This window comes from Streptomyces sp. NPDC026515, from assembly GCF_055567595.1.
On sequence record NZ_JBVHQD010000007.1, the window covers coordinates 336,310 to 393,980 of the forward strand.

At 71.9% G+C, this 57,671-nt stretch carries 52 protein-coding genes and 1 riboswitch (2 of these 53 only partly in view); of the genes, 20 read left to right on the forward strand and 32 right to left on the reverse strand.

Going from position 1 to position 57,671, the window contains the following annotated elements; all coding sequences use genetic code 11:
• From ACZ4O3_RS16945 to ACZ4O3_RS16960, 4 genes are all read left to right on the forward strand, one after another.
• Positions 1-200: the 3' portion of a DUF2252 domain-containing protein gene (locus ACZ4O3_RS16945; protein WP_362724839.1), read on the forward strand. It extends 1,159 nt beyond the left edge of the window; 200 of the gene's 1,359 nt are visible here — the last part of the coding sequence; its start codon lies off the left edge, out of view; it ends in the stop codon at positions 198-200.
• A 67-nt stretch (positions 201-267) separates the two neighbouring features.
• Complete coding sequence (locus ACZ4O3_RS16950) at positions 268-960, forward strand: hypothetical protein (protein WP_384989571.1); 693 nt, start codon at positions 268-270, stop codon at positions 958-960.
• 99 nt (positions 961-1,059) lie between these two features.
• A complete protein-coding gene (locus ACZ4O3_RS16955) occupies positions 1,060-1,902 on the forward strand; it encodes a thioredoxin domain-containing protein (RefSeq protein ID WP_362720007.1) in 843 nt (280 codons plus the stop codon).
• A 105-nt stretch (positions 1,903-2,007) separates the two neighbouring features.
• Positions 2,008-3,678, forward strand: coding sequence for an alkaline phosphatase D family protein (locus ACZ4O3_RS16960; RefSeq protein WP_467722721.1), 1,671 nt, complete (start codon positions 2,008-2,010; stop codon positions 3,676-3,678).
• A 7-nt stretch (positions 3,679-3,685) separates the two neighbouring features.
• On the opposite strand, the gene ACZ4O3_RS16965 is transcribed toward ACZ4O3_RS16960, so the two are convergent.
• Positions 3,686-4,255 (reverse strand): dienelactone hydrolase family protein, encoded by a 570-nt coding sequence (locus tag ACZ4O3_RS16965; RefSeq protein ID WP_362720012.1) that lies wholly within the window; start codon positions 4,253-4,255, stop codon positions 3,686-3,688.
• Between the two features lie 102 nt (positions 4,256-4,357).
• Between ACZ4O3_RS16965 and ACZ4O3_RS16970 the strand changes: the two genes are divergently transcribed.
• A complete protein-coding gene (locus ACZ4O3_RS16970) occupies positions 4,358-5,470 on the forward strand; it encodes a mechanosensitive ion channel family protein (RefSeq protein ID WP_467722856.1) in 1,113 nt (370 codons plus the stop codon).
• A 15-nt stretch (positions 5,471-5,485) separates the two neighbouring features.
• Here the strand turns inward: ACZ4O3_RS16970 and ACZ4O3_RS16975 are convergent, their stop codons facing one another.
• The 6 genes from ACZ4O3_RS16975 to ACZ4O3_RS17000 form a co-directional block, all read right to left on the reverse strand.
• Positions 5,486-6,226: an SDR family NAD(P)-dependent oxidoreductase gene (locus tag ACZ4O3_RS16975; RefSeq protein WP_384989577.1), complete on the reverse strand. Its 741-nt coding sequence runs from the start codon at positions 6,224-6,226 to the stop codon at positions 5,486-5,488.
• Positions 6,227-6,305: 79 nt separating this feature from the next.
• Positions 6,306-7,892: a Na+/H+ antiporter gene (locus ACZ4O3_RS16980; RefSeq protein WP_362720017.1), complete on the reverse strand. Its 1,587-nt coding sequence runs from the start codon at positions 7,890-7,892 to the stop codon at positions 6,306-6,308.
• Positions 7,893-7,966: 74 nt separating this feature from the next.
• Entirely contained in the window at positions 7,967-8,437 is a 471-nt protein-coding gene (locus ACZ4O3_RS16985) for a GNAT family N-acetyltransferase (protein WP_467722723.1), read from the reverse strand.
• On the reverse strand, positions 8,434-9,378 hold the full coding sequence (locus ACZ4O3_RS16990; RefSeq protein WP_362720022.1) for an RluA family pseudouridine synthase: 945 nt from the start codon (positions 9,376-9,378) through the stop codon (positions 8,434-8,436). Before ACZ4O3_RS16990 ends, ACZ4O3_RS16985 begins: the two co-directional genes overlap by 4 nt.
• Positions 9,379-9,475: 97 nt before the next feature.
• Positions 9,476-10,084: a signal peptidase II gene (lspA, locus tag ACZ4O3_RS16995; RefSeq protein WP_362720025.1), complete on the reverse strand. Its 609-nt coding sequence runs from the start codon at positions 10,082-10,084 to the stop codon at positions 9,476-9,478.
• 67 nt (positions 10,085-10,151) lie between these two features.
• A complete protein-coding gene (locus ACZ4O3_RS17000; protein ID WP_467722725.1) occupies positions 10,152-11,057 on the reverse strand; it encodes a TraR/DksA C4-type zinc finger protein in 906 nt (301 codons plus the stop codon).
• 601 nt (positions 11,058-11,658) lie between these two features.
• Here ACZ4O3_RS17000 and ileS point away from each other — a divergent pair.
• Positions 11,659-14,799: an isoleucine--tRNA ligase gene (gene ileS, locus ACZ4O3_RS17005; protein WP_467722727.1), complete on the forward strand. Its 3,141-nt coding sequence runs from the start codon at positions 11,659-11,661 to the stop codon at positions 14,797-14,799.
• Between the two features lie 224 nt (positions 14,800-15,023).
• On the opposite strand, the gene ACZ4O3_RS17010 is transcribed toward ileS, so the two are convergent.
• From ACZ4O3_RS17010 to rsmH, 16 genes are all read right to left on the reverse strand, one after another.
• A complete protein-coding gene (locus ACZ4O3_RS17010) occupies positions 15,024-16,316 on the reverse strand; it encodes a DivIVA domain-containing protein (protein ID WP_467722729.1) in 1,293 nt (430 codons plus the stop codon).
• Between the two features lie 55 nt (positions 16,317-16,371).
• Entirely contained in the window at positions 16,372-16,656 is a 285-nt protein-coding gene (locus ACZ4O3_RS17015; protein ID WP_046729537.1) for a YggT family protein, read from the reverse strand.
• Between the two features lie 49 nt (positions 16,657-16,705).
• Entirely contained in the window at positions 16,706-17,347 is a 642-nt protein-coding gene (locus ACZ4O3_RS17020) for a cell division protein SepF (RefSeq protein WP_362728551.1), read from the reverse strand.
• A gap of 126 nt (positions 17,348-17,473) precedes the next feature.
• Complete coding sequence (locus tag ACZ4O3_RS17025; protein WP_467722731.1) at positions 17,474-18,193, reverse strand: YggS family pyridoxal phosphate-dependent enzyme; 720 nt, start codon at positions 18,191-18,193, stop codon at positions 17,474-17,476.
• 6 nt (positions 18,194-18,199) lie between these two features.
• The gene (gene pgeF, locus ACZ4O3_RS17030; RefSeq protein ID WP_467722732.1) at positions 18,200-18,928 is read right to left on the reverse strand and encodes a peptidoglycan editing factor PgeF; all 729 of its coding nucleotides are present in this window, start codon (positions 18,926-18,928) and stop codon (positions 18,200-18,202) included.
• Positions 18,929-18,938: 10 nt separating this feature from the next.
• A complete protein-coding gene (ftsZ, locus tag ACZ4O3_RS17035; protein WP_467722734.1) occupies positions 18,939-20,141 on the reverse strand; it encodes a cell division protein FtsZ in 1,203 nt (400 codons plus the stop codon).
• A 277-nt stretch (positions 20,142-20,418) separates the two neighbouring features.
• Positions 20,419-21,213: a cell division protein FtsQ/DivIB gene (locus tag ACZ4O3_RS17040; RefSeq protein WP_362721492.1), complete on the reverse strand. Its 795-nt coding sequence runs from the start codon at positions 21,211-21,213 to the stop codon at positions 20,419-20,421.
• A gap of 28 nt (positions 21,214-21,241) precedes the next feature.
• Positions 21,242-22,330, reverse strand: a complete 1,089-nt coding sequence (gene murG / locus ACZ4O3_RS17045; RefSeq protein ID WP_362721480.1) for an undecaprenyldiphospho-muramoylpentapeptide beta-N-acetylglucosaminyltransferase — start codon at positions 22,328-22,330, stop codon at positions 21,242-21,244.
• A 6-nt stretch (positions 22,331-22,336) separates the two neighbouring features.
• Positions 22,337-23,692: a putative lipid II flippase FtsW gene (gene ftsW / locus ACZ4O3_RS17050; RefSeq protein WP_362721483.1), complete on the reverse strand. Its 1,356-nt coding sequence runs from the start codon at positions 23,690-23,692 to the stop codon at positions 22,337-22,339.
• Between the two features lie 66 nt (positions 23,693-23,758).
• Positions 23,759-25,177, reverse strand: coding sequence for a UDP-N-acetylmuramoyl-L-alanine--D-glutamate ligase (murD, locus tag ACZ4O3_RS17055; protein ID WP_467722736.1), 1,419 nt, complete (start codon positions 25,175-25,177; stop codon positions 23,759-23,761).
• Positions 25,159-26,229, reverse strand: a complete 1,071-nt coding sequence (mraY, locus tag ACZ4O3_RS17060; RefSeq protein ID WP_362728432.1) for a phospho-N-acetylmuramoyl-pentapeptide-transferase — start codon at positions 26,227-26,229, stop codon at positions 25,159-25,161. Before mraY ends, murD begins: the two co-directional genes overlap by 19 nt.
• Complete coding sequence (locus tag ACZ4O3_RS17065; RefSeq protein WP_362728428.1) at positions 26,229-27,656, reverse strand: UDP-N-acetylmuramoyl-tripeptide--D-alanyl-D-alanine ligase; 1,428 nt, start codon at positions 27,654-27,656, stop codon at positions 26,229-26,231. Before ACZ4O3_RS17065 ends, mraY begins: the two co-directional genes overlap by 1 nt.
• 4 nt (positions 27,657-27,660) lie before the next feature.
• Entirely contained in the window at positions 27,661-29,187 is a 1,527-nt protein-coding gene (locus ACZ4O3_RS17070) for a UDP-N-acetylmuramoyl-L-alanyl-D-glutamate--2,6-diaminopimelate ligase (RefSeq protein ID WP_467722738.1), read from the reverse strand.
• 177 nt (positions 29,188-29,364) lie between these two features.
• Positions 29,365-31,350 (reverse strand): peptidoglycan D,D-transpeptidase FtsI family protein, encoded by a 1,986-nt coding sequence (locus ACZ4O3_RS17075; protein WP_362731068.1) that lies wholly within the window; start codon positions 31,348-31,350, stop codon positions 29,365-29,367.
• 5 nt (positions 31,351-31,355) lie between these two features.
• Positions 31,356-31,892, reverse strand: a complete 537-nt coding sequence (gene ftsL, locus ACZ4O3_RS17080) for a cell division protein FtsL (protein WP_467722740.1) — start codon at positions 31,890-31,892, stop codon at positions 31,356-31,358.
• Between the two features lie 42 nt (positions 31,893-31,934).
• On the reverse strand, positions 31,935-32,939 hold the full coding sequence (gene rsmH / locus ACZ4O3_RS17085; protein ID WP_362728735.1) for a 16S rRNA (cytosine(1402)-N(4))-methyltransferase RsmH: 1,005 nt from the start codon (positions 32,937-32,939) through the stop codon (positions 31,935-31,937).
• Positions 32,940-33,298: 359 nt separating this feature from the next.
• On the opposite strand from rsmH, the gene ACZ4O3_RS17090 reads away from it, so the two are divergent.
• The 4 genes from ACZ4O3_RS17090 to ACZ4O3_RS17105 all read left to right on the forward strand — a co-directional run bounded on the left by ACZ4O3_RS17090 (position 33,299) and on the right by ACZ4O3_RS17105 (position 38,881).
• Complete coding sequence (locus ACZ4O3_RS17090) at positions 33,299-33,847, forward strand: beta-class carbonic anhydrase (protein WP_384989600.1); 549 nt, start codon at positions 33,299-33,301, stop codon at positions 33,845-33,847.
• Between the two features lie 263 nt (positions 33,848-34,110).
• Positions 34,111-35,151 (forward strand): AAA family ATPase, encoded by a 1,041-nt coding sequence (locus ACZ4O3_RS17095; protein WP_362728731.1) that lies wholly within the window; start codon positions 34,111-34,113, stop codon positions 35,149-35,151.
• On the forward strand, positions 35,151-36,497 hold the full coding sequence (locus tag ACZ4O3_RS17100) for a DUF58 domain-containing protein (protein WP_467722742.1): 1,347 nt from the start codon (positions 35,151-35,153) through the stop codon (positions 36,495-36,497). The genes ACZ4O3_RS17095 and ACZ4O3_RS17100 overlap by 1 nt, the downstream gene beginning before the upstream one ends.
• On the forward strand, positions 36,497-38,881 hold the full coding sequence (locus ACZ4O3_RS17105) for a transglutaminase TgpA family protein (RefSeq protein ID WP_467722744.1): 2,385 nt from the start codon (positions 36,497-36,499) through the stop codon (positions 38,879-38,881). The genes ACZ4O3_RS17100 and ACZ4O3_RS17105 overlap by 1 nt, the downstream gene beginning before the upstream one ends.
• 140 nt (positions 38,882-39,021) lie before the next feature.
• Here the strand turns inward: ACZ4O3_RS17105 and ACZ4O3_RS17110 are convergent, their stop codons facing one another.
• The 3 genes from ACZ4O3_RS17110 to ACZ4O3_RS17120 all read right to left on the reverse strand — a co-directional run bounded on the left by ACZ4O3_RS17110 (position 39,022) and on the right by ACZ4O3_RS17120 (position 41,205).
• A complete protein-coding gene (locus ACZ4O3_RS17110) occupies positions 39,022-39,411 on the reverse strand; it encodes a DUF3040 domain-containing protein (RefSeq protein ID WP_384989607.1) in 390 nt (129 codons plus the stop codon).
• A 277-nt stretch (positions 39,412-39,688) separates the two neighbouring features.
• The gene (locus ACZ4O3_RS17115; protein ID WP_467722746.1) at positions 39,689-40,459 is read right to left on the reverse strand and encodes a methyltransferase; all 771 of its coding nucleotides are present in this window, start codon (positions 40,457-40,459) and stop codon (positions 39,689-39,691) included.
• Positions 40,460-40,641: 182 nt separating this feature from the next.
• Positions 40,642-41,205 (reverse strand): SAV_6107 family HEPN domain-containing protein, encoded by a 564-nt coding sequence (locus ACZ4O3_RS17120; RefSeq protein WP_467722748.1) that lies wholly within the window; start codon positions 41,203-41,205, stop codon positions 40,642-40,644.
• Between the two features lie 191 nt (positions 41,206-41,396).
• Here ACZ4O3_RS17120 and ACZ4O3_RS17125 point away from each other — a divergent pair, with 191 nt between their 5' ends.
• The 5 genes from ACZ4O3_RS17125 (at position 41,397) to ACZ4O3_RS17145 (ending at position 47,419) form a co-directional block, all read left to right on the forward strand.
• Positions 41,397-42,167: an ATP-binding cassette domain-containing protein gene (locus ACZ4O3_RS17125; protein WP_467722750.1), complete on the forward strand. Its 771-nt coding sequence runs from the start codon at positions 41,397-41,399 to the stop codon at positions 42,165-42,167.
• Entirely contained in the window at positions 42,139-44,223 is a 2,085-nt protein-coding gene (locus ACZ4O3_RS17130; RefSeq protein ID WP_467722752.1) for a YhgE/Pip family protein, read from the forward strand. The genes ACZ4O3_RS17125 and ACZ4O3_RS17130 overlap by 29 nt, the downstream gene beginning before the upstream one ends.
• Before the next feature lie 62 nt (positions 44,224-44,285).
• Complete coding sequence (locus tag ACZ4O3_RS17135; protein ID WP_362727090.1) at positions 44,286-44,912, forward strand: TetR/AcrR family transcriptional regulator; 627 nt, start codon at positions 44,286-44,288, stop codon at positions 44,910-44,912.
• Positions 44,913-45,284: 372 nt separating this feature from the next.
• Positions 45,285-45,899 (forward strand): DUF4126 domain-containing protein, encoded by a 615-nt coding sequence (locus tag ACZ4O3_RS17140; protein WP_384989616.1) that lies wholly within the window; start codon positions 45,285-45,287, stop codon positions 45,897-45,899.
• 47 nt (positions 45,900-45,946) lie between these two features.
• Positions 45,947-47,419, forward strand: coding sequence for a phytoene desaturase family protein (locus tag ACZ4O3_RS17145; RefSeq protein ID WP_467722754.1), 1,473 nt, complete (start codon positions 45,947-45,949; stop codon positions 47,417-47,419).
• A 31-nt stretch (positions 47,420-47,450) separates the two neighbouring features.
• Here the strand turns inward: ACZ4O3_RS17145 and ACZ4O3_RS17150 are convergent, their stop codons facing one another.
• The 5 genes from ACZ4O3_RS17150 to ACZ4O3_RS17170 form a co-directional block, all read right to left on the reverse strand.
• Positions 47,451-48,431 (reverse strand): SCO2102 family sporulation regulator, encoded by a 981-nt coding sequence (locus ACZ4O3_RS17150; protein WP_467722756.1) that lies wholly within the window; start codon positions 48,429-48,431, stop codon positions 47,451-47,453.
• 56 nt (positions 48,432-48,487) lie between these two features.
• Positions 48,488-49,411, reverse strand: coding sequence for a methylenetetrahydrofolate reductase [NAD(P)H] (metF, locus tag ACZ4O3_RS17155; RefSeq protein ID WP_467722757.1), 924 nt, complete (start codon positions 49,409-49,411; stop codon positions 48,488-48,490).
• Between the two features lie 115 nt (positions 49,412-49,526).
• Positions 49,527-50,177, reverse strand: coding sequence for a thiamine phosphate synthase (gene thiE, locus ACZ4O3_RS17160; protein ID WP_467722759.1), 651 nt, complete (start codon positions 50,175-50,177; stop codon positions 49,527-49,529).
• 34 nt (positions 50,178-50,211) lie between these two features.
• Entirely contained in the window at positions 50,212-50,577 is a 366-nt protein-coding gene (locus ACZ4O3_RS17165) for an Rv2175c family DNA-binding protein (protein WP_362729194.1), read from the reverse strand.
• Between the two features lie 90 nt (positions 50,578-50,667).
• Complete coding sequence (locus tag ACZ4O3_RS17170; protein WP_467722761.1) at positions 50,668-51,906, reverse strand: NAD(P)/FAD-dependent oxidoreductase; 1,239 nt, start codon at positions 51,904-51,906, stop codon at positions 50,668-50,670.
• 129 nt (positions 51,907-52,035) lie between these two features.
• A riboswitch (TPP riboswitch) is annotated at positions 52,036-52,147 on the forward strand.
• Here ACZ4O3_RS17170 and thiO point away from each other — a divergent pair.
• The 5 genes from thiO (at position 52,145) to ACZ4O3_RS17195 (ending at position 57,256) form a co-directional block, all read left to right on the forward strand.
• Complete coding sequence (gene thiO, locus ACZ4O3_RS17175; protein ID WP_467722763.1) at positions 52,145-53,314, forward strand: glycine oxidase ThiO; 1,170 nt, start codon at positions 52,145-52,147, stop codon at positions 53,312-53,314. Its footprint overlaps the riboswitch before it by 3 nt.
• Positions 53,311-53,511 carry a sulfur carrier protein ThiS gene (gene thiS, locus ACZ4O3_RS17180; protein ID WP_351732427.1) on the forward strand — a complete coding sequence of 67 codons (201 nt, stop codon included), beginning with the start codon at positions 53,311-53,313 and terminating at the stop codon, positions 53,509-53,511. The genes thiO and thiS overlap by 4 nt, the downstream gene beginning before the upstream one ends.
• A 3-nt stretch (positions 53,512-53,514) precedes the next feature.
• Positions 53,515-54,309 (forward strand): thiazole synthase, encoded by a 795-nt coding sequence (locus ACZ4O3_RS17185; protein WP_362727448.1) that lies wholly within the window; start codon positions 53,515-53,517, stop codon positions 54,307-54,309.
• Positions 54,310-54,408: 99 nt separating this feature from the next.
• The gene (pknB, locus tag ACZ4O3_RS17190; protein WP_362727447.1) at positions 54,409-56,334 is read left to right on the forward strand and encodes a Stk1 family PASTA domain-containing Ser/Thr kinase; all 1,926 of its coding nucleotides are present in this window, start codon (positions 54,409-54,411) and stop codon (positions 56,332-56,334) included.
• A gap of 34 nt (positions 56,335-56,368) precedes the next feature.
• Entirely contained in the window at positions 56,369-57,256 is an 888-nt protein-coding gene (locus tag ACZ4O3_RS17195) for a deoxyribonuclease IV (protein ID WP_467722765.1), read from the forward strand.
• A 10-nt stretch (positions 57,257-57,266) separates the two neighbouring features.
• On the opposite strand, the gene ACZ4O3_RS17200 is transcribed toward ACZ4O3_RS17195, so the two are convergent.
• Positions 57,267-57,671: the 3' portion of a Pycsar system effector family protein gene (locus ACZ4O3_RS17200; protein ID WP_467722766.1), read on the reverse strand. The gene runs 93 nt beyond the window's last position; only the last 405 of its 498 coding nucleotides appear in the window; the start codon falls outside the window, past its right edge; the stop codon is at positions 57,267-57,269.

Below are 57,671 nucleotides of genomic sequence, written 5' to 3' on the forward strand. Positions count from 1 at the left end.
CCGACGACACCTCCGGCGAGTCGCTGGTGCCGTTCTCCACCGAGCGGGCCATCGACGCGGCGATCGCGGCGGACCCCGACAACGGCGCGGGCTTCGACCGGCTCCTCGTGGACTTCGCGCACAGCTACGGCGCACGCGCGCGGGCCGACCACCAGATCTTCGTCGACCTGTTCCGCAACGGCCGGATTCCAGGCCTGTAACCTTCGCGGATTCACAGGGACCTTTTAGGGGTCCCCTACATGAGTACGTGACAGACTCTCCACCGCTATGGACATATCCGGGACCCAGCTCAGAGCCGTGCGCGCGGCGCTGTTCACGGCCTTCGTCGTGACGCTCAGCACCGCGTCGCACGTGCTGCTGTCCCGGGCCCCGCTGCCGTTGACCACGGTGGCAGCGGTCGCCGCCGGCGTGTTCCTCACGGCGTACGCGCTGGCGGCCCGCGAGCGCGGCTTCGGCCGGATCGCGGCCCTGCTGGTCCCGCTGGAGCTGGCCGCCGACACGGTCTTCACCACCGGCCAGCACGCCTGCTACGGCCGGGCGGGCGGCCCCGTCGCCGGCCCGCTGCGCGCGGTCGGTCTCGACGTGCTGTGCCACGGCGGCGCCGTCGGCACCCCGCTGGCGCAGATGACCGGCGGCTCCCGGGCCGCCGCGGCCCTCGCCCACGCCGACCCGACCGCCGCCTGGCTGCTGCTGGCCGCGCACGTCGGCGTCGGCCTGCTGGCCGCCGCCTGGCTGCGCCGCGGCGAGCGCGCCCTGACCCAGCTGCTGCGCGCGGTCGCCGCCACCACCTTCCGCCCGCTGCTCCTCGCGGTCGCCGCGGGCACGGTGCGGCCGGCTCCGGTACGGCGGCTGCCGCGTCCGGCGCCGCGCACGGCCACCGCCCGCAACCCGGTCCTCGTGCACTCCCTGGGACGGCGTGGACCGCCGTGCTCCCGGGCGCTCGCGCCGTCCTTCGGCTGAGCGTCCTCCGGCGCGAGCACACCCCTCGTTCGAGCACGACGAGTCCCCCACACGTATCCCGCGTACGACATGTGCGCGTCCCCTATGGAGATCACCAACATGAGCAAGCGGAACAGCGCGGCTGCCAAGAACGCGGCCCGGGAGCGACTGCGCGTCGAGCGCGAGAAGCAGGCCAAGCGCGCCAAGGTCAAGCGCCAGGTCATCGTGGCCTGCTCGGTCGTGGCCGTGCTGGCCGCGGCGGGCGGCATAGGTTACGCCGTCGTCCAGGCCAACAAGCCCGGCTACTGGGAGGACGAGAGGTCCGCCAAGGTGGTCGCCCCGGCCAACACCACGGGCACCGACGGCACCACGGTCGTGATCGGCAAGTCCACCGCCCCGAAGACCCTCAAGGTCTACGAGGACCCGCGCTGCCCGATCTGCGCCCAGTTCGAGCAGACCGTCGGCCCGACGGTGAAGAAGGACATCGACGACGGCAAGTTCAAGATCCAGTACATCGGCGGCACCTTCCTCGACGGCGACTCGCTCGGCAAGGACAAGATCGGTACACGCGGCGAGGGATCCAAGAACGCGTTGAGCGCCATGGGCGCCGCACTGAACGTCAGCGACGAGGCCTTCCTGGAGTACAAGACCGCGCTGTACTCGACGAAGTGGCACCCGTCGGAGGACGACGACAAGTTCAAGAGCGACAAGTACCTCATCGAGGTCGCCGACACGGTACCGGCCCTGAAGAACAACAAGTCCTTCCAGGACGCGGTGAACACTGGTAAGTACGACGCCTGGGCGCTGGCCATGTCGAAGACGTTCGACACCAACAAGGACGGCGTGACGGGCACCCCGAGCTTCGTCATGAACGGCAAGATGCTCACGGCCGACTCCAACGGCAACCCGCCGATGACGGTCGAGGCCTTCAACTCCGTGGTGGACGCGGCCCTCAAGGCGTGAACAGGGCGGTTGTGCACAGGTCCGGCACCAGCTCCGGGTGAAGAGCAGGCGAACTTTCACCGGTTCGCCTGCTCTTGTTCGTACCAGTCAGTAACCTGACCGGACGTGACCAGTCGATACAGATCAACTCAGGCTTCCGAGGGTGTCAACTCCCTCTCCCCGCGCCGCCGTACGGTCGTCAAGGCCGCGGCGGCGACGGCTGTCCTGGCCGCCCCGCTCACCGCCGCGCTGCCGGCCCGGGCCGCCTCCGACGCCCCCGCCTTCCTGCACGGCATCGCCTCCGGCGACCCGCTGCCCGACGGCGTCCTGCTGTGGACCCGGGTGACCCCGAGCGCCGACGCCACCCCGGGCTCCGGCGCGGGCGCCGACACCGAGGTCAGCTGGGTCGTCGCCACCGACAAGGCGCTGACCCACGTGGTCTCCCGCGGCTCCGTCACCGCGACCGCCGCCTCCGACCACACCGTCAAGGCCGACATCCGCGGCCTCGCCCCCGCCACCGACTACTGGTTCCGGTTCTCGGCCAGCGGCACCGACACCGCCGTCGCGCGCACCCGCACGGCACCGGCCGCCGACGCCGCCGTCTCCGGCCTGCGCTTCGGAGTCGTCTCCTGCGCCAACTGGGAGGCCGGCTACTTCGCCTCCTACCGTCACCTGGCGGCCCGCGGCGACCTGGACGCGTGGCTGCACCTCGGCGACTACATCTACGAGTACGGCACCGGCGAGTACGGCACCCGCGACACCGTGGTGCGCCCACACGCACCGACCCACGAGATCATCACCCTCGCCGACTACCGCATACGCCACGGCAAGTACAAGACCGACACCGACCTGCAGGCCCTGCACGCCAAGGCGCCGGTCATCGCGATCTGGGACGACCACGAGTTCGCCAACGACTCCTGGTCCGGCGGCGCCGAGAACCACACCGAGGGCACCGAGGGCGCCTGGACGGCCCGTCAGGCGGCCGCCAAGCAGGCCTACTTCGAATGGATGCCGGTCCGACCGGCCATCGCCGGCACCACCTACCGCCGGTTGCGCTTCGGCAAGCTCGCCGACCTCTCCCTGCTCGACCTGCGCTCCTTCCGCTCCCAGCAGGTCTCCACCGGCAGCGGTTCGGTCGACGACCCGGACCGCACCATCACCGGCCGCGCCCAGCTCGACTGGCTGAAGGCCGGCCTGAAGGCCTCCGACACCACCTGGCGCCTGGTCGGCAACTCGGTGATGATCTCGCCGTTCGCCATCGGCTCGCTCTCCGCCGACCTGCTGAAGCCACTCGCCAAGCTGCTCGGCCTGCCGCAGGACGGCCTCGCCCTCAACACCGACCAGTGGGACGGCTACACCGACGACCGCCGCGAGCTGCTGGCCCACCTGCGCTCCAACGCGATCGGCAACACGGTGTTCCTGACCGGCGACATCCACATGGCGTGGGCCAACGACGTGCCGGTGGACGCCGGCACCTACCCGCTCTCCGCCTCCGCGGCCACGGAGTTCGTGGTCACCTCGGTGACCTCCGACAACCTGGACGACATCCTCAAGGTCTCCCCCGGGGTCGTCTCCACCGTCGCCGCGCCGATCATCCAGCTGGCCAACCGCCACGTGCACTGGGTCGACACCGACCGGCACGGCTACGGCATCCTGGACATCACCGCGGCCCGGGCGCAGATGGACTACTACGTCCTCTCCGACAAGACGAAGGCCGACGCGACCTCGTCCTGGGAGCGTTCGTACCGCACCCGCAGCGGCACCCAGAAGGTCGAGCGCACCTACGACCCGGTGTAGCCGTCCCCTACAGCGTGTCGAGGAAGCCGAGCGCCACCCGCCAGGTGGCCTCGGCGGCCTCCTCGTCGTAGTCGGGCAGCCCGGCGTCGGTGTAGAGGTGGCCGGCGCCCGGGTACCGGTAGATCTCCACATCGGCGCCGGCCCGGCCCATCTGCAGATACCAGGCGCTCAGCCAGTCGTCCGTCTCGAAGGCGTCCGGCTCGGCCACGTGCAGCTGTACCGGCAGCTCGTCCACCGCGACGTTCGGCGCGATGTCCGAGGTGCCGTGCAGGAGCAGCAGCCCGCGCGCCCGCTCGTCGCCGAGCGCCAGCGTCTGCGCGACCGAGGCGCCCAGCGAGAACCCCGCGTACACCAGTCCGCGCTCCGAGTAGGGCGCCGCCGCCAGCACGGCCCGCTTCAGCAGTTCGTCCTTGCCGATCGACTCGTTGAACTCCATGCCCTCCTCGACGGTGTCGAACGTGCGCCCTTCGAAGAGGTCCGGCGTCCACACCTCGTGCCCCGCGGCACGCAGCCGGTCCGCGGCCTCGCGCACCGCGGGCCTGAGGCCATAGGTCGAGTGAAAGAGCATGATGTTCATGCGCCCATGGTGCCAGCCCGCCCGGACGGTCCGTGTGACGCCCTCGACACCGTCCGGCATGTTCAGGACCCCGCCGTTCTGGTTACGTTCGATCCCATGGACATGGAGAACGCACTCCGCCCGCTGATCGTCGTCGGCGGCGCCGTCGTCCTCACCCTGCTGATCGGCTGGGCGACCGACCTGCTGCTGCGCAAGGCCGACGACCGCCACACCGAGACACCGTTGTGGGGTCTGCTGCGCCGCGCCCGCATCCCCTACCAGCTGGTCCTCTGCGCCGCCCTGCTCAGAGGCTCCTACGACCAGGCCGAGCTGCTCCTGGGCCACCGGGTCGCCGTCGGCCAGTTGCTGACCCTGGTGCTGATCGGGTCGGCGGCCTGGCTGGTGGTGCGGATCGCGGCGGCGATCGTGGAGTCCTCCTACACCCGCTACGCCCGCGGCCACACCGACGCGGCCCGGGTCCGCCGGGTGCGCACCCAGGTCTCGCTGATCATGCGGGTGGTGACGGCGGTCGTCGGCGTGGTGGCCGTGGCGGCGATGCTGCTGACCTTCCCCGCGATGCGCGCGGCCGGCGCCTCGCTGCTGGCCTCCGCCGGAATCCTCGGCATCGTCGCCGGTGTGGCCGCACAGTCCACGCTGTCGAACATGTTCGCGGGGCTGCAGATCGCCTTCGGCGACATGGTGCGCCTCGGCGACACGGTCGTGGTCGACGGCGAGTGGGGCACGGTCGAGGAGATCACCCTGACCTTCCTGACGGTACGGACCTGGGACGAACGCCGGATCACCATGCCGGTGTCGTACTTCACCTCCAAACCCTTCGAGAACTGGTCCCGGGGCACCCCGCAGATGACCGGCGTCGTCTACTGGCACCTCGACCACACGGCACCGGTCGAGCCGATGCGCGAGAAGCTCCGGGACATCCTGCGCGAGTGCCCCGCCTGGGACGGGCGGGACTACAGCCTGGTCGTCACCGATTCCACGCCGAACACGATCCAGGTGCGGGCGCTGGTGACCGCCAAGGACTCGGACGACGTCTGGAAGGTCCGGGTCACCGTCCGCGAACAGATGATCACCTGGCTGACCGCCGAGCACCCCTACGCCCTGCCCCGGGTCAACACGGCCGACGCGGTCCTGCCCCCGGGCGGGATCATCCCCTCCCAGGACGGGACGGCCCCCCGGCGCCTGCACGAGCCGCCCCGGACCGGCCGCGGCGCCTGACCGCTGCCCTCCGCGTCAGTGGCCGCGCTCGGCGCCGCCGTTGACCTGGACGATCTGCGAGGTGACGTGCCCGGCGGCCGGGGAGGCCAGCCAGTGCAGGGTGGCGGCGACGTCACCCGGTATGCCGGCCCGCCCGGTCGCCGTCTCGGCGACGAGCCGGGCCCGCCGCTCCTCCTCGAGGGGGCCGCCGAAGAACCCGGTGTCCTCGACGTAGCCGGGCGCGACCACGTTCACGGTGACCCCACGCGGCCCCAGCTGCCGCGCCAGATCGTGGGCGTAGGGATGCAGGGCCGCCTTCGCGGCCGCGTAGGACCCGGACCCCGAGCCCCGGTAGGCGGCGATGGAGCTGAGGAACAGCACCCGTCCGCCGGGGTCGGCGAGCCGGTCCTTGAGCGCCTCCGTGAGCAGGACGGCGGAGAGCGTGTTCTGCCGGAAGTTGCCCGTCCAGGTACGGGCGACGGCGTCCAGCGGGTCCCCGGCCTCCGCGTCCGGCGCGAACGCAGCGTTGCCGCCGGCACTGTGGATCAGCACGTCCACGGTACCGATCTCGTCGGCGACGTACCGTGCCACATCCCGGACGTCGGCGGGCTCGGCCAGATCGGCGGCACGCCACTCGGCTCCCGGCACCCCCGCCCGCTCCAGCACCTCTCTGCGCCGCCCGAGCAGCAGCACCCGGTCCCCGTCGGCGGCGAACACCCGCGCCGCGGCGAGCCCGATCCCCGTTCCTCCACCACTGATCACAATGTTCCGAGCCATGATCCGAGACTACGAGGGCCCCGCCGACCCCGCCTTCGGATATCCACAACCGCCGTACGTTCGTATGACCGTCAGGTGATCAGCGCAGGCTGCGGACGTCCAGGTGCCGCAGCACCCGGTCCACGATCTCCGGATCGGCCCCCTGCTCGCTCCGCGCCGCCAGCACCTCGTGCCGGGCCGCGCTCAGCATCTCCTGCTGGATCCGCCGCAGCCGCTTCAACCGCTTCGCCCGCTTGTCGTGGCCCTCGCGCCGCTCGCCCTCCACCACCTCGGGACTGATCCGGAATCCGATCTCGAAGGCCCGCCGCAGCATCTGCTCCGTCACGTCCTCCGGCAGGTCCTCGACCTGCTCGATCTCCTTCAGCCGCCGCCGTGCGGCCTTCGCCGCCCGCAGCGCAAGTTCCTTCTCGAACTTCTTCTCCTGGTCGGTGTCGGCCCGCACCCCCAGCCGCTTCACCAGCCAGGGCAGGGTCAGCCCTTGGAGGACCAGGGTCGCCATGATCACACCGAACGCGATGAAGACGATCTCGTCCCGGTCCGGGAAGGGGGTTCCGTCCTCGGTCTTCAGGGGAATGGCCAGGGCCAGCGCCACCGACGCCACTCCGCGCATCCCGGACCACCACATCACCACCGTCTCCCGCCAGCTGGTCGGGATCTCCTCGTCGTAGTCCCGCCGGGCGTGCAGCCGCTTGGTCAGCCAGGTCGCCGGCAGCAGCCACACCAGCCGGACCACGACGACCACGCCCACCGTCGCGGCCGCCCAGCCGAGCAGCTCGCCCCAGCGGCCGGACGCCGTACGGATCGCGTTGTGCAGCTCCAGGCCGATCAGCCCGAACGCGACGCCGGTGACCAGCGTGTCCACGATGTCCCAGAAGGTGTATCCGGCGAGCCGGGTCAGTACGTCGTCGGCGTCGGTGGCGTACTCGGCGATGAACAGCGCCGTGGTCAGCACGGCGAGCACCCCGGAGCCGTGCAGTTCCTCGGCGAGGACGTAGGAGACGTACGGGACCAGCAGGGTCAGGCCGATCTGGAGGGTCGCGTCGCCGAGCACGGCCATCAGCTTGTTCGCGCCCCAGCCGAGCGCCAGCCCCACCGCGACCGCGACCACGGCGGAGAGGAGGAAGTCCAGTCCGGCCCCCCAGGGCGAGAACGTGCCGCTGACCACGGCGGCGATCGCCACGTGGTAGAGGACGATGGCCGTGACGTCGTTGAAGAGGCCTTCGCCCTCCAGGATCGACACCAGCCGGCGCGGCAGGCCGAGCTGCCCGGCGACGGCGGTCGCGGCGACCGGGTCGGGCGGGGCGACCAGCGCGCCCAGCGCCACGGCTGCGGCGATCGGCAGCCCGGGCACGATCGCGCCGGCGACGACGGCCACGCACACCGTGGTGACGAACACCAGGGCCACCGCGAGCAGGAAGATCGGCCGCTTGTTGGCCGTGAACTGGCGCCAGGAGGTTCGCCGCACGGCGGCGTAGAGCAGTGGCGGCAGCAGGGCGGGCAGGATCAGCTCGGGCGGGATGTTCACGTTCGGCACGAAGTCGGCCACCGCGAGGACGATCCCGAACAGGGTCATCAGCACGGGCGCCGGCAGCCCCAGCCGGTCTCCCACCGGGACGCTCACCAGAGCCCCGAGCAGCAGCACGAACAACAGGGCCAACTGATCCACGGCCAGCGCTCCGGGAGTCGACGATCACACGGCGGGCCTCCAGCCTGCCACGCGGTCTCCCGGCACGGGCTGCGCTACAGGGCGCGCCGCATCCCCTGGTGCGGGATGCCCGCCTCCTCGTACTCCGGGCCGTAGGGCTCGTAGCCCAGCCGCTCGTAGAAGCCCAGCGCGCGCGTCTGCGCGTGCAGGTCCACCGCGCTCAGGCCACGCGCGCGGGCCGCGTCCTCGATGGCCCGGACCAGGGCCACGCCTATGCCGAGGCCGCGGGCCTCCTCGGAGACCGCGAGCCGGCCCAGGGAGCCGAGGGACAGGTCGCCGCCGGTCTTCTCCAGGGCCGCCTCGCCGTGCAGCAGCCGGCCGGTGCCGAGCGGTACGCCGTCCTCGCGGATCGCCAGCACGTGCAGGGCCACGGGGTCGTACGCGTCGTACTCGATGTCCTCGGGGACGCCCTGTTCGACGACGAAGACCTGCTTGCGCACGGCGAAGCACGCCTCCAGGTCCGCGGGGTCCTCGGCGACCCGTACGTCGTACGCGCGCGTGCTCATCCGTACGTCTCCTCGCGGACCTGGTCCAGCGCCTTGCTCAGGTCTTCCGGGTAGTCGCTCTCGAACTCGACCCAGTCGCCGGTGCCGGGGTGCTCGAAGCCGAGCCGGACCGCGTGCAGCCACTGCCGGCTCAGGTGCAGCCGCTTGGCGAGCGTGGGGTCGGCGCCGTAGGTGAGGTCGCCGACGCAGGGGTGGCGGTGGGCCGCCATGTGGACGCGGATCTGGTGGGTGCGGCCGGTCTCCAGCTTCACGTCCAGCAGGGAGGCCGCGCGGAACGCCTCGATGAGGTCGTAGTGGGTCACGGAGGGCTTGCCGTCGGCCGTGACCGCCCACTTGTAGTCGTGCTGGGGGTGGCGGCCGATGGGGGCGTCGATGGTCCCGCTGGTCGGGTCCGGGTGGCCCTGCACGAGCGTGTGGTAGCGCTTGTCGACCGTGCGCTCCTTGAACTGGCGCTTGAGCGAGGTGTACGCACGTTCCGACTTGGCCACCGCCATCAGGCCGGAGGTGCCGACGTCGAGGCGGTGCACGATGCCCTGGCGCTCGGCGGCGCCGGAGGTGGAGATCCGGTAGCCGGCCGCCGCCAGACCGCCGATGACGGTCGGGCCGGTCCAGCCGGGGCTGGGGTGCGCGGCCACGCCGACCGGCTTGACGACGACGACCACGTCATCGTCGTCGTACACGATCTCCATGCCCTCGACGGGCTCCGCGACGATCTGCACGGGCGCGGGCGCCCCCGGCATCTCGACCTCCAGCCAGGACCCGCCGCTGACCCGCTCCGACTTGCCGACCACCGCGCCGTCGACCTGGACCTTGCCCGCCGCGGCCAGCTCGGCCGCCTTGGTGCGGGAGAAGCCGAACATGCGGGAGATGGCGGCGTCGACACGCTCGCCCTCCAGGCCGTCGGGCACGGGCAGGGTTCGGATCTCGGGAAGGGTACTCACCCGTCGAGTATGCCGGACCGCGCCGACAGCGCCGTACGCGAGCCCGTCCGGCCCGCGCTCCGGCCCCGGCACCCGGCCCGGGCCGTCCCGGCGCCGGTCAGTCCTTGTGGACGGTGCCGTCCGGGTCCAGGCCGCGGAAGGAGAGCAGGACGATCAGGATGCCGCCGCAGACGATCGCCGAGTCGGCCAGGTTGAACACCGCGAACCCCTTGGGCGCGATGAAGTCGACGACCTGGCCCTCGAAGACGCCCGGCGAGCGGAAGATCCGGTCGGTGAGATTGCCGAGCGCACCGCCCAGCAGCAGGCCCAGGGCGACCGCCCAGGGGAAGCTGTAGAGCTTGCGGGCCAGCCGGAAGATCACGACGATCACGGCCGCCGCGATCACCGTGAAGATGATCGTGAAGGCGCCGCCGAACCCGAAGGCGGCGCCCGGGTTGCGGATCGCGTGGAACTCCAGCCAGTCGCCGATGACCTCGATCGGCGCGTGGTGCTCCAGCTTCGCGACCACGATCATCTTGCTGACCAGGTCGAGGGCGTACGCGAAGGCGGCCACCGCGAACAGCACGGCGATCCGGCGTCCGCGCCCGGGCCGCCGTCCGTCCACGGCTCCCTGCTGCTCCGCGCCGGACACGCCGGGTGCCGCCGTCTCCTCACCGCCGTCGTCCGGAGTTTCCGGCGTACCGATGATGCGCTCCGCCTCTGCCACGTGAGTCCCTCAACCTAGGTGCCTGCCTCGGGACGAGACTACGGCACGCCCCACGCGACCCCGATGCTCAGTAGCGGCGTTCCTGCTTCTGCTTGCACTCGACGCACAGGGTCGCCCTCGGGAAGGCCTGCATCCGGGCCTTCCCGATGGGGTTCCCGCAGTTCTCGCAGAGTCCGTAGGTGCCCGCGTCGAGCTTCTCCAGGGCCCGCTCGGTCTGCTCGAGCATCTCGCGCGCGTTGGCGGCCAGCGACAGCTCGTGCTCGCGGGTGATGTTCTTGGTGCCGGTGTCGGCCTCGTCGTCACCGGCGCCGTCCCCGGAGTCCCGCATCAGACCGGCCAGGGCGCTGTCGGAGGCGTCCAGCTCGGCACGCAGCCGCAGTGCCTCGGTCATCAGCTCGGTGCGCGCCTCCTCGACCTCCTCAGGCGCCCACGGGTCCTCGCCGGGACGCACCGCGAGCTCGCCCGGAGCCGCCGTGGCGACCCGCGCCTTGGGGACGGCGGTGTCCGCCGCCGCAGCGGCCCTGCCAGGGGTCTTCTTCGCAACCACCGTCGTGGCTCCCGTCTGCTTCGCGGCCCGCGCCGCGCCCGCCTTCTTGGCCGTGCTCTTCTTGGCCGTGCCCTTCACCGCCGCGGTCCTCGTCGCCGCGGACCCGGAGGCGCTCTTCTCCGGCTTCCCCGTGACGCCCTTGGCAGCCCCGGTCGCTCTCTTTCCCGCCGGCTTCGTCCCGGCGGCCTTCTTCGCGTCCGCTCTCTTTTCGTCCAGCTTCTTGCCGTCCGCCTTCTCCACCGGCGTCCCCGGCCCGCCCGCCTTCCCGGCAAAGCCCTTCTCACCAGCCATTTCGCCTGCCCCGGCGGACGCTCCCGCGCGCGTGCCCCGTTTCCTGGCGTCCCCCTCGGTGTCGCCGTCGGAGGCAGCCGCACCCCTGGATCGGCCGGACGCCGACTGCTGTACGGCGGTCTTCTTCGCCACCATGGCCGCGGCCCCTTCACATATTGTGATCTTGCACGCGAATCGTGCTGGGACGATAAATCGACCTGAGTCCCTCGGCAACGGGGCACGCCGCCCGATCCGCCCGCCCCGCACCCCCCACGCAGCCGGTATGCATGCGTTGTGCCCAGCTCCCCGCGCGGTAATCCGCCGAGCCGGACATCCCAGGATGCGAACACGCGTACCGCGCCATTCGGGTCATCTCGACAGCTGGACGGCCGGGCGGCGCCGGTGCCCGGAAAACGGGTCGGCCGCTGTCCGTGCGGCGCCGTACACTGGGCGGAGCGAGAAGCGTGGATGGGGACGAGTAGCGGCGTACGCAGCCCAGAGCGACCCGGGGACGGTGGGAGCCCGGGGGCGAGCGCGACGTGAAGATCACCCCGGAGCCGCCGGAAGAAAGCCGCAGCCGAAGGGCGGGGGCGAGTAGAACCGGTTTCGCGACCCCAATGAGGGGGCTCCGCGGCACGTACGGCGCCGGGGAGCCAAGGAGGGTGGTACCGCGGGAGCGCGCCGCACACGGCGTCCGCAAGACAAGGCTCTCGTCCCTCCGACGGAAGGCAGCAAGTCCGTTGGAGGAAGCTCGCAGATGACAGCGCCGACGTACCGCCAGGTGCCCGCACAGGTCGACCTGCCCGCCCTCGAGCACGCCGTGCTCGACTTCTGGCGCGAGCAGAAGATCTTCGCCAAGACCCTGGAGCAGTCCGAGGGCCGCCCCGAGTGGGTGTTCTACGAGGGCCCGCCCACCGCCAACGGCATGCCCGGCGCCCACCACATCGAGGCGCGCGTCTTCAAGGACGTCTTCCCGCGCTTCCGCACCATGCGCGGCTACCACGTGGCCCGCAAGGCCGGCTGGGACTGCCACGGCCTGCCCGTGGAACTGGCGGTCGAGAAGGAGCTGGGCTTCAGCGGCAAGCCCGACATCGAGGCGTACGGCGTCGCCGAGTTCAACGCGAAGTGCCGGGAGTCCGTCCTCCGGCACACCGACGCGTTCTCCGAACTGACGACCCGCATGGGCTACTGGGTCGACCTCGACGACGCGTACGTGACCATGGACCCCGAGTACATCGAGTCGGTCTGGTGGTCGCTCAAGGAGATCTTCGGCAAGGGCCTGCTGGTCCAGGACCACCGCGTCGCCCCCTGGTGCCCGCGGTGCGGCACCGGCCTGTCCGACCACGAGCTGGCGCAGGGCTACGAGACGGTCGTCGACCCCTCCGTGTACGTCCGTTTCCCGCTCACCTCCGGTCCGCTCGCCGGCCAGGCCGCGCTCCTGGTGTGGACGACCACCCCGTGGACCCTGGTGTCCAACACGGCGGTCGCCGCGCACCCGGAGGTCACCTACGTCGTCGCCACCAACGGCGAGGAGCGGCTCGTCGTCGCCGAGCAGCTGGTCGCCAAGGCGCTCGGCGAGGGCTGGGAGACCACGGGTGAGACCTTCACCGGCGCCGAGATGGAGCGCTGGACCTACCAACGTCCGTTCGAGCTCGTGGAGTTCCCGGAACCGGCGCACTACGTCGTGAACGCGGAGTACGTCACGACCGAGGACGGTACGGGTCTGGTCCACCAGTCCCCCGCCTTCGGTGAGGAGGACCTCAAGGTCTGCCGCGCCTACGGCCTGCCGGTGGTGAACCCGGTCCGCCCGGACGGCACCTTCGAGGAGGACGTCCCGCTGGTCGGCGGCGTCTTCTTCAAGAAGGCCGACGAACGCCTCACCGAGGACCTGGCGCAGCGCGGCCTCCTCTTCAAGCACCTGCCGTACGAGCACAGCTACCCGCACTGCTGGCGCTGTCACACCGCGCTGCTCTACTACGCGCAGCCGTCCTGGTACATCCGCACCACGGAGATCAAGGACCGGCTCCTCCAGGAGAACGAGAAGACGAACTGGTTCCCGGAGACCGTCAAGCACGGCCGCTACGGGGACTGGCTGAACAACAACATCGACTGGGCGCTGTCCCGCAACCGCTACTGGGGCACCCCGCTGCCGATCTGGCGCTGCGAGGACAACCACCTCACCGTGGTCGGTTCCCGCGCGGAGCTCACCGAGCTGACCGGCACCGACCAGTCGGGCCTGGACCCGCACCGCCCGTTCATCGACGAGGTCACCTTCGCCTGCCCGCAGTGCGCGAAGACGGCCACGCGCGTGCCGGAGGTCATCGACGCCTGGTACGACTCGGGCTCGATGCCGTTCGCGCAGTGGGGCTACCCGTACAAGAACAAGGAGCTGTTCGAGAGCCGCTACCCGGCCCAGTTCATCTCCGAGGCGATCGACCAGACGCGAGGGTGGTTCTACACCCTCATGGCGGTCGGCACGCTGGTCTTCGACAAGTCGTCGTACGAGAACGTGGTGTGCCTCGGCCACATCCTCGCCGAGGACGGCCGCAAGATGTCCAAGCACCTGGGCAACATCCTGCAGCCGATCCCGCTCATGGACCGGCACGGCGCGGACGCGGTGCGCTGGTTCATGGCCGCCGGCGGATCCCCGTGGGCGGCCCGCCGGGTCGGCCACGGCACCATCCAGGAGGTCGTGCGCAAGACCCTTCTGACGTACTGGAACACGGTCGCCTTCCAGGCGCTGTACGCCCGCACGTCGAACTGGGCGCCGAGCGCGGCGGACCCGGCTCCGGCCGACCGCCCGCTGCTCGACCGCTGGCTGCTGTCCGAGCTGCACGCGCTCACCGACCAGGTGACCCAGGCGCTGGAGGCGTACGACACCCAGCGCGCCGGCAAGCTGCTGTCCGCGTTCGTCGACGACCTGTCCAACTGGTACGTCCGCCGCTCGCGCCGCCGCTTCTGGCAGGGCGACAAGGCCGCGCTGCGCACGCTGCACGAGGTGGTGGAGACCGTCACCAGGCTGATGGCCCCGCTGACCCCGTTCATCACCGAGCGGGTCTGGCAGGACCTGGTGGTGCCGGTCACCCCGGGCGCACCGGAGTCGGTGCACCTGACCTCCTGGCCGGAGGCGGACCTGTCCGCGATCGACCCGGAGCTGTCCCGGCAGATGCTTCTGGTACGACGGCTCGTGGAGCTCGGCCGGGCCACGCGCGCGGAGTCGGGCGTCAAGACCCGTCAGCCGCTGTCCCGGGCGCTGGTCGCCGCGGTCGGCTTCGACGCGCTCGCCCCGGAGCTGCACACGCAGATCACCGACGAACTGAACGTCTCCTCGCTGGCGTCGCTGTCCGAGGTGGGCGGCGGCTCCCTGGTGGACACCACGGCCAAGGCCAATTTCCGGGCGCTGGGCAAGCGGTTCGGCAAGCGGGTGCAGGACGTGGCGAAGGCGGTCGCCGCGGCGGACGCGGCCGCGCTGTCGCTGGCGCTGCGCGAGGGCACGGCGTCGGTGGAGGTCGGCGGCGAGACCGTGACGCTGGCACCGGACGAGGTGATCATCACGGAGACGCCTCGTGAGGGCTGGTCGGTGGCGTCGGACTCCGGTGCGACCGTCGCGCTCGACCTGGAGATCACGGAGGAGCTGCGCCAGGCGGGGCTCGCCCGGGACGCTATCCGGCTGATCCAGGAGGCGCGCAAGAACAGCGGGCTCGACGTGGCCGACCGGATCGCGCTGCGGTGGGTGTCGACCGACCCGGCGGTGATCGCGGCGCTGGCGGAGCATGCCGAGCTGATCGCGGACGAGGTGCTGGCGACGGACTTCGCGCAGGGCGAAGGTGAGGACGGCTACGGGGCGCCCTTCACCGACGAGGGGTTGTCGCTGACGTTCCGCCTGCGGAAGGCGTAGGCGCCGGTCTCGGCCAGGAGGGGCCCGTTCTTCCCACCAGGGGAGGACGGGCCCCTCCTCATGGCCACGGCCCGCCACACCACCGTGCGCGGTTCCCCGCGCCCCTCGACGCCGGCCCCGTGCCGGGACGTGCAACGCGCATAAACAGGGCGGGCCCCGGATCGAGATCCGGGGCCCGCCCTGTCATGCTCTGCCGACGACTGCGACGCGCTACGCGCCCGCCGTCAGTTGTCGTCCTCGTCGATGAGGAAGCCGCGCATCGGGGACGGCGCCTGGCCCATCGGAGAGGGGCCCTGCGGGCGTACCGGTGCCATCGGCTGGGTCATCGCCGGGGTCATCTGCTGCTGGCCGCCGTAGGACGGCGGAGCGGCAGACGGGCCGCCCATGGGCTGGCCGCCGTAGGACGGGGCGCTCGCGCCGGCCGGGGCCATGGAGGGCGCCGGGGACGGCGGCAGGGAAGCCGTGGCGGGAGTACGCGGCGGCGCCAGCGAGTCGTCGGCCTGGGTCTCCAGCTGACGCAGCTGCGACTCCAGGTACGACTTCAGACGCGTGCGGTACTCACGCTCGAAGCCTCGCAGGTCCTCGACCTTGCGCTCCAGCGTGGCGCGCGCGGACTCCAGGGAGCCCATGGCGACGCGGTGCTTCTCCTGCGCGTCCCGCTCCAGCGCGTCCGCCTTGGCACGGGCGTCACGCTCCAGACCCTCGGCGCGGCTGCGGGCCTCGCCGACGATCTTGTTGGCCTCGGAGCGGGCCTCGGCGATCGCCTGGTCGGCGGTCTGCTGGGCCAGCGAGAGGACTCGGGCGGCGCTGTCGCCACCAGGGCCCTGACCGGGGCCGCCCATCGGACCGCCCATGGGGCCGCCCATCGGGCCACCCATCTGCTGCTGCATGGGGGGCTGGCCGCCCATCGGGCCCTGGCCCATGCCCTGGCCCATCGGACCCTGGCCCATCGGACCGCCCTGGCCCATCGGACCACCCTGTCCCATGGGGCCCTGGCCCATCGGACCCTGACCCATCGGGCCGCCCTGGCCCATCGGACCCTGACCCATCGGACCCTGGCCCATCGGACCAGGACCCTGCGGACCGCCCTGGCCACTGGGACCGGCCGGCAACTGCGGGGCGCCGCTCGGCAGCTGCGGGGGACCGCCCATGGGGCCACCCATCTGCTGCTGCGGCGGGCCCGATATGCCGGCGGGCACCGGAGCGCCGGGACCTCGCATGCCCTGCTGGGGCATACCGCCCTGGGGCATGCCGCCCTGCTGGGGCATACCGCCCTGGGGCATGCCGCCCTGCTGGTCCTGCGGCTCCGGAGGCTTGCGCATGTTCTGCTGGTTCTGGGCAGCCGCGCGCGTGGCCGCGGCCAGTTTGGCGCGCAGGTCCTCGTTCTCGCGGAGCAGGCGCGTCAGTTCGGCTTCGACCTCATCGAGGAAGGCATCGACCTCGTCCTCGTCATAGCCTTCTCGGAGGCGGACGGTCGTGAACTGCTTGTTCCGCACGTCCTCGGGGGTCAACGGCATCTCTTCACCTCAACGTAGTCGTCGGCATCGGCAAGACGGTAGGTCACATCGCTCATCACAGCCGACCAACGATCGCGATCAGGATGTAGACGATGATCATCAGTACGAAGAAGGACAGGTCGAGCGCCACGCCCCCGAGACGCAGCGGCGGGATGAACCGCCGCAGAAGCTTGAGCGGTGGATCGGTGACAGTGTAAGTGGCCTCAAGTACGACCACCATCGCCTTGCCTGGTTGCCATGAGCGGGCGAACTGGAACACGTAGTCCATGACCAACCGGAAGATCAGCACGATGAGGAAGCACATCAGCGCGATGTAGATCACATCAAGGAACACGCTCATGATCCGTGCTTCCCTCTCCCCTGTTCCATCTTCCTACCGGTGTGGTGTCTCAGCTCTGGTTGAAGAACCCGCCCTCTGCGATGCGGGCCTTGTCCTCCGCCGTGACATCGACGTTAGCAGGCGACAACAGGAACACCTTCTGCGTCACCCGCTCGATGCTGCCGTGAAGACCAAACACCAAACCGGCCGCAAAGTCGACAAGTCGCTTCGCGTCTGTGTCATCCATCTCAGTCAGATTCATGATCACCGGGGTGCCCTCACGGAAGTGTTCCCCGATGGTACGGGCCTCGTTGTAGGTCCGGGGGTGGAGTGTGGTGATCCGGTACGGCTCTCGTTCCGACACGACCTTGGGCATGATCACCGGTGCGTTCTTCTCCAGGCTCGCGCGTTCTTGTGTGATGGACGCCACGGGGGCGATACGCGCCGGGCGACCCGATTCCACGGGCAGCGACGCGGAATGCGACACCGGCTCACGCGGCGCCGGCGGTTGCACCACTCGCACCGAATCGTCCCTTTGGGACTGGTGTGCTCCGTGGGACTGGTGTGACGGCTCATGCCGTCGGTGGTCCCGTTCGGGCTCCGGGTCCAGTTCGGGCTCGAAGTCGTCGTCAGGGTCGAATCCGCGGCCGTCGTACCCATCGTCCTCCACGAGGCCGAGGTAGACCGCCATCTTGCGCATCGCGCCGGCCATGCTCTGAGTCCTCCGCTCTGTGGTGGATCGGTGACGACTGCCAAGTCCCGCGATCCACGTGGCCGTTGTGCCCATATTGGGCCACATTGACCATATTTTCTGCTGTGGTCCGACTTCTTGGCGACGTTACCCGAGCCCGGGGCGGACGCCGAGTACCGCAGTGCCGACGCGCACATGTGTCGCCCCGGCGGCCACGGCTTCCTCCAGGTCCGCACTCATCCCTGCGGAGACCATGTTCGCAGCCGGATGGGCTCGGCGCAGGTCGGTCGACAAATCCATCAACCGCTCGAACGCCGCCCGTTGACGCCCCGCGTACTCCCCGGAGAGCGGAGCGACGGTCATCAGGCCGCCGAGCCGCAGCCCCGGCGATCCGGCGACCTGGTCGGCCAACTCTTCGATTCCGCCCGGTGCCACGCCGCCGCGCTCCCCCCTTCCGCTCGCGCCCGCGTCGAGCGCGACCTGAAGGAGGCACCCCACCTCGCGCCCGGCCCGCACCGCCTCCCTCGACAGCGCCTCGACGAGCCTGGAACGGTCGACGGACTGCACGAGATCCGCGTAACCCACCACGGACCGCACTTTATTGGTCTGCAATTGACCGACAAAGTGCCAGGCGAGGGGCAGATCCGCGCATTCGGCGGCCTTGGGGGCGGCGTCCTGGTCCCGGTTCTCGGCGACATGGCGCACGCCGAGCCCCGACAGGATCCGCACATCGCTCGCCGGGTAGGTCTTGGTGACCACGATCAGGGTCACCTCGGCCCGCTTGCGCCCGGCCGCCGCACAGGCGGCGGCGATGCGCTCCTCCACTTTCGCCAGGTTCGTGGCGAGTTCGGTCCTACGGTCCGTCATGCCCCATCAGTCCAGCCATACATAGCCCGCGAGCCGCCCGGTGGTACGGTCCCGACGGTACGAGAAGTGATCATCCGACTCCAGCGTGCACACCGGCGACTGCGCCCGGTCGAGCACCCCGGCGCGCGCGAGCTGCGCGTGCACGCCGGCGCTCACGTCGACCGCGGGGGTGCCCCAGCTGGTCTCGGCGTGCGCCGCCGGCTCGACGGCGGCCACCTCGGCCCGCATCGCCTCCGGCACCTCGTAGCACCGTCCGCAGACGGCGGGTCCGGTGCGGGCGACGATCCGGGCCGGGTCGGCGCCGAGCGAGACCATGGCGCCGATCGCGGCCGGCACGATCCCCTTCGCCATGCCCGGCCGTCCGGCGTGGGCGGCGGCGACCACTTTGGCCACCGGGTCGGCCAGCAGGACCGGCACGCAGTCTGCGGTCAGCACGGCGAGGGCGAGCCCCCGCGTCGCGGTCACCAGTCCGTCCACCTCGGGGGTGGGCCCGGTGGTCCACGGCCCTTCGACCTCGGCCACGTCGTTGCCGTGCACCTGGTTCATCCAGACCACCCGGCCGGGGTCCAGGCCCAGCGACCTGGCGGCCAGCTCACGGTTGGTCCGTACCACGGCAGGGTCGTCGCCGACCGCCCCGCCCAGGTTGAGCTGCTCGTACGGAACGGCGCTCACCCCGCCCCACCTGTCGGTGAAGCCGAAGTGCGCGCCGTTCACGGTTTCGCGCTGTCCTATCACGTCAGAAGGATCACTTGAGGAAGTCCGGTACGTCCAGTTCCTCGGCCGCGCTGTCCGTGTAGGAACGCGACGGCGGGACCGGCGGGGCGACCGGGATGTCGGCCACCGGCTCGGGCGCCGGCTCCGGCTCCTCCTTCGGGGTCACGCTGCCGAGCGAGCCGAAGGACGGGCGGGACTCGGGCTGCCGGGCCGGAGCGGGCTCCTCGCGGCGGGCCGAGGCCGAGGCCGAGGACGAGCCCAGCACGTTGTCCCGGCGGGCCGGGGGCTGGCCCCCGTCGAAGCCGGCCGCGATGACCGTCACCCGGACCTCGTCGCCGAGGGCGTCATCGATGACCGCGCCGAAGATGATGTTGGCCTCGGGGTGGGCGGCCTCGCTGACCAGCTGGGCGGCCTCGTTGATCTCGAACAGGCCGAGGTCGGAACCGCCGGAGATGGAGAGCAGCACGCCCCGGGCGCCGTCGATGGAGGCCTCCAGGAGCGGCGAGGAGATCGCCATCTCCGCGGCGGCCACCGCACGGTCGTCGCCGCGGGCCGAACCGATGCCCATGAGCGCCGAGCCGGCCTCGGACATGACGGACTTGACGTCGGCGAAGTCGAGGTTGATCAGGCCGGGCGTGGTGATGAGGTCGGTGATGCCCTGGACGCCGGAGAGCAGGACCTGGTCGGCCGACTTGAACGCGTCGAGGACCGAGACCTGGCGGTCCGAGATGGAGAGCAGCCGGTCGTTCGGGATGACGATGAGGGTGTCGACCTCCTCGCGGAGTTCCGCGATGCCGTCCTCGGCCTGGTTGGCGCGGCGCCGGCCCTCGAAGGTGAAGGGGCGGGTGACCACGCCGATGGTGAGCGCGCCCAGCGAGCGGGCGATGTTGGCCACGACGGGGGCGCCGCCGGTGCCGGTGCCGCCGCCTTCGCCGGCCGTCACGAAGACCATGTCGGCCCCCTTGAGGACCTCCTCGATCTCCTCGCGGTGGTCCTCGGCGGCCTTGCGGCCGACGGCCGGGTTGGCGCCGGCGCCGAGTCCACGGGTGAGTTCACGGCCGACGTCGAGCTTGACGTCGGCGTCGCTCATCAACAGCGCCTGAGCGTCGGTGTTGATGGCGATGAACTCGACGCCCTTGAGACCGACCTCGATCATCCGGTTGATGGCATTGACACCACCGCCGCCGACACCGATGACCTTGATGACTGCGAGGTAGTTCTGCGGTGCTGCCACGTCGAAGGCCTCTCGCCTCGAATTACGTTGCCGTCGCCATGCGATGCCCGCGCGGGACGGCAGATGCCGATTGGGACGGTCCGTAGCGCCGACCCGAACCCTAACGTTGAAGTTTAGGGTTACCAGTGTGTCCGTTCCTTGAAGTCTTCTGAACAGGACACTAAGTCGACAAGTGGCGCCCGTTCAACGAACACGCCGAACCTCCCGTTTTTCTTTTCACCCTATGTGATCAGCCGTAGCAGTGCCCAACCAGGGTGCTGGCCTGCGCTGATGTGCGTCAACTCGCCGCTGACGCAGGGGCGGTGGGAACACTTACGTCGAAGTACCGCGCGCCGGAGGCGGCTTTCATGAGGGCGGTGAGCGTGCGCGCCTTGGCGGCGCCGTTCTCGGCGCTGCCCCACTCGACCGTGCGGCCGCCGCTCAACTCCAGCGTGATGTCGTCGTAGGAACGGACCTTGAGGGTCCGGGTGTCCCGGCGGACGGCGGCCGGAATGTCACCCGCGACCTCCACCGCTTCCCGCACCAGCCGGCCGGCGCCGAAGCGGCGCAGGCTCGCGGTGGCCGAACCGGACCGGGACAGACTCAATTCCAGCGTTGGAGCACCTTTCGGTGCCTGCGAAACCGTCGCGAACCGGACGCCTTCCTTGTCCACTTCGGTGAACTTTCCGCCCTTTTCGATGAGCAGGACGGGCGTACGCTCGGTCACTTTCAGCCCGATTCCACGGGGCCAGGAACGGACGACGTCGATCTCGTCAATGCGGGGCAGTTTCCGGCGCAGTCGGGCCTCGACGGCGTCCGTGTCGACCGAGACGAGCGGCGCCCCGACCGGAACGCCGGCCGCCTCCCGCACCTCCTCGGGCGTGAGAACGGCCGTCCCGGAGACGGAGACGTGCCGCACGCGCAGCCACGGGGAGCCGTACAGCAGCCAGACGGAGCCGGAGCCCAGGAGCACAACCCCCAGGGCCAGAATGACGATCATACGAAAGCGGCGGTTTCCCCACCGCCGGGCGGGCCGCGGGCCGGACGACTCCTGCTGGCGTTGACCGCGCTCGGCGGTGGTCGGTCCGGCCACGCTGCTCACTTGCCTTTCGTCGTACCGCCTAACGGCCGGCGGCGATCGCCTCGTACACCATCCCGACGAGCAGGTCGTCGGCGTCCCGGCGGCCGAACTCGCTTGCCGCGCGGGACATCTCGTACAGCCGGTGCGGATCGGCGAGCACGGGCAGGACGTTCTGCTGCACCCACTCCGGGGTGAGTTCCGCGTCGTCGACCAGCAGGCCGCCGCCGGCCTTGACCACCGGCTGGGCGTTCAGCCGCTGTTCGCCGTTGCCGATGGGCAGCGGGACGTAGGCGGCCGGGAGTCCGACGGCGGAGAGCTCGGCGACGGTCATCGCACCCGCGCGGCAGAGCATCATGTCGGCCGCCGCGTACGCGAGGTCCATCCGGTCCAGGTAACTTACCGGGACATACGGCGGCATCCCCGGCATCTGGTGTACCTGCGGCAGTTCGTTCTTCGGGCCGACCGCGTGCAGGATCTGGATGCCGGCCTGCTGGAGCCAGGGCGCCACCTGCTGGGTGACCTCGTTGAGGCGGCGGGCACCCTGGGAGCCGCCGGAGACCAGCAGGGTGGGCAGGTTGGGGTCGAGGCCGAAGCGGTGACGGCCCTCCGGGCGGGCGGCCGCGCGGTCCAGCACGGAGATCGAGCGGCGCAGCGGGATGCCGATGTAGCGGGCGTCGCGCAGCTTGCTGTCCGGGGTGGAGACCGCGACCCGGGCGGCGTACCGGGAGCCGATCTTGTTGGCGAGGCCGGGACGGGCGTTGGCCTCGTGGATCACGATCGGCACACCGAGCCGCTTGGCGGCGAGGTAGCCGGGCAGGGCGACATAGCCGCCGAAGCCGACGACGCAGTCCGCCTTGGTGCGCTCCAGGATCTGCTCGGCCGCCTTGATGGTGCCGCGCAGCCGGCCCGGCACGGTGATCAGTTCAGGGGTGGGCTTGCGGGGCAGCGGCACCGCCGGGATCAGGGCGAGCTCGTAGCCGCGCTCGGGCACCAGCCTGGTCTCCAGGCCGCGCTCCGTGCCCAGGGCCGTGATCCCCACGGTGGGGTCCTGCCTGCGCAGGGCGTCCGCGAGGGCGAGCGCGGGCTCGATGTGGCCGGCGGTCCCCCCACCAGCGAGTACGACATGCACCGAAATTCACCGCTCTCCGGACGGGCGCGCCACCGAGGCGCGCCGTCGCATCGTGTTCCATCTCCGAGGCCCCGCAGGACTCCCGGCCCCCCGCTTTCTACCAAAGCGAGGCTGCCGCCGCGCAAGCGCCGCCCGCGCAGCGGGCTCGTCGCGCGCGAAGGCGATCAGCAGCCCGATGGCGAACATGGTCGGCAGCAGGGCGGAGCCTCCGTAGGAGAACAGCGGAAGGGGGACGCCGGCGATCGGCAGCAGACCGAGCACCGCACCGATGTTGATCACCGCCTGTGCGGTGATCCAGGTGGTCACACCTCCCGCGGCATACCTCACGAAGGGGTCCTCCGTGCGTCCGGCCACGCGGATACCCGCATAGCCTAGAGCCGCGAAGAGGGCCAGTACCGACAGCGTCCCCGCCAGGCCCAGTTCCTCACCGGTGACGGCGAAGATGAAGTCGGTGTGGGCTTCGGGTAGTTGGCCCCATTTCTCCACGCTGGCACCGAGCCCGGATCCGAAGAGACCGCCGGAGGCCAGGGCGTAGATGCCATGAACCGCCTGCCAGCAGTCGGCGACGCCGGTCTTGGGCTCGGTGGCACCGATGCAGGCGAGCCGGGCCATCCGGTTGGGGCTGGTCTTGATGAGGATCACACCGAGCACGCCGGCGATCGACAGCACCCCGGCGAACAACCGGGTCGGCGCCCCCGCCAGCCACAGCAGGCCGAACAGGATCGCGGTCAGGATGATCGCCGTACCCATGTCGCCGCCGAGCATGATCAGACCGAGCAGCAGGAAGCTGACCGGGACCAGCGGCACCAGCATGTGCTTCCACTGGGTCAGCAGCCGCTTCTCCTGTTTGCGCGCCATCAGGTCGGCGCCCCACAGCACCAGGGCGAGCTTGCCGAACTCACTGGGCTGGATCTGGAAGGAGCCGCCCAGGGAGATCCAGTTCTGGTTGCCGTTGACCGACATCCCTATCCCGGGGACCTGCACCAGAGCCATCAGGAAGACGGCGCCGGCGAGGATCGGGTAGGCGAGCGCACGGTGCAGTTTCACCGGCATGCGGGACGCCAGGAACAGCAGCACGCCCCCGATGCAGGCGGCCAGGAACTGTTTGCGGAAGAAGAACGAACCCGGCAGCGACATCTGCAGCGCGGTGATCTGGGAGGCCGAGTAGACCATCACCAGACCCAGCACGATGATCAGCAGGCTGCCGCCGAGGATCAGGTAGTACGCCGTCAGCGGCCGGTCCCAGGCCCGGTGCAGACGCGTGTGGAGCCGCCGCAGCGGATTGTCGCGCGCCGTGCGGGGAGCGGCGGGCCTGCGGACCGCTCGCTGTACGGGCGGGCGGCCGGTGCGGCTACCGGGCATCAACGCCTCCGCTGAACGTCGACCGTCCCACGCGTCCCTCCCAAGGTCGCCCGGCTGGCGGCCGGGTCAGGCGCCGAGTTCGCGAACAGCCTGAGCGAACGCGTCACCGCGCTTGTTGTAGTTGGCGAACATGTCCATGGAGGCACAGGCGGGAGCGAGGAGCACGGTGTCGCCCTCGACCGCCAGTCGCCGCGCCTCCTGGACCGCCGCGAGCATCGCCCCAGTGTCGGTCCGGTCGAGGTCGACGACGGGTACTTCCGGCGCGTGTCGCGCGAGGGCCTCCCGGATGAGGGCGCGATCGGCGCCGATCAGCACCACCCCGCGGAGCCGCTTCGCCGACCTGGCGACCAGTTCGTCGAAGGTCGCGCCCTTCGCCAGACCGCCCGCAATCCATACGATCGACTCATATGACGCCAACGAGGCTTCCGCCGCGTGCGTGTTGGTCGCCTTGGAGTCGTCGATGTAGGCGACCCCGTCCACGTCGGCCACGTACGCGATGCGGTGGGCGTCCGGGGTGAAGTTGCGCAGCCCGTCCCGTACGGCCGTGGCGGGCACCCCGAAGGCGCGCGCGAGGGCCGCCGCGGCAAGGGCGTTGGCGATGTTGTGCGGGACCGGCGGGTTGACGTCGGAGACCTCGGCGAGCTCCTGGGCGTTCTTCTGCCGGTTCTCGACGAAGGCGCGGTCCACCAGGATGCCGTCCACGACGCCGAGTTGGGAAGGCCCGGGGGTGCCGAGGGTGAAGCCCACGGCCCGGCAGCCCTCCTCGACGTCGGCCCCCCGTACCAGTTCCTCGGTGAGCTTGTCGGCGACGTTGTAGACGCACGCGACCCGGTTGCCCTCGTAGATACGGCCCTTGTCGGCGGCGTACGCCTCCATGGAGCCGTGCCAGTCGAGGTGGTCGGGGGCGAGGTTGAGCACGGCCGCCGAGTGGGCGCGCAGCGAAGGCGCCCAGTGCAGCTGGTAGCTGGACAGCTCGACCGCCAGGACGTCGTACTCCTCGTCGCCGAGGACCGCGTCGAGCAGCGAGACGCCGATGTTGCCGACAGCGGCCGTGCGCAGGCCGGCGGCCTTCAGGATGGACGCCAGCATCTGCACGGTGGAGGTCTTGCCGTTGGTCCCGGTGACGGCCAGCCAGGGGGCGGCTCCGGGGCCCCGGAGCCGCCAGGCGAGTTCGACGTCGCCCCAGATCTCGATGCCGGCCGCGCGGGCCGCCGTGAACAGCGGCTTGTCCGGCTTCCAGCCGGGCGCGGTGACGATCAGCTCGGTGCCCTCGGGCAGGGTGGCGCCGTCACCGAGCCGTACCGTGACGCCCAGGGCCTCCAGTTCGGCGGCCTGTTCACGCGCGCGTGCGTCGTCGCCGTCGTTGACGACCGTGACGATCGCCCCGCGCGCGTGCAGCACCCTGGCCGCCGGGACACCGGAGACGCCGAGCCCGGCGACGGTGACGTGCTTGCCCTGCCAGTCGGTCACTTGTCCGCTGCCCATCCTGCGTAGAAGAGCCCGAGTCCGACAATCACACAGATGCCCTGGATGATCCAGAAGCGGACCACCACGAGGACTTCGGACCAGCCCTTGAGTTCGAAGTGGTGCTGGAGGGGCGCCATCCGGAAGACGCGCCTGCCGGTGAGCCGGAAGGAGCCGACCTGGATGACGACCGACATGGTGATGAGGACGAACAGACCGCCCATGATGGCCACGAGCAGCTCGGTCCGGGAGAGGATCGCCAGACCCGTGAGGACACCGCCGAGCGCGAGTGAACCGGTGTCGCCCATGAAGATCTTGGCCGGCGAGGTGTTCCACCACAGGAAGCCGAGGCAGGAACCCATCAGCGCGGAGGCGATGACCGCGAGGTCGAGCGGATCGCGGACCTCGTAGCAGGCGGCCGGGTTGGTGAGCGTCTGCGCGTTGGCGCAGGACTCCTGGAACTGCCAGACGCCGATAAAGGTGTAGGCGCCGAAGACGAGCACGGAGGCGCCGGTGGCCAGACCGTCCAGACCGTCGGTCAGGTTCACGCCGTTCGACATCGCCAGGATCATGAACAGCGCCCAGACCACGAACAGCACCGGGCCGATGGACCAGCCGAAGTCCGTGATGAACGACAGCTTGGTGGAGGCCGGCGTGTTGCCGCGGGCGTCGGCGAACTGCAGTGACAGTACCGCGAATCCGATGCCGACGATCAGCTGGCCGGCCATCTTCGCCTTGGCCCGAAGGCCCAGCGAACGCCGCTTGACGATCTTGATGTAGTCGTCCAGGAAGCCGACCAGGCCCATCCCGCACATCAGGCCGAGCACCAGCAGACCCGAGTAGGTCGGGGTGTAGCCGGTGATCACCTTGGACAGGAAGTAGGCGGCGACCGTCGACAGGATGAAGGCGATACCGCCCATCGTCGGCGTACCGCGCTTGCTGGCGTGCTCGCGCGGGCCGTCGTCACGGATGTACTGGCCGTAGCCCTTGCGCGCGAGGAGCTTGATCAGCAGCGGAGTGCCGATCAGCGTCAGGAAGAGACCGATGACACCCGAGAACAGGATCTGCTTCATCATCGGGCATCAACACCCTCGGTACCGCTCTGGAGGAGCGCCTGGGCAACGCTCTCCAGGCCCACCGACCGTGACGCCTTCACGAGGACGACGTCCCCCGGGCGCAACTCGCTGCGCAACAGGTCGACCGCCGCCTGTGCGTCGGACACGTGCACCGACTCCTCACCCCACGAACCCTCGTTATATGCGCCCAGTTGCAGCCAGGAGGCTTCTACTCCCCCGACCGCGACGAGCTTGCCGACATTGAGCCGGACGGCGAGCCGTCCGACCGCGTCGTGCTCGGCGAGCGCCTCGTCCCCGAGCTCGGCCATCTTGCCGAGCACCGCCCACGTGCGTCCCCCCTTTGCCTGTGAGGCTGTGCCCATGGCCGCGAGCGCGCGCAGCGCGGCTCGCATGGACTCGGGGTTGGCGTTGTAGGCGTCGTTGACGATGGTCACGCCGTCCGGGCGCTCGGTGACCTCCATACGCCAGCGGGAGAGGGAGCCAGCCTCGGAGAGCGCGGTGGCGATCTCTTCCGCGGACATGCCCAGCTCATGGGCGACGGCGGCCGCGGCGAGCGCGTTCGACACGTGGTGCTCACCGTACAGGCGCATGGTCACATCGCTTGCACCGGAGGGTGTGTGAAGGCTGAACGCGGGCTGTCCCGTGTCCGTGAGTCGTACGTTCTCGGCGCGTACGTCCGCTTCGGCCGACTCTCCGAAAAGGACCACCTTCGCCTTGGTACGGGATGCCATGGCCCGCACCAGGGGGTCGTCCGCGTTGAGGATCGCGGTGCCGCCCTCCTCGGCCGGCGGCAGGGCCTCCACCAACTCGCCCTTCGCCTGGGCGATCTGCTCACGGCCGCCGAACTCGCCGATGTGGGCGGTGCCGACGTTCAGGACGAGCCCGATCCTCGGGGGCGTCAGGTCCGCGAGGTAGCGGATGTGGCCGATGCCTCTGGCGCCCATCTCCAGCACCAGGAACTTCGTCTCCTCGGTGGCGGACAGGGCGGTCAGCGGCAGCCCGATCTCGTTGTTGAGCGAGCCCGGCGTGAACACGGTCGGTGCCTTGGTGCGCAGCACCTGGGCGATGAGGTCCTTGGTGCTGGTCTTGCCGGCCGAGCCGGTGAGAGCCACCAGGGTCGCGCCGAGCCGCCGTACGACATGGCGGGCGAGGGCGCCGAGGGCGGTCTGGACGTCGTCCACGACGATCGCGGGCACGCCGACGGGGCGCGACGCCAGCACGGCGACCGCGCCCTGTGCGACGACCTGGGCGGCGAAGTCGTGGCCGTCCACACGCTCGCCCACGAAGGCGGCGAACAGGCTGCCGGGGCCCGCCTCGCGGGAGTCCCGGACGACCTCCCCGGTGACCTGGACGGACGGATCCGGTATGTCGTGCGTCTGCCCGCCGACGACTGCAGCGATCTCGGCGAGGGAGAGGGCGATCACAAGTTCATCCCTGGGTCTTCTGGATAGCTTCGCGAAGCACCTGGCGGTCGTCGAAGGGACGGATCACGCCGGCGATGTCCTGGCCCTGCTCGTGGCCCTTGCCGGCGACCAGCACGGTGTCGCCGGGGTGGGCGCGGGCCACGGCCGCGGCGATCGCGGCGGCCCGTTCCTCGAAGAGGAGCACCTCACCGCGCTCGTGGGCGGGCACGGTGGCGGCGCCCTCCAGCATGGTCGCGAGGATGGCGAGCGGGTCCTCGGAGCGGGGGTTGTCCGACGTCAGTACGGCCGTGTCGGCGAGCCGGGCCGCCGCGGCGCCCATCGGGGCCCGCTTGGTCGTGTCGCGGTCGCCGCCGCAGCCGAGGACGATGTGCAGCCGGCCCTTGGTGACCTTGCGCAGCGCCTTGAGGACCGATTCGACGGCGTCCGTCTTGTGCGCGTAGTCGACGACCGCGAGATAGGCCTGTCCGGCGTCCACCCGCTCCAGGCGGCCCGGGACGCCCGGGACGGCGGCGATGCCGTCGGCGGCGGTCTGCGGGTCGAGGCCCGCGGCGGCCAGGGCGACGATCGCGGCGAGCGTGTTGGCCACGTTGAAGGGGCCCGGCAGCGGCGACTTGGCGGCGACCTCGACGCCCTCGGGTCCAAGGACGGTGAACGTCGAGTCCATCGGACCGATGTGGACGTCCGCGGCCCGCCAGTCGGCGTCGGGGTGGCCCTCGGCGGAGTAGGTGACGACCGGGACGCCGGCCTCGCGGGCGAGTCTGCGGCCGTACTCGTCGTCGACGTTGACCACGCCCCGTTTGCTGCGCCTCGGGGTGAAGAGCTGCGCCTTGGCCCGGTAGTAGTCCTCCATGCCGGAGTGGAACTCCATGTGTTCCGGGCTGAGGTTGGTGAAGACGGCGATGTCGAAGACACAGCCGTCGACCCGGCCGAGGACCAGGGCGTGGCTGGAGACCTCCATGGCGACCGCCTCGACGCCGCGTTCGCGCATGACGGCGAACAGGGCCTGCAGGTCGGTGGCCTCGGGGGTGGTGCGCTCCGACTTGATGCGCTCGTCGCCGATGCGCATCTCGACGGTACCGATGAGTCCGGTGCTGCGGGTGCTCCTCAGACCGCCCTCGACCAGGTAGGCCGTGGTGGTCTTGCCGGAGGTGCCGGTGATGCCGATCTGGAGCAGGTCGCGGCCGGGGTGACCGTAGATGGTGGCGGCGAGTTCGCCCATCCGCGCGCGCGGGTCGTCGGCGACCAGGACCGGCAGGCCGGTCGCGGCGGCGCGTTCGGCGCCCGTCGGGTCGGTCAGCACGGCGACCGCGCCGAGACCGGCGGCCTGGGCGACGAAGTCGGCGCCGTGCAGCCGGGCGCCGGGCAGGGCGGCGTACACGTCGCCGGGGCGGACGGCGCGCGAGTCATGGGTGATGCCCGTGACCTCCACTGTGTCCGCGGTGTCCGGGACTGCGGCGCCCAGCTGATCGGCGAGCTCCGCGAGGGGTGTTGCGGAGACCTGAACCGGCCTGGGCGGCCCCGGATATGTCACGGAAGCGCCCTTCTGGGTGGTTTGGGACTGATCAGCGTGTGGCACGGCGGTGAGCGTACCGGGCGCACCCGCTCCGGAGCGAAGTGAGGGCTCTGGGGCCCGGTGGTTCCCGGGATCGGGGGTGATCGTTGTCACGGGCTCGTTCCTGGTGGTCTTTCCGAAAAGCTGAGGCGCTGATCAGGGCTTGTAGTCGACGGGCAGCTTCGCCGCCTTGGCGCCGGTCGGCGGGATCTGCAGGGTCTTGAGGGCGAACTCCATCACCTGCTTGTAGATCGGGCCGCAGATCTGGCCGCCGAAGTAGCTGCCGGCGGTGGCGTTCTGGATGGCGCAGTAGACGGTGATGCGGGGCTTGTCCGCGGGCGCGAAGCCGGCGAACGAGGAGGTGTAGCCGTGGTATCTGCCGGTGGCCGGATCCACTCGGTTGGCGGTCCCGGTCTTGCCCGCGACGTTGTAGCCGGGGATGGCCGCCTTGGCGCCGGTGCCCTGTTCGTCGTCCACGACGGACTCCAGCATCTGGGCGAGCGTGCCGGCCGTCTTCGCACTGACCACGCGGGTCTTCTTGGGCTGCGCGGCCGGCGCGAAGCGGCCGTCGGCGCCCTTGGAGCCGCGCACCAGGGTCGGCTCCACCCGGACTCCGCCGTTGGCGATGGTCGAATAGACGGAGGCCGCCTGCATGGCGTTGATGGAGAAGCCCTGGCCGAAAGGGATCGTGTACTGCTGCGAGGTGGACCACTTGGCCGGGGCGGCCAGGATGCCCCGGGTCTCGCCGGGGAAGCCGAGCCCGGTGTAGCCGCCGATGCCGAACTTCCGCAGATACGAGTAGAGGACCTGGTTGGCCTGCTTCTGGGTCTTGCCGAGCTGGCCGGTGGCGAGGATGGTGCCGATGTTGCTGGACTTGGCGAGCACGCCGTTGAGCGTGAGGTACCAGGTGTCGTGGTCGACGTCGTCCTTGAAGAGGCGGTCGCCGCGGTGCAGCCGGTTGGGCACCACCACGTGGGTGAGCGGGGTGGCCGCGTTCTCCTCCAGGACGGCCGCCATCGACATCACCTTGGCGGTGGAGCCGGGCTCGTAGGCGTCCTGCAGGGCCGCGTTGCCCATGGCGGCGGCGTCGGCCGTCGACAGGTCGTTCGGGTCGAAGCCGGGCGAGTTCGCCATCGCCAGGATCTGCCCGGTCCTGGTGTCCTGGACGACCACGTAGCCGCGGTCCGCCCGGGACTTCTTGACCTGCTCGGTGATGGCGTTCTGCGCCGCCCACTGGATGTCCCGGTCGATGGTCAGCTCCACGTCCGAGCCGGCCACGGCCGGGGTCTCCGTGGAGCCCGCGGTGGGCACCTCACGCCCACCGGACTGGGCATAGCGGATCTTGCCGTCCTTGCCGGTCAGCGCCTTGTCGAGCTGCTGCTCGACACCGCCGCCGCCCTTGCCGTCCGCGTTGACCCAGCCCAGTATCCCGGCGGCCAGGTCGCCGTTCGGGTACACCCGCTGGCTGCTGGGGTCGGCGAAGACACCGGCGAGCACGTTGGCCGAGCCGCCGCCGGTCTCGGCCTTGTTGGTGAGCGCGGTCTTCAGGTCCTTGATCTGCTTCCAGACCTGCGGGGTCTGCCGGGCGGCGAGCCGGACGTAGCGCAGTTCCCGGTTCCCGGGCCGCAGCAGCTTGACGAGGTCGGCCTGGTCCTTGCCGAGGATCGGGGCGAGCAGCGCGGCGGCCTGCTCGGGGCCGTCGTTCACCTTGAGCTGCTTGCTGGTGAACATCGTGGGGTCGGCGGTGATGTCGTAGGCGTCCTCGCTGATCGCCAGCGCCACGCCGTTGCGGTCGGTGATCCCGCCGCGCTCGGCGGCCAGGGTGTGCACGACGTACCGGTTCTGCTCGGCCTTCGCGGCGTACGCGCTGGCGTCGACGGCCTGTACCTGGAGCAGCCGCCCGACGAAGATCAGCAGCACCAGGGTCAGGGCGAAGCCGACCATGCGCAGCCGGGGCCGGGGGCTGCCGAGCCGCAGCGGGCGCTGGGCCGGGGGGCGGGGCGCGCCCGGGCGGCGGACCGGGCGGGCGCCGGGGCCGGGCCCGCGCCGGACCGCGCCCCGGGGCTCCCGGGGGCGGGGCGGACCGGCGGGGCCGGGCACACGGCGGCGCGGCGCCTGCCTCTCTCCAGAAGTGTCTGGCACGTCCGTCACCTGCCGGGGGTCGTGGTCGGGGTCGTCACGGGCGTGAGGCCCGGCGCCGGGGTCGTCACCGGCGGGGAGGCCTGTGCGGTCACCGGAGCGGAGGCGGCGGGCGGCGGCCCGGCGGCGGACGGCGTACCGATGGCCTCGGGGGCGGGCGGCTGGCTGGTCGCGCGGAGCGCGGCGGTGCTGGGGACGCCCTTGACGGTGCCGTCGGAACCGAGGAAGGCCGGGTCGCCGCCGGGGACCATGCCGAGTTCGCGGGCCCGGCGCTGGAGGGCGTCGGGGGCGGAGTAGGCGTCGATGTCCCGCTGCAGGGCCTGTTCCTCGTCGGTGAGGCTCTTGGTCTGCTTCTGCAGGTCGTCGAGTTTGAACGAGCCCTCGCTGAGCGCCGAGTTCAGCACCAGCAGGCCGATCAGGCCGCTGCCCAGCAGCAGGACGACCAGCAGGACGAAAGGGGTGCGGGCGGCCTGGTTGGCCCGGCCGACCGGGAAGAGCCGGGCGAGCCGGGCGGCCCGCCCCTTCAGCTCGGGCTTCCTACTCACGTGTCCTCCGGTGGGTCCGGAAACCCAGCGTGCTCACGCCGCTCATTCAATGGACTCCCTGATGCGCTGGGCTCCTCGAAGACGCGCGGGCGCGGCCCGGCGGTTCTCGGCGACCTCTTCCTCGGTGGGAAGTTCGGCACCGCGGGTGAGCAGCTTGAGCCGGGGCTGGTACTGCTCGGGCACGACCGGCAGCCCGGGCGGCGCGGTGGTGGCGGCACCGGCCGCGAACACCTGCTTGACGAGGCGGTCTTCGAGCGAGTGGTACGACAGTACGGCGATCCGGCCGCCGACCGCGAGAGCCTGCACCGCGGCCGGGATCGCCCTTTCCAGCACGGCCAGTTCGCCGTTGACCTCGATGCGCAGCGCCTGGAAGGTGCGCTTGGCGGGGTTGCCGCCGGTGCGCTTGGCGGCCTGCGGCAGGGAGTCACGGATCAGTTCGACGAGCCGGGCACTGTTGCTGAACGGCTCCTTCTCGCGCTCCCGGACGACGGCCGAGACGATCCGCTTGGCCTGCTTCTCCTCGCCGTACGCGAACAGGATGCGCACCAGGTCACCGGCCGGGTAGGTGTTGAGGACCTCGGCGGCGCTGATGCCGGTCGTCTGGTCCATGCGCATGTCGAGGGGCGCGTCCTGGGCGTAGGCGAAGCCGCGGTCGGCCTCGTCGAGCTGCATGGAGGAGACGCCGAGGTCGAACAGGACGCCCTGCACGCGCGCGATGCCGAGGCGCTCGAGTACACCGGGCAGCTCGTCGTAGACGGCGTGCACCAGGGTGGCGCGGTCACCGAAGGGGGCCAGACGATCCCCCGACAGGCGCAGGGCCTCCTTGTCACGGTCCAGGGCGACCAGACGGACCTCGGGGAAGCGGGTCAGCAGCGCCTCGCTGTGGCCGCCGAGGCCGAGAGTGCAGTCGACGACCACGCTGCCCGGCGCGTCCAGGGCGGGTGCCAGCAGATCCAGGCACCGCTGGAGCATCACCGGGACGTGTCGGCTGCCACCCTCCTGCCGCCCGCCACCGCCGTTGTTCGGAAGCGCTTCGCGCCCTTGCATTCTGGGGGCCTCTCAGGTCCGCGCGGGAGATACGCACCGCCGGGTCCCCGCCCGCTCGGTACGCGCGCCGCGCACGTGGGGAGACGGTCCGGGCGCCGTGCCGGGGTCTCCAGGGGATTTCACCAGCGGGGAGGGCCTCGCCTCCCGCTTCGCGTCACTTTAGTCCACCGTGTCGCCCGGTCAATCAACCGGCCTGCACGGCGCGTACGGCAGGGTGGCGGGCGCCGGGATCGGACCTGAATCACCCGTCCGGCCCTGGTTTGCCCTCCGTGTGGGTTAGCTCACAACAAGCCACGATGACGTTCTTTGTGCCCTCTCACAGCAGGCTCTGAACGGCCGTGACCAGTAACGTCGTGTCTATGACGACTTCCGCAGCAGCTCCCACTGGATCCGAAGGCGCCATAACGGACCGAGGCACCGTGACGGACCGCCTGATCGACGCCAACCGGACCTATGCATCCGCCTTCACCGACCCCGGCATGGACGCGCGGCCCGTGCTGCACGTGGCCGTGGTGTCCTGTATGGACGCCCGTATCGACCTGCACAAGGCACTCGGCCTGCAGCTCGGCGACTGCCACACCATCCGCAACGCCGGCGGTGTGGTCACCGACGACGTGATCCGTTCCCTGACCATCAGCCAGCGCAAGCTCGGCACCCGCAGCGTGGTCCTCATCCACCACACGGGCTGCGGCCTGGAGGCCCTCACCGAGGACTTCCGCTCCGAGCTGGAGATGGAGGTGGGCCAGCGCCCGGCGTGGGCGGTGGAGTCCTTCCGTGACGTCGACCAGGACGTACGCCAGTCCATGCAGCGGGTGCGCACCTCGCCGTTCATGCTGCACACCGACGACGTACGCGGCTTCGTCTTCGACGTCCGCACCGGTCTGCTCCGCGAGGTCGACCCCGCCTGAGCCCACCGGCTCCGACGGACCGCCCGCCCCGAAAGCCGCCGCCGTACCCTGTCCGGACGCTGTCGAATACACGGCCGAAAGGTCGTAGGACCGACATAGTGCGGGCAGTTGTCCACAGGCGAGTGACACGAATCGGTAACGGCAGCAAGAATGCGGTGTGAGACGTCACGCGGAACCATTCACGCGTGGTGTCCGTGTTTCGGGGTGGGCCGGTTCCGCTGACAGAGCGCCGGCCCGGGCAATAAGGGGCCGAGGAGGGCCGGGTGACGACCTATGACGATCGAGCGAGCCTTACTGATCTGACCGCCACTGTGGAGCGGGTCCGCAGTTCGGTGGAGAGCGTGATCGAGGGCAAGCCGGAGGTCGTACGGCTTTCGCTGACCGTCCTGCTGGCCGAGGGACACCTTTTGATCGAGGACGTCCCGGGTGTCGGCAAGACGATGCTGGCGAAGGCCCTGGCGCGGTCCATCGACTGTTCGGTGCGACGCATCCAGTTCACGCCCGACCTGCTGCCGTCGGACATCACCGGCGTGTCCATCTGGGACCAGCAGCGCCGGGACTTCGAGTTCAAACCGGGCGCCATCTTCGCCCAGATCGTGATCGGCGACGAGATCAACCGCGCCTCGCCGAAGACCCAGTCCGCACTGCTGGAGTCGATGGAGGAGCGGCAGGTCACCATCGACGGGCAGACCTACGAACTGCCCAGCCCGTTCATGGTGGTGGCCACCCAGAACCCGGTCGAGATGGAGGGCACCTATCCGCTGCCTGAGGCCCAGCGCGACCGTTTCATGGCCCGTGTCTCGGTGGGCTACCCGAGCGCGGAGGCCGAGTTGCAGATGCTCGACATCCACGGCGGGGCGAACCCGCTGGAGGACCTCCAGCCGGTGGCGCACGCGCACGACGTCGTGAAACTCGTCGAGACCGTGCGGGGCGTCCACGTCGCCGATACGGTCCGGCGGTACGCGGTGGACCTGGTCTCCGCCACCCGCACCCACCCCGACCTCAGGCTCGGCGCCTCCCCGCGCGCGACGCTGCACCTGCTGCGCGCGGCGAAGGCGTCCGCGGCCCTGAGCGGCCGGGAGTACGCGCTGCCCGACGACGTACAGGCACTCGCCGTGGCGGTCCTCGCCCACCGGCTGCTGCCCACCGCGCAGGCCCAGCTCAACCGGCGCACCGCGGAGCAGGTCGTCCAGGAGATCCTGCAGCAGACCCCGGTGCCCTCGGCTCCCCGGCAGCAGAGCGGCTTCGGCGGTCCGGGCCGGGGCGTGCCCGCCTATCCCCAGCAGCCCCCGCGGAGTCTGTGATGAGCGCCCCGGCGGAGGCCGACCGCGAGGAGTCCGGCGGCGTCCGCACGGCCCTGTCCGGGCTGACCACCCGCGGCCGCTCCTTCCTGGCGGCCGGCGTCGCGGCGGTGATCTGCGCGTACATCCTCGGCCAGAGCGATCTGCGCCGGGTCGGGCTGCTGCTCGCCGCGCTGCCGCTGCTCTGCGCGGCCGTCCTCTACCGCACCCGCTACCGGGTGGCCGGCAGCCGCCGGCTCTCCCCCTCGCGGGTACCGGCCGGCAGCGAGGCCCGCGTCCACCTGCGGATGGACAACGTCTCGCGGCTGCCCACGGGTCTGCTGATGCTCCAGGACCGGGTGCCCTACGTCCTCGGCCCGCGCCCGCGTTTCGTCCTGGACCGGGTCGAGCCGGGCGGCCGCCGGGAGGTCTCCTACCGGGTCCGCTCGGACCTGCGCGGCCGCTATCCGCTGGGCCCGCTCCAGCTGCGCCTGACCGACCCGTTCGGGATGTGCGAGCTGACCCGTTCCTTCTCCACGTTCGACACCCTGACCGTCATCCCCAAGGTGGAGCCGCTCTCGCCGATCCGGCTCAGCGGCGAGGCGAAGGGGTACGGCGACGGGCGGCAGCGCTCGCTGGCCCTGGCCGGCGAGGACGACGTGATCCCCCGCGGCTACCGGTACGGCGACGACCTGCGCCGGGTGCACTGGCGCTCCACCGCCCGCTACGGCGAGCTGATGGTGCGCCGCGAGGAACAGCCTCAGCGCGCCCGCTGCACGGTGCTGCTGGACACCAGGGGCATCGCCTACGAGGGCGCGGGCCCCGACTCGGCGTTCGAATGGGCGGTCTCCGGCGCCGCCTCGGTCCTGGTCCACATGCTCGAACGCGGCTTCTCGGTCCGGCTGTTGACGGACACCGGCAGCGCGGTACCCGGCGAGGGCGCCGACGGTTTCGCGGGCACCGGACAGGACTCGGCGGACGCGGCAGGCCAGATGATGGACACCCTGGCCGTGGTCGACCACTCCGACGGCACCGGCCTGTCCCGGGCCTACGACGTCCTGCGCGGCGGGAACGAGGGGCTCCTCGTCGCCTTCCTGGGCGATCTCGACGAGGAACAGGCGGCGGTGGCGGCCAAGATGCGCCGGCGCAGCGCCGGTGCGGTCGCCTTCGTCCTGGACCCGGACACCTGGGTGCGGGAGCCCACCGACGTGCCCGCGCCGGGCAACGCGCACGAGGAGCGGCTGCGGATGCTGCGCGAGGCCGGCTGGACGGCAATCGGCGTGGCGCGCGGTGCGCCACTGGCCGAGCTGTGGCGGCAGGCCGACCGGGAGCGCCTTTCGGTGGCCGCGGCGGCCGGGGAGGACCGGTGATGAGCGGACGGGCCCGCCTGGCCCTCACCGCGGCGGCGGCGACGCTGATGGCCTCCTGTGCCCTGCTGCCCCTGGTCTCCCCGATGACCTGGCTGTTCCAGGCCGCGTTCCTGGTGGCCGTCCAGACCGGCGTGGGCGCGGCCGCGCGGCGGGTCCCGCTGGCCCGGCCGCTGACCGTGGCCGCGCAGGCCCTGGTCACCCTGTTGATGCTGACCCTGGTCTTCGCCCGGGGCCACGCGATCGCCGGGCTGGTCCCCGGCCCGGACACCTTCCGCTACTTCGCCGGCCTGCTCCAGCAGGGCTCCGACGACATCAGCCGGTACGCGATACCCGCTCCGCTGTCGGACGGCATCCGGCTGATGGTGATCGGCGGGGTGCTGATCGTCGGGCTGATCGTGGACACCCTCGCGGTGACCTACCGCAGCGCGGCCCCGGCGGGGCTGCCGCTGCTCGCGCTGTACTCGGTGGCGGCGGGCCTGTCCGACGGGCCGACCGACTGGCTCTGGTTCCTGGTGGCGGCGGCCGGCTACCTGCTGTTGCTGCTCGCCGAGGGCCGGAACCGGCTCTCCCAGTGGGGCCGGGTGTTCGGCGGTGTCTCGCGCACCCCGGGCGGCCAGGACAGCGGTGCCGTGGCCCCGGTGCGGACCGGACGCCGGATCGGCTTCGCGGTGCTGAGCGTCGCCCTCTTCGTGCCGTTCGTGATGCCCTCGATCCAGGGCGGCCTGCTGGACGGCACCGGGAACGGCGTGGGCGTGGGCAACGGGAACGGCGGCACGATCTCCGCGGTCAACCCCCTGGTGTCGCTGCGCGACAGCCTCAACGTGGACGAGGACCGCCAGGTGCTGTCCGTACGGACCGGCACCGCCGACGTCTCCGACCTGTATCTGCGGATCGTCTCCCTGGACGAGTTCGACGGCACCACCTGGAAGCCGGCCCAGCGGCACATCACCGGCGTTCCGGACACCTTCCCGACCCCGGCCGGCCTGGGCGGCGACGTCAAGCGGGCGACGGTGCGGACCACCATCTCGGCCGCCGACTGGTACGCCCAGGACTGGCTGCCGATGCCGTACCCGCCCAGCGCAGTGAAGATCGCCGGCTCCTGGCGCTACGAGCCCGTCGGGATGACCCTGGTCGGCGACCACGGGCAGAACACCCGCGGTGAGACCTACCAGGTCACCAGCCTCGACGTGCAGCCGACGGCGGATCAGCTGGCCGCGGCGCCGGAGCCCTCGGCGGCCATGAAGAAGGACTACACCAAGGTGCCGTCCTCGCTGCCGTCGGTGGTGGCGCAGACGGCGCGGGAGGTCACCGCGGGCTCGGCGAACCACTACGAGGAGGCGGTCAAGCTCCAGGACTACTTCGCGGTCAACGGCGGCTTCCAGTACGACACCCAGGTGCAGGTCGGCCGGGGCGAGGGCGCGATCGCGAACTTCCTGAAACAGAAGCGCGGTTTCTGCGTGCACTTCTCCTTCGCGATGGCGGCGATGGCCCGCACGCTGGGTATCCCGGCCCGGGTCGCGGTGGGCTTCGCGCCCGGCACCCCGCAGGCCGACGGCACGGTCTCGGTGGGGCTGAAGGACGCGCACGCCTGGCCGGAACTGTACTTCGAGGGCGTGGGCTGGACCCGGTTCGAGCCGACCCCGACGCGGGGCACCACGCCGTCCTACACCCTTTCGGACACGCCCGGTTCCTCGGTGCCGGACGAGGCGCTGCCCTCCAAGAACGCCTCGGCGGCGCCGTCGGCCTCGGCCTCGGCGAGCGAGAGCTGCTCGGCCCAGCTGCGCAAGCAGGACCTGTGCGCGAGCCCGTCGGCGGCGGGCGCGGTGCAGCGGGGCGACGGCGGGCCGCCGTGGTGGCAGCTGGCGCTGTGGGCGCTCGCCGGACTCGCCGTGCTGGCGGTGCCGCTGTCGCCGATGCTCTACCGGCAGCGGATGCGTGCCCACCGGCTCGGGGCCTACGACCGTACCCCCGATGGTGTGGCGGCGCACACGCTGGCGGTCTGGCAGGAACTGATCGACATGGCCTGGGACTTCGGCGTCCCGCCGGACGACTCGCAGAGCCCGCGCGGCACGGCCGCCCGGATCGTCCGGCTGGGCGGGCTCGACCCGGTCGCGGCCGCCTCGGTGCACCGGGTCGCGGACGCGGTCGAACAGGTGCTGTACGCGCCGCGGCCGCGGCCGACGGCGGGCCTCTCGGACGACGTCCGCCGGGTGACGGTCGCGCTCAACGGCACGGTCGGCGTGCCCACCCGGCTGCGGGCGCTGTTCGTGCCGCGGTCGGCGGTGCGGGTGCTGTGGGCGGCGTCGGCCGGGTGGGCACGGCTGCGGGACCGGGTCGCGACGGCCCGGCCGGCTCCGGGCAAGCCGTCGGAACAGCAAGGCTGACCGGCGGCAGGCCCCCGGCCACGGTCGTGCCCGCACAACCGTGCGGGCACGACGTGCGGACATGGCTGAGGGGTGATCACCCGGTGGCGGTCACCCCTCAGTCACGCTCTGCTCTGCTGTTCCGCCTGTTCGGCGAAGTCCTACTGGCCCTGCTCGTCGCGGCGGCGCTGCCAGCGCTCCTCGATGCGGTCCATCATGGACCGCTTCGGGCGGACCTGGCGGCGGGCCTGCTGGCCTCCCGCGGGCTGCTCGCCGGGCTTGGGAGCCTTGCGCCAGCCGGTGACGGCGAGGACCGCGCAGCCCAGCATGACGAGGAAGCCCACCACGCTGACCCAGATCTGCTTTGCGACCATTCCGGCCATGAGGAGCGCGATACCCACGAGGAAGCCGGCGGCCGCCTGGTAGACCCGTCGCCGGGTGTACGACCGCAGCCCGCTTCCCTCAAGCGCTGTCGCGAACTTGGGGTCTTCGGCGTACAGCGCTCGCTCCATCTGCTCAAGCATTCGCTGCTCGTGCTCCGAGAGCGGCACGGCGTCCTCCTCATCGTGCAGTCGCCGGGGCGACCCGGGGGGTCCCTTCAGGATAGGCAGGGAATCGCCCCCGTGAAACCCGCCCCTCTAGGCCAATTGGCCAACCGGAACCCGCCATGGCCGGTCCGGCTCGCTGAGGCTTCCATTCCCCGGCGGCCGACCCGTCATGCCGAGCGGTCTCCCTCGATCATACGGCGCAAACCCCTCGATCGGGGGGCCTGTGGCGTACTCCATCCGCTGCCGAGTCCCTGATCAGCGGGGTCGTCTCAGGAGAATCTCAGGCCCCGGCCGCACCCGGAGTCTCGCCGAGCACATGGAGCTGGGTGGCGACGGCGTGGAACGCCGGAAGCTCGGCCGCCGCGGCCTCCAGCTTGAGCAGCGCGTCGAGCGCGCCGGGCTCGGTGTCCACCAGGACGCCGGGCACCAGGTCGGCGAAGACCCGCACGCCGTGCACGGCGGCGACGGCCAGGCCCGCGCCCTGGACCAGGCCGGTGAGCTGCTCTGCGGTGAAACGGCGCGGCATGGGGTCGCCGCTGCCCCAGCGGCCGTCCGGGTCGTCGAGAGCCTGCCGGGCCTCCTTGAAGTGCCCGGCGAGGGCCCGCGCGAGCACGGCGCCGCCGAGCCCGGCGGCGAGCAGACTGAGGACGCCCTCGGAGCGCAGCGCGGCCACCGTGTTGCGCACGCCCTCGGCCGGGTCGTCGACGTACTCCAGGACGCCGTGGCAGAGCACCACGTCGTGGCCGCCGCGCCCGACCACGTCGAACAGGCCGAGGACATCGCCCTGGACGCCCTTGACCCGGTCCGCGACGCCGGCCTCGGCGGCGCGGCGCTCCAGCGCGAACAGCGCGTTCGGGCTGGGGTCGACGACGGTGACCCGGTGGCCGAGGCGGGCGAGGGGCACGGCGAAGTTGCCGCTGCCGCCGCCGGTGTCGAGGACGTCCAGCGCCTCCCGGCCGGTGGCCTTGACCCGGCGGTCGAGGGCGTCCTGGAGGACCTCCCAGACCACGGCGGTACGGAGAGAAGCGCGGGGTCGTGTGGGGTCCGGCACGGCAGTTGACTCCTCGGCGCGGCACCGCCTGTTGCCCGGCGGCGCGAACTCGGTGCCTTCCCGGCCCGGAGCGCGGGAGGAAGGAAGGCTTCAGGCGCTCTCCACCCTATTGCCTCCGCCGCCTCCCCACGGCCCCCGGCCTCCCGCCCCGGCCCTCCCGCGCCGGACGCCTGCCTTGCTGGTCACCCCGCGTCGGGCAGCCCTCTGTCCGGGGTGCCGTCCGGCCGCTCGCCGTCCTGCCGGCCCGGCTGCGGCAGCACCGGCTGGAGGATCAGCATCCGCTCGACGATGCGGAGGAACATCTCGACGTCCCGTATCAGGTCGTCGGCGTCGCGGCGGCCCGCCGCGCCCTGGATGCCGGCCTCGGCGCGGGCACGGCGGCCGGCGCCGGAGGCGAACAGGGCGCTCCACTCGGTGAGCTCGGGCGCCACCTCGGGCAGCACCTCCCAGGCGCTGCGGATACGGGCCCGGCGCCGGGGCGAGGTCTCGGGCCGGGCGCGGGCGGCGAGCACGGCGGCGGCCGTGCGCAGGGCGGCCAGATGCGCGGTCGCGTAGCGCTCGTTGGGGGTGTCCAGGAGCGCGGCCTCGTCGAGGGCGGCGCGGGCCTGGGTGAGCAGGTCGAGGGCGGCAGGCGGGGCCGTGGCCCGGCGGAGCACGGGGTGCACGTCGCTCGCCGGGCCGGTCAGTGAGGGGGCAGGGCCGGTGGCGCGGCGCCGGTGGGCGGCGGCCGCTGAGGAGTTGGCCATGACGAACCTCCTGTCGTCTGGGTGACGGCTCCATTACTCGGGGTGCCGTATGTGCCCATCGTGCGGTATGGCACTGACAATCCGTTCTGACCTGCGGTTTTGCTTCGAGCGTAGGTTCGGGTCTATTTTTGCACTGACCAGTCAGTTCAAAAATTGGTGGGCGACACCACTTCGCGAGGCAGGGGGAACCTGTGCACGGCGTACCTGTCACGGCCGAGCGGCTCGGGCTCGAGGGCCCGCGCGGCTGGGCGTTCCAGGGGATCTCCCTGGACGCCGGGCCCGGCGCACTGATCGCGGTGGAGGGACCGTCCGGCTCCGGCCGCACCTGTCTGCTGCTCGCGCTCACCGGACGGATGAGGGCCACCGAGGGCACCGCGACGGTCGGCGAGGCCCGGCTGCCCAGGCATCCGGCGGCCGTCCGCCGGATCAGCGCGGTGGCCAACGTCGCCGGGGTCACCGACCTCGAACCGGCCCTCACCGTCGGCGAGCACCTGCGGGAACGGGCCCTGCTGCAGCGCCGGTTCGGCGACTCGCTGCGTGATCTGGTGCGGCCGCGGGGCGAGCGGACCGCGCGGGCGGAGCAGCTGATCGACGACGCCGTGGCCGCCGCCGGGCTCGACCTGGATTCGCTGCCCAGGGGCGCCCGGACCGTCGTACGGGATCTGGAGCGGATCGAGGCGCTGCGCCTGTCGGTGGCGCTGGCGCTGGTCGGCCGGCCGCGACTGCTGGCCGTGGACGACGCGGACCTGAAGCTGCCGGCGGCCGAACGGACGAAGGTGGGGGCCCTGTTGGCCTCGATCGCCGAGGCCGGCACCACCGTGGTCGCGGTGGGCGGGGAGTGGCTGGAGGGCGCCGTCGTGGTGCGCACCGGGACCGCCCGGGAAGACGAGACCGCAACGCCGGAAGGCTCCGGTACCGGGGAGGAGGCCGGCGATGCGCTCGCCACGACTGGCCGCGCTTGAGCTCAGGCGCTTCGCACGGGGGAGGCTGCCCCGCGCGGCCCTGGTGGCCCTGCTGGTGCTGCCGCTGCTGTACGGCGCGCTCTATCTGTGGTCGTTCTGGGATCCGTACGGGCGGCTGGACCGCATCCCGGTGGCGCTCGTCAACGACGACAGGGGGGCAGACGCCGACGGCAGGAAGATCACCGCGGGCGACGACATCGTCGACGGGCTGAAGGACAGCCGGACGTTCGAGTGGCACCGGGTGAGCGCGTCCGAGGCGCGCCAGGGCGTCGAGAACGGCACCTACTACCTGTCGCTGACCATGCCCGCCGACCTCAGCTCGCGCATCGCCTCCAGCGCCGGCGACTCCCCGCAGACCGGTGCGCTCCAGGTGCGTACGAACGACGCGAACAACTACATCGTCGGCCAGATCTCCCGAACGGTCTTCAACGAGGTGCGCTCGGCCGCGTCCGCCAAGACGTCCCGGTCCTTCCTGGACCGCATCTTCATCTCGTTCGCCGGCATCCACGGGCAGACCGTGAAGGCCGCCGAGGGCGCCGACACGCTCACCGGTGGCATCGGGAAGGCCGAGAAGGGGTCCAGGGACCTCGCCGACGGGCTGGAGGACGCCAAGACCGGCAGCGGGAAGCTGGCCAAGGGGATCGGGAAGCTGGACACGGGCGCGGGGACGCTCACGGACGGCTCCCGGCAGGTCGCGGACGGCACCCAGACCCTCGCGGACCAGGTCAACGGGGTCTACGGCAAGGTGGGCCCGTATCTCGAGAAGAACGAGAAGACCATCGGCGACACGGCGCGACTGGTCGCCGACTCGGCGCGGACCGTCCGCGACAACCTGGGCGTCCTGGTGAGGGCCGCCCCCGTGGCCGCGAAGGGCGCGCACACGGCCGCCGACACGCTGGACGAGGTCTACCGGGCGCGCTGCCCGGCCGGGCTGCTCGACGATCCCGTCTGCCCCGACCTGAAGAAGGCCAGGGACGCGGCCGACGACGTGGCCGCCGTCGCCGACGACCTCGACACCCTGATCGCGGACCAGCACGGCGACCTCAAGACGCTCGACACCCGGCTCGGCACCCTGCAGCGGCAGGCCGAGGCCCTCGCCGACCGGGCCCCGCACCTCTCCGAGGACGTCGCCGACGCCGTCAAGAAGATCAACAAGCTGAACGACGGCGCGGCCCGGGTCGCCGCCGGCGCCGCGCGGCTGCACACCGGTCTCGGCACGGCACTGACCGGCGCGACCGGCCTGGACACGGGCGTGGGCAGGCTGGAGACCGGCGCCCAGGACCTCAACGGCGGGATGTACAAGCTCGCCGACGGCTCCGGCAGGCTCGCCGGCGGGCTGCACGACGGCGCGTCACAGATCCCCGACTACGGCAAGCGGGACCGCGACCGGCGCACCCAGGTGATGGCCGACCCGGTCCAGCTCGCCTCCAAGGACCTGCACAAGGCGCCCAACTACGGCACCGGGTTCGCCCCGTACTTCATCCCGCTGTCCCTGTGGGTCGGCGCGATGGTGGCCTACATGCTGATCCAGCCGCTCAACCGGCGCGCCCTGGCGGCGGGTTCGGCGCCCTGGCGGATCGCGCTGGCGGGCTGGCTGCCGGTGGTCGCGGTCGGGGTGCTGCAGACGGCCGCCCTGATGGCCGTACTGCACTGGGCGATCGGTCTGCAGATGGTCCGCGCGGCCGGGACGGTCGGGTTCCTGTTCCTGGTGACGGCCTGCTTCGCCGCGATCGTGCAGTGGCTGAACGCGCGCTTCGGGGCGGCGGGCCGGATCCTGGTGCTGGCCCTGCTGATGCTCCAGCTGACCTCGGCGGGCGGCACCTATCCCGTGCAGACCAGCCCGGGCTTCTTCAACGCGATCCATCCGTTCCTGCCGATGAGCTACGTCGTGGCGGGCCTGCGGCGGCTGATCACCGGCGGCGGGCTGGGCCCGGTGTGGCAGGCCTGTGCCGTCCTGACGGCGTTCACGGCGGGCGCCCTCGCGCTCACCGCCCTGTCCGCACGGCGCCGCCAGGTGTGGACGCTGGACCGGCTGCACCCTGAGCTGACCCTGTGAGGAGATCCGTGTCCGCGTCGTCGGTGTCCGCCGGAGCCCCCGTTCCTGTGAGAATCGGGACCATGGAAAGCAGCAGCACCACGGGCGGCAGCACGCGCCGTGAAGCCACCCGGCAGAAGCTCTACGAGGCGGCCGTCACCCTCATCGCCGAGCAGGGCTTCTCGGCCACCACCGTGGACGAGATCGCCGAGCGTGCCGGGGTCGCGAAGGGCACGGTCTACTACAACTTCGCGAGCAAGTCGGTCCTCTTCGAGGAACTGCTGCGGCACGGTGTGGGCCTGCTCACCGCCTCCTTGAAGGAGGCCGCCGAGCGGACCGCGCGGGAGGGCGGCAGCCGGGTGGACGCCCTGGACGCCATGGTCCGCGCGGGTCTGGTCTTCATCGACCGCTACCCGGCCTTCACCCAGCTCTACGTGGCCGAGCTGTGGCGCACCAACCGGGCCTGGCAGTCGACGCTGATGGTGGTCCGGCAGCAGGCGGTCGCGGTCGTCGAGGGCGTGCTGCGCGAAGGCGTCGACAACGGCGAGTTCAGCGACGAGATCGACGTCCAGCTGACGGCGGCCGCGCTGGTCGGCATGGTGCTGGTGGCCGCGCTGGACTGGAAGTCCTTCCAGCCGGAGCGCTCCCTGGACGACGTCCACTCGGCCCTGTCCCGGCTGCTGCAGGGACGGGTGAGCGGGAGGGGCTGAGCCCTTCCGGGACCGGCACGCGAAGGCGCCGGCCCGCCGTGGCCGCGTCCCCCGCGGGCCACCGGTGGACCGGCGCCTTCCGTACACCCCCGTGTTTCCCCGGATTCCCGTTGTCTCCCCCGGGTCCCCTCTCCCCCGTGTCTCGCTTCCGCCGACGGATCGGCGGAAGGAGCGGTCGAGGGCGCCGGCGCCGTTCCCCCGCCCCGTGCCGGCGGTACCGGACCTGGCGCCCCTTTCCGTGCCTCCACTCTCTCGTCCACGCAGGTCGCAGCCCATCCGCGCGCCTACTCAAATCACTCCCTGGGTACGCGTACTCAGCTCCGCGTGCCCAGCCCCAGGACGCGCGGGCGCCGACTGGCTACGATCGCGTCCGTGTCGGTACTCCCCTTGGTCTTCACCAGCGGCTGGGCCAGCGGAATCAACGCGTACGCGGTGGTGCTGCTGCTCGGCCTCTTCGGCGCTACGGGCCTGAGCGACGACGTCCCCGAGACGCTGCAACGCCCCGAGGTGCTGATCGTCGCGGGCGTGCTGTTCCTGTGCGAGGCGGTCGCCGACAAGATCCCGTACGTCGACTCGGTGTGGGACTCCGTGCACACGGTGGTCCGCCCGGTGGCCGGCGCCTGGGTCGGGGCGCTGCTCGCCGGGCAGAGCGGCTCGCTCAACGACGTGGTGGCCGCGCTGGTCGGCGGCTCGACGGCGCTGGCCAGCCACACCGTCAAGGCCGGGACCCGGATGGCGGTCAACACCTCGCCGGAGCCGTTCAGCAACATCGTGCTGAGCTTCGCCGAGGACCTCGGCGTCGGCGCGATCGTGTCGTTCGCGATGTTCCACCCGCTGGCGGCGGCGGTCGTCGCGGCGGTGCTGCTGGCCACCGGCCTGACCGTGCTGGTGTTCCTGATCTCCCGGATCCGCCGCTTCTGGCGCCGCCGCGCCCAGCGCCGGGAGGAACGCCGGCTCGCGACCCGTACGGGCGGACCACCGGAGTGACGGGCCGCCGGGCCCGGGTGCCGGCGGCGGTCGATAAAGTCGCGGTCATGGGACGGATTGCGGTGATCGGCGCCGGGATGGGCGCCATGGCGGCGGCCGCCCGGCTGGCCGTCGCGGGCCACCGGGTGACGGTGTACGAGCGGACGCGGACGTACGGCGGCGGCGTGCGCCGCTTCGAGCGCGACGGGTTCGCCTTCGACACCGGCCCGGGGCTGCTGCCGCTGCCCGCCGTCTACCGCGACCTGTTCGTCAAGACCGGCAGGGAGCCACTGGAGGACCGGGTCGAGCTGGTCCAGGTCGACCCGTCGGCCCGGCATGTCTTCGCGGACGGCACCGAGGCCGTGCTGCCGAACGCGTCCCGCGCGGGTGTCGTCTCCGCCCTGGACGAGGCCCTCGGGGCGGGCGCCGGACAGCGCTGGGGCGACTTCCTGGTGCGGGCCCGGGAGGCCTGGGACCGCACCCGGCGCCCGCTGCTGGAGGAACCGCTGTGGCCGAACTGGCAGGTGCTGGCCGAGCGCGAACCCTACCCGTCCGTGCCGCACAGGAAGCTGCTGCGCGCCCGCCGGGCCGGCACGCTCGCCGAGATCGGCGCCTGGGAGCTGCGCGACGAGCGCCTGGCCGCGCTCCTGAACAGCCATGCCCTCGCGTACGGCCTCGACCCCCGGGACACTCCGGCGAGCGCGGCCGTGCTGCCGTACCTGGAGCACGCCTTCGGCACCTGGTACGTGCGCGGTGGCATCCGGGAGTTGGCGCGGGCGGTGTACGAGCGGTGCGTGCAGCGGCGGGTCGAGTTCGTGTTCGGCGCAGAGGCCACCGGGGTCCTGGAGAAGGACGGCCGGGCGGCCGGGGTGGAGTTCTCCGACGGAGCCACGGCCGACGCCGACTTCGTGGTGGCGGGCGTGCCACCGCAGGCGCTGGGCCGGGTCCCGGCGCGGGCCGAGGCGGGCCCCGTGCCCCGGCGGGGGCTGCCGAGCCGGCTCACCGTGCTGCTGGCGCTGCGCGGCGGGCGGCCGGCCGGGACCGCTCACCGGACCGTGGTGCACGCGGCGGACGGTACCGCGGAGCTGGACGGCCTGTTCGGGTCGGCGCCGGCCGCACCCGGGACGGTGACGGTGCTGCGGCCCGACGACCCGGCCCTGGTCCCGGACGCCGGGCACGAGGCGGTCGCGCTGGTCTCGGCGGTGCCCGCCGGGAGCGACGGTCCCGGTCTGGCGGAGCGGATGGTCACGGTCGCCGAGCGTGCCGTGCCCGGCCTGCGCGACCGCCTCCTGTGGCAGGAGGTGCGCACCCCGGCGGACATCGCGGCGGAGACCGGCGCGACGGGCGGGGCGGTCCCGCCGCCCGCGCTGGCGGCCGGCGCCGGTGGGCTGCTCTGGCCGGCCAACACCACCGGCCTGTCAGGTCTGTTCACCGTGGGCGGCTGGTCGCACCCCGGCGGCGGACTTCCGCACGCCGGGATGTCGGGAGCGCTGGTGGCAGGACTGATCGTCGAGGGACCGGAGTTCCGCGGCTCGCAGTGAGGTGCGGCCCGGACAGAACCGGGCCGGACCCTCAGAAACGGTACTGCTCGTCGTACCCGGTGCCGGGCCGGCTCTGCTGCGGGTCCTGCCCGTCGCCCTGGTAGGGGTACTGCTGCTCCTGCGGGAGTTCGCCGCCGTAGGTCTCGTCGGCACGCTGCTGCGGGACCCAGACACCGCCCGCGGGGGTCTCGCCGTAGCCGCCGTTGCCGTACTGGTCCTGGGCGTAGCCCTGCTGGTCGTACTGCTGGGTGCCGTACGACTGGTCGTACCCGGTGCCGCCGTAGGTCTGGTTGCCGATGTACGGGTCGGAGTAGTTGGCGTACTGCTGCTGGGCGCCGGTGTCATAGCCGTACTGCTGCTGCCCGTAGCCGGAGTAGTCGTAGGCGTAGTTCTGGTCGGTGCCCTGGGCGGCGTACGTCTGGTCCTGGCCGGCGCTCGCGTAGGCGGGGTCGCCGGTGGTGGCGTAGCCGGGCTCGTTGTATATGCCGTAGGAGCCGGTGTCGTCGGGCACCGGCTGCGGCTCGTACACCGCCGTGGACTCGGCCGCGGTGGGCTCGGCGGGGCGGGCCGAGGAGAACACGTCGTCGCGGTCGTAGTCGTCGCCGCCGTAGGACGGGGTGCCGCCGGTGACGTAGGCGGCCCGCTCGTCGGGGTAGGCGCCGTCGGCCGCGTCCGGGTCGGTGGCCTCCGGGACCGGGTCCTCGTCCGGCTCACCGCGGCGGCGCTTGGTCAGCAGGCCGCCCTCGTGGTCCGCGCCGGGGCGCTTGACCGCCCAGCCGGCCTCGAAGCCGCGGCGGAACGACAGCGTGACGTAGGTCTGGCCGAGCGCGAAGGCGATCGCGCCCACCCCGATGACGATCACCGACGGAATCAGGACACCGAAGACGACGCCGAGGAAGCCGGCGAAGGCGAGCAGCCGCCAGCGCAGCCGCGCCTTGTACTGCAGCAGCACCTCGCCCAGCAACCACAACGCGACGATGCCGAACGCTACGTAGAGGACCGTCCAGCCCATGTACGCCCCTCTCCCAGTGACCGCTACGCAGTGTGTCCTACTCCGGTGCGGCCGGTCTAGGCCCGCGGGGGATGGTGCAGGCCAAGGTTCTCGTAGATCTCCAGCGTCGCCGTGGAGCTGTTGAGCGTGATGAAGTGCAGTCCGGGGACGCCCTCGGCCAGCAGCCGCGCACAGAACTCCGTGGCGAACTCGATACCGATGGAGCGTACCGCCGCCGGATCGTCTTTGGCTGCGAGGATCCGCTCTTTCAGGGCGTCCGGGAAGGAGGCGTTGCTGAGTTTGGGCAGTCGTTCCAGCATCTTCACACTGGTGACGGGCAGGATTTCCGGAATCACCGGAGTCTCACAGCCGGCCGCGCCGACCCGGTCGCGAAGGCGAAGGTAGGACTCGGGCCGGAAGAACATCTGGGTGATGGCGTAGTCGGCGCCCGCACGGCACTTGTCGACGAAGTGCCGGACGTCGGCTTCCCAGTCGCCCGAGCGAGGGTGCATCTCCGGGAAGGCGGCGACGCCCACGCAGAAGTCGCCCGACTCCTTGATGAGCCGGACCAGTTCGGCCGCGTAGGTCAGGCCCTGCGGATGCGCCACCCACTCCCCCATGGGGTCGCCGGGCGGGTCGCCGCGCACGGCGAGCATGTTGCGGATCCCGGCGTCCGCGTACTGGCCGATGATGTTGCGCAGTTCGGCCAGGGAGTGGTCGACCGCGGTGAGGTGGGCGACCGGGGTGAGCGTGGTGTCGGCGACGATCTGCTGGGTCTCCTTGACCGTGCCCGCGCGGGTGGAGCCGCCGGCGCCGTAGGTCACGGAGACGAAGTCGGGGGCAACCGCCTCGACCCTCCGGAGCGCGCTCCACAGGTTCCGCTCGCCCTTGGGGGTTTTCGGCGCCGAGAACTCGAACGAGTACGTGGTCTTGCCGGAGGCGAGCATGTCACGCACGGTGCGTGCGCGGTCAGTCCTGGTGGATGCGGTTCCGAGGGCCATACCCGCAGGTTAGTCAGGGGCGGACGGTCACCCAACCGGACTCCGGAGATTTACCCCGGATTGTCGGCCCCGTGTCCGGATACTGGACAAGTTTCCGGACGCCCGTGTCGGTCGGCTAGCCGACCGACCGCAGTCGCTTCGCGAATTCGGCCGCCGCGGCGCCCGGGTCGTCGGCCGCGGTGAGCGCGCGGACCACGACCACCCGGCGGGCGCCGGCGTCCAGCACCTGGTCGAGGTTGTCCAGGCCGATGCCGCCGATCGCGAACCAGGGGCGGTCGGTGCCCAGCGCGGCGGTGTACCGCACCAGGTCGAGGCCTGGTGCGGGGCGGCCGGGCTTGGTGGGAGTGGGCCAGCAGGGGCCGGTGCAGAAGTAGTCCACGCCGTCCTGGACGGCGGCCGCGGCGGCCTCGGACTCGGCGTGCGTGGAGCGGCCGACCAGGACGTCCGGGCCGAGGATCGCCCGGGCGGCCGGGACCGGCAGGTCCCCCTGGCCGAGGTGGAGCACATCGGCGCCGGCCGCGTGGGCCACGTCCGCGCGGTCGTTGACCGCGAGCAGTTTGCCGTGCCGGGCGCAGGCGTCGGCGAACACGGCGAGGTGCTCCAGCTCCTCGGCGGCCTCCATGCCCTTGTCGCGCAGCTGCACGATGTCGACACCGCCCGCCAGGACCGCGTCCAGGAAACCGGCGAGGTCACCCTGCTCCTTACGGGCGTCCGTGCACAGGTAGAGACGGGCGTCGGCCAGCTGGGCGCGGGCGGTGTCGGTCATTCGGTGTCCCCCGTTGTGTCGGTACCGGCTCGGCTCAGACGGCGAGCGCCTGGGCGCGGCGCTTCACCTCCGTGCCGCGATTCTCGCTGAGCGCCTGCGCGGGGGTGCCGGGCAGGGTCTCGTCGGGCGTGAAGAGCCACTCCAGCATCTCTTCGTCCGTGAAGCCGTCGTCCCGCAGGAGCGTCAGGGTTCCGGACAGGCCCTTGACGACCTTGTCCCCGTCGATGAAGGCGGCGGGGACGTGCAGTGCCCTGTTCTCACCACGGCGGACGGCGATGAGCTGGCCCTCCTTGACCAGCTGCCGCACGCGCGTCACCTCGACGTCCAGCATCTCTGCGATGTCGGGGACGGTGAGCCAGGCGGGGACGAGAGCATCGGTCTTTGCGTCAATCTCGGTCACAGGGTCAAGGGTAGGCGTTTCGGCGGGTGGGGTGCGATCGGTGGCCGTTCGGCCGCGGCCTGTCGCGCCGTTCCTCCCCCCCCAGCGCCTCTAGAGGGACTCCGCGGTCGCGTTCTTCAGAGGGCGGGCCGGGTCTGACAACGCCTCGGCGTCCATCCGGCGCCCCGCCTCGATCAGGCGGCGGCCCTGCGCCAGGTCGCGCGGGCGGCCCACCGCCAGCAGAGCGACCAGGCGGTTCTCGCGGAGCCAGCACACGCTCCAGGACGGGCCGGACGGGTCGCCGCGCCAGATCATGCGGTCGGCGACGGCGTGGTGGCCGGCGTACTGCACGAAGCGGCCGAACTGCTCCGACCAGAAGTACGGCACCGGGTCGTAGACCGCGTCCGACTCGCCGAGGATGCCGGCGGCCACCGTGCGCGGGCCCTGGAGGGCGTTGTCCCAGTGGTGGACCAGCAGGCGTTCGCCGTAGCGGCCGGAGGGGAAGGAGGCGCAGTCGCCGACCGCGTAGACGTCCGGGACGCCGGTGCGCAGCCGGTCGTCGGCGAGCACCTCGCCGTGCCGGCCCAGGCCGATGCCGGAGCCGGCCAGCCAGGCGGTGGCGGGGCGGGCTCCGATGCCGACCACGACGGCACCCGCGGGCACCCGCGAGCCGTCGTCGAGCACCACCGCGCCGGGCTCGACCCGCGCCACGCGCGCGTGCGTGCGCAGCTCGGCGCCGCTGTCGGCGTACCAGCCGGTCATCGGCGCGGCCACCTCGGCCGGGAGCGCTCCCGCGAGCGGGCGGTCGGCGGCCTCCACGACGGTCACCGCGCAGCCCGCCTCCCGCGCGGCGGTGGCGAACTCGGCGCCGATCCAGCCCGCGCCGACCACCACGATGTCGTGCTGCCGGGCGAGCACGGGCCGCAGCCGCTCGGCGTCGTCCAGGGTGCGCAGCAGATGGACGCCGGGCACGCCCTCGGTGCCGGGCAGCGTGATCGGCTCGGCGCCGGTGGCGAGCACCAGGACGTCGTAGGGAACCGGTCCGGCCTCGGTGTCCAGCTCGCGGTCGGCGGGGCGCACGCCGAGGGCGTCGCGGCCCAGCGCCAGCTCGATGCCGAGCGCCTCGAAGTCGACCTCGAAGGCGGAGCCCTCCGCCTTGCCGAGCAGCACCGCCTTGGAGAGCGGCGGCCGGTCGTAGGGCTGGTGCGGCTCGGCCCCGATCAGGGTGACGCTGCCGGTGAAGCCCTGTTCGCGCAGGGCCACGGCGGTCTGCACCCCGGCCATGCCGGCACCGACGACGACCACGCGCCGCGTCGGTGACGTGCCTCGTCGCTGCGTCTGCTCGCTCACCTGATCACCATAGACAAGAACGATAGACAACTGACAAAGAGTCAGTCAGGGGGCGTGCTGGGTGACCTGTTCCACACCACCCGGGCAGGCCGTCCTACCGGGGTGGAGCCGCGCGGGCTAGGGTGGCCGGGAAGCACACGCGGGAGCCCGGACGCACCGGGCTGAGAGGGAGGCTGGCGGCCTCCGACCGTACGAACCTGATCCGGGTCATGCCGGCGAAGGGAGGGGCTGGACGCCCATGTCCGCACATACGTCCGACGTCCTCGTCATCGGGGGCGGAATCATCGGCCTGGTCACGGCCTGGCGGTCCGCGCAGCGCGGGCTCGTCACCGCCGTGGCCGACCCCGAGCCCGGCGGCGGGGCCGCGCAGGTCGCGGCGGGGATGCTGGCCGCGGTCACCGAACTGCACTACGGCGAGCAGACCCTGCTGGGGCTGAACCTGGCCTCCGCCCGCCGCTACCCCGACTTCGCCGCCGAGCTCACCGAGCTCACCGGCCACGACCTCGGCTACCGGCGCTGCGGCACGCTCGCGGTCGCGCTGGACGCCGACGACCGGGCGCACCTGCGCGAGCTGCACGCCCTCCAGCAGCGGTCGGGGCTGGACTCCGAGTGGCTGTCCGGGCGGGAGTGCCGGCGTCTGGAGCCGATGCTCGCGCCGGGTGTGCGCGGCGGGCTGCGGGTCGACGGCGACCACCAGATCGACCCGCGCCGGCTGGCGGCCGCGCTGGTGGCCGCGTGCGAGCGGGCCGGGGTGGTCTTCCACCGCGACTGGGCCGAGCGCCTGGAGGTGGTGCGGGAGCGGGCCACCGGCGCCGTCACGCGCGCGGGGGACCTGCTGGCCGCGGACCGGGTGGTGCTCGCCGCCGGCAGCCTGAGCGGGCGGCTGGCGGGGGTCCCCGAGGACGTGCTGCCGCCGGTGCGGCCCGTGAAGGGGCAGGTGCTGCGGCTGACCGTGCCCGCGGCGTACGCGCCGTTCCTCAGCAGGACCGTACGGGCCGTGGTGCGCGGTGGCCATCTCTACCTGGTGCCCCGGGAGAACGGCGAGCTGGTCGTGGGGGCGACCAGCGAGGAGCTGGGCTGGGACACCACGGTCACCGCGGGGGGCGTGTACGAGCTGCTGCGCGACGCGCACGAGCTGGTGCCCGGCATCACCGAGCTGCCGCTGACCGAGACCCGGGCCGGGCTGCGCCCCGGCTCCCCCGACAACGCGCCGCTGCTCGGGCCGACCCGCCTGGACGGGCTGCTGCTGGCCACCGGTCACCACCGCAACGGGGTGCTGCTCACGCCGGTCACGGGAGACGTGATGGCGGAGCTGCTGACCGGCGGTGAGCTGCCCGAAGCCGTCCGTCCCTTCACGCCGAAGCGTTTCGGCCCCGTCCCCGGCGCACTCCTGGAGCAGACCGCATGAACATCTCCGTCAACGGGGAGCGCCGGGAGATCACCCCGGGCACCGCTCTCGACACGCTCGTGAAGTCCCTGACGGCCGCGCCGTCGGGGGTGGCCGCGGCGGTCAACGAGACCGTCGTACCGCGCGGGGAGTGGCCGGGTACGGCGCTCGCCGAGGGTGACCGGGTGGAAGTCCTGACCGCCGTACAGGGAGGCTGAGCCATGGCCGACGATCCGTTCCTGCTCGGGGGTACCGCCTTCTCGTCCCGGCTGATCATGGGGACCGGGGGTGCGCCCAGCCTGGAGGTGCTGGAGCGGGCGCTGGTCGCGTCCGGTACCGAGCTGACGACGGTCGCGATGCGCCGGGTGGATCCGGGGGTACGGGGGTCCGTGCTGTCGGTCCTGGAGCGGCTCGGGATCCGGGTGCTGCCCAACACTGCCGGCTGCTTCACCGCCGGGGAGGCCGTGCTGACCGCCCGGCTGGCCCGGGAGGCGCTGGGGACCTCGATGGTCAAGCTGGAGGTCATCGCCGACGAGCGGACCTTGCTGCCCGACCCGATCGAGCTCCTCGACGCGGCCGAGGCCCTGGTCGACGACGGGTTCACGGTGCTGCCGTACACCAACGACGATCCGGTGCTGGCCCGGAAGCTGGAGGACGTCGGGTGCGCCGCGGTGATGCCGCTGGGGTCGCCGATCGGGTCGGGGCTCGGGATCCGCAACCCGCACAACTTCCGGCTGATCGTCGAGCACGCGCGCGTGCCGGTGATTCTGGACGCGGGAGCCGGTACGGCCTCCGACGTGGCGCTGGCGATGGAGCTGGGCTGCGCGGGAGTGATGCTGGCGTCCGCGGTGACCCGGGCACAGGATCCGGAACGGATGGCGTCCGCCATGCGGGCCGGGGTGGAGGCGGGACGGCTGGCCCGGCTGGCCGGCCGGATCCCGTTCCGTCACTTCGCGGAGGCGTCGTCCCCCGCGGAGGGCCTGGCCGTCCTGGACCCCGAACGCCCCGCCTTCTGAGCCACCGGCCCGTGCCCGGCGCGTCACAGGTGTGTCGTAGTCCGTGGGGAAATCTGTCTCACCTGTGGGGGTTTCGGCTGGGGCTCGTACACTCGCGGGGTGGATACGACGCTTCAGGACCCCCTTGTCGGGCGTGTGCTCGACGGCCGTTATCGCGTCGACGCGCGGATCGCCGTCGGCGGGATGGCCACGGTCTACCGGGCCCTGGACGTCCGGCTGGACCGGGTGCTCGCGCTGAAGGTGATGCATCCGGCGCTCGCCGCCGACGGTTCCTTCGTCGAGAGATTCATCCGGGAGGCCAAGTCGGTCGCCCGGCTGGCCCATCCCAATGTCGTCCAGGTCTTCGACCAGGGGACCGACGGGCCGTACGTGTATCTCGCGATGGAGTACATCGCCGGCTGCACCCTCCGTGACGTGCTGCGCGAGCGCGGCGCGCTGCAGCCGCGGGCCGCGCTGGACATTCTGGAGCCGGTGCTGGCCGCGCTGGGCGCCGCGCACCGCGCCGGTTTCGTGCACCGCGACATGAAGCCCGAGAACGTGCTGATAGGGGACGACGGGCGGGTCAAGGTCGCCGACTTCGGCCTGGTGCGGTCCGTGAACAGCGTCACGAACACCACTGGCGCCGTGCTCGGGACCGTGGCGTACCTGGCGCCCGAGCAGGTCGAGAACGGGGTCGCCGATCCCCGCGTCGACGTCTACGCGTGCGGTGTGGTGCTCTACGAGATGCTCACCGGGGAGAAGCCGCACGACTCGGACTCGCCCGCGGTGATCCTCTACAAGCATCTCCACGAGGACGTGCCGGCGCCGTCCGCCGTCGTGCCGGGGCTGGCCCACGAGCTGGACGTGCTGGTCGCCCACGGCACCGCCCGTGATCCCGGGGCCCGGCCGTACGACGCCGTCGCGCTGCTGGCCCTGGTCCGTCAGGCGCGGGCCGCCCTTGGCGACGAGCAGCTGGACGCCGTGCCGCCGCAGGCGCTCACCGAGGGACACGACATAGCCGAGGACCGGACGAGCGTCATCCCACGGTCGCTGACCGTGCCCCGGCCGCTGCCCGTCAACGAACCGGACGGCCAGGTCCTGACGACCAGCCGGTTCGAGACGCCGCCGCTGCCGGAGCGCCGGCACGGCGCCCGCCGCGGATCCCGGCGCGGCCTGGTGACGCTCGTCGTCGCCGTCCTGGTCCTCTTCGGCGCCGGCACCGGGATCTGGTACATCAACTCCGGGCAGTTCACCAAGGTCCCGCCGCTGCTGTCGAAGACCGAGGAACAGGCCACCACGCGGCTGAAGGAGGCCGGGCTCGACGTCAAGAACGTCGAGCACGCCTACAGCGACACCGTGAAGCGGGGCACGGTGATCAGCACCGACCCCGCGGCCGGCCGGCGCATCCGCAGCAACGACGCGGTGACCCTGACCATCTCGGACGGCCCGGAGACGGTGAAGGTGCCCGAGACACAGGGCCGCACGCAGGCCCGGGCCAGGGCGCTGCTGAAGGCCGAAGGACTCGAACCGGGCATGGTGACGCGGGAGTTCAGCGACGACGTGCCCAGGGGGTCGGTCATCTCCACCGATCCGGGCGCCGGCAGCGAGCGGCACGCGGGGACGGCGATCGCGCTCGTCGTCAGCAAGGGTTCGCCGGTCGACGTCCCCGATGTCACCGGTGAGGACCTGGACGAGGCCCGGCAGGAGCTTCAGGAGGCCGGGCTGAAGGTGACCGTGTCGGCCACCGAGGTCACCTCCGAGTACGACCAGGGGCAGGTGGCCCGGCAGACCCCGGCGGGCGACGCGCGGGCCGCCGAGGGCGACACGGTGACGCTGACGCTGTCCAAGGGCCCGGAGATGGTCGAGGTGCCGGACGTGGTCGGGGCCACGGTCGACGACGCGACGAAGCTGCTGAAGCAGTCCGGCTTCCAGGTCAAGGAGGACCGCGGGCTGCTGGGACTGTTCGGCGACACCGTCAAGCGGCAGTCGGTGGACGCCGGGGAACAGGCGCCCAAGGGGTCGACGATCACCATCACCGTCCGGTGACCGCGGCCGGCCCGCGGCGTGACACCCTTGACGGGTGAAGACCCACCCGCCCGCTCCCTCCGGCCCGTCCCGCAACCCCGTCGGCGGTCACGTCCCGGTGGCCGGCGGCCTGCACTCCGTGGGGCTGTCCTACGCCCGCGAACTGAAGGCCGAGGCCGTGCAGGTCTTCGTCGCCAACCCGCGCGGCTGGGCCACCCCGGCGGGCAGCCCGCGGCAGGACGAGGCGTTCCGCGCGGCCTGCGCGCAGGAGTCGGTCCCGGCGTACGTGCACGCCCCGTACCTGATCAACTTCGGCTCGCACACCGAGGCGACGGCGGAGAAGTCGGTGGAGTCGCTGCGGCACTCGCTGCGGCGCGGGCGGGAGATCGGGGCGCTCGGCGTGGTGGTGCACACCGGGAGCGCGACCGGCGGACGGTCCCGGGAGGTGGCGCTGAAGCAGGTACGGGCGTATCTGCTGCCGCTCCTGGACGAGCTGACCCGTGACGACGACCCGTTCCTGCTGCTGGAGTCCACCGCCGGACAGGGCGCCTCGCTCTGCTCGCGGACCTGGGACTTCGGGCCGTACTTCGAGGCGCTCGACGCCCATCCCAAGCTCGGCGTGTGCCTGGACACCTGTCACGTGTTCGCCGCCGGGCACGACCTGACCGGGCCGAGCGGGATGCACCAGACCCTGGACCTGCTGGTGAAGACGGTCGGCGAGGGGCGGCTGAAGCTGATCCACGCCAACGACTCCAAGGACGTCGTCGGGGCGCACAAGGACCGGCACGAGAACATCGGCGCCGGGCACATCGGCGCGGATCCGTTCCGTGCGCTGATGACCCACCCGGCGACCGAAGGCGTACCGCTGATCATCGAGACGCCCGGCGGCAAGGAGGGGCACGCGGCGGACGTCGAGCGCCTCAAGCGGCTGCGCGACGGCTGACCGCCTCCGGTCAGCCGACCGCCAGGGGCGCCCCCGCCAGCAGCAGCCCCGCCCCGAGCAGCGCCATCGACCGGCGCAGCCAGCGGTACTTCGCCGAGAGGATGACACTGACGTCCTGGAACTGGGTGAGCAGCCAGCCCACCCGGTCCGCCCCGGCCTCGGCGGCGGCGCGGCGCAGCGCCTCCCGGTCGGTGACGGCGAGCCCGTCGGCGTAGAAGGTCGGGCCCGGTGCCGAACGGACCGTACGGGTACGGGGCACGATCACCGCGAGCAGCAGCAGGGTGCCCGCCGCCCACAGTGCCGCGCCCGCCGCGACGAACACCGCGGCGGGCCCGGAGACGCCGGCGGGCATCCCGCGCCCGAGGACCAGGGCGGGTACCGCCACTGCTCCGGACAGCAGGACGGACGCCTTCAC

Coding starts and splice junctions, on each gene's coding strand:
- ACZ4O3_RS16950 (WP_384989571.1), top strand. CDS start 268: ATGGACATATCCGGGACCCAGCTCAGAGCCGTGCGCGCGGCGCTGTTC.
- ACZ4O3_RS16955 (WP_362720007.1), top strand. CDS start 1,060: ATGAGCAAGCGGAACAGCGCGGCTGCCAAGAACGCGGCCCGGGAGCGA.
- ACZ4O3_RS16965 (WP_362720012.1), bottom strand. CDS start 4,255: ATGAACATCATGCTCTTTCACTCGACCTATGGCCTCAGGCCCGCGGTG.
- ACZ4O3_RS16970 (WP_467722856.1), top strand. CDS start 4,358: ATGGAGAACGCACTCCGCCCGCTGATCGTCGTCGGCGGCGCCGTCGTC.
- ACZ4O3_RS16975 (WP_384989577.1), bottom strand. CDS start 6,226: ATGGCTCGGAACATTGTGATCAGTGGTGGAGGAACGGGGATCGGGCTC.
- ACZ4O3_RS16985 (WP_467722723.1), bottom strand. CDS start 8,437: ATGAGCACGCGCGCGTACGACGTACGGGTCGCCGAGGACCCCGCGGAC.
- ACZ4O3_RS17000 (WP_467722725.1), bottom strand. CDS start 11,057: ATGGTGGCGAAGAAGACCGCCGTACAGCAGTCGGCGTCCGGCCGATCC.
- ileS (WP_467722727.1), top strand. CDS start 11,659: ATGACAGCGCCGACGTACCGCCAGGTGCCCGCACAGGTCGACCTGCCC.
- ACZ4O3_RS17010 (WP_467722729.1), bottom strand. CDS start 16,316: ATGCCGTTGACCCCCGAGGACGTGCGGAACAAGCAGTTCACGACCGTC.
- ACZ4O3_RS17015 (WP_046729537.1), bottom strand. CDS start 16,656: ATGAGCGTGTTCCTTGATGTGATCTACATCGCGCTGATGTGCTTCCTC.
- ACZ4O3_RS17020 (WP_362728551.1), bottom strand. CDS start 17,347: ATGGCCGGCGCGATGCGCAAGATGGCGGTCTACCTCGGCCTCGTGGAG.
- ACZ4O3_RS17025 (WP_467722731.1), bottom strand. CDS start 18,193: ATGACGGACCGTAGGACCGAACTCGCCACGAACCTGGCGAAAGTGGAG.
- ftsW (WP_362721483.1), bottom strand. CDS start 23,692: ATGCCCGGTAGCCGCACCGGCCGCCCGCCCGTACAGCGAGCGGTCCGC.
- murD (WP_467722736.1), bottom strand. CDS start 25,177: ATGGGCAGCGGACAAGTGACCGACTGGCAGGGCAAGCACGTCACCGTC.
- mraY (WP_362728432.1), bottom strand. CDS start 26,229: ATGAAGCAGATCCTGTTCTCGGGTGTCATCGGTCTCTTCCTGACGCTG.
- rsmH (WP_362728735.1), bottom strand. CDS start 32,939: ATGCAAGGGCGCGAAGCGCTTCCGAACAACGGCGGTGGCGGGCGGCAG.
- ACZ4O3_RS17090 (WP_384989600.1), top strand. CDS start 33,299: ATGACGACTTCCGCAGCAGCTCCCACTGGATCCGAAGGCGCCATAACG.
- ACZ4O3_RS17100 (WP_467722742.1), top strand. CDS start 35,151: ATGAGCGCCCCGGCGGAGGCCGACCGCGAGGAGTCCGGCGGCGTCCGC.
- ACZ4O3_RS17105 (WP_467722744.1), top strand. CDS start 36,497: ATGAGCGGACGGGCCCGCCTGGCCCTCACCGCGGCGGCGGCGACGCTG.
- ACZ4O3_RS17120 (WP_467722748.1), bottom strand. CDS start 41,205: ATGGCCAACTCCTCAGCGGCCGCCGCCCACCGGCGCCGCGCCACCGGC.
- ACZ4O3_RS17130 (WP_467722752.1), top strand. CDS start 42,139: ATGCGCTCGCCACGACTGGCCGCGCTTGAGCTCAGGCGCTTCGCACGG.
- ACZ4O3_RS17135 (WP_362727090.1), top strand. CDS start 44,286: ATGGAAAGCAGCAGCACCACGGGCGGCAGCACGCGCCGTGAAGCCACC.
- ACZ4O3_RS17145 (WP_467722754.1), top strand. CDS start 45,947: ATGGGACGGATTGCGGTGATCGGCGCCGGGATGGGCGCCATGGCGGCG.
- ACZ4O3_RS17150 (WP_467722756.1), bottom strand. CDS start 48,431: ATGGGCTGGACGGTCCTCTACGTAGCGTTCGGCATCGTCGCGTTGTGG.
- metF (WP_467722757.1), bottom strand. CDS start 49,411: ATGGCCCTCGGAACCGCATCCACCAGGACTGACCGCGCACGCACCGTG.
- thiE (WP_467722759.1), bottom strand. CDS start 50,177: ATGACCGACACCGCCCGCGCCCAGCTGGCCGACGCCCGTCTCTACCTG.
- thiO (WP_467722763.1), top strand. CDS start 52,145: ATGTCCGCACATACGTCCGACGTCCTCGTCATCGGGGGCGGAATCATC.
- thiS (WP_351732427.1), top strand. CDS start 53,311: ATGAACATCTCCGTCAACGGGGAGCGCCGGGAGATCACCCCGGGCACC.
- ACZ4O3_RS17185 (WP_362727448.1), top strand. CDS start 53,515: ATGGCCGACGATCCGTTCCTGCTCGGGGGTACCGCCTTCTCGTCCCGG.